The sequence below is a fragment of the Kitasatospora xanthocidica genome (assembly GCF_014656195.1).
Lineage (GTDB): Bacteria > Actinomycetota > Actinomycetes > Streptomycetales > Streptomycetaceae > Kitasatospora > Kitasatospora xanthocidica.
Genome location: NZ_BNBY01000003.1, coordinates 113,974 through 171,644 on the forward strand (window position 1 = coordinate 113,974; position 57,671 = coordinate 171,644).

General features: G+C 74.7%; 39 protein-coding genes and 1 pseudogene (2 of these 40 only partly in view). 15 read left to right on the plus strand and 25 right to left on the minus strand.

Features of this window, described 5'->3' with window-relative positions; genetic code table 11:
* From IE332_RS06735 to IE332_RS06755, 5 genes are all read left to right on the plus strand, one after another.
* On the plus strand, positions 1-7,216 hold the 3' portion of the coding sequence (locus IE332_RS06735) for a non-ribosomal peptide synthetase (protein WP_189914221.1). It extends 20 nt beyond the left edge of the window; 7,216 of the gene's 7,236 nt are visible here — the last part of the coding sequence; its start codon lies beyond the left edge, outside the window; its stop codon occupies positions 7,214-7,216.
* Positions 7,209-7,967 (plus strand): CatB-related O-acetyltransferase, encoded by a 759-nt coding sequence (locus tag IE332_RS06740; protein WP_229928381.1) that lies wholly within the window; start codon positions 7,209-7,211, stop codon positions 7,965-7,967. Before IE332_RS06735 ends, IE332_RS06740 begins: the two co-directional genes overlap by 8 nt.
* On the plus strand, positions 7,964-9,184 hold the full coding sequence (locus tag IE332_RS06745) for a cytochrome P450 (RefSeq protein WP_189914222.1): 1,221 nt from the start codon (positions 7,964-7,966) through the stop codon (positions 9,182-9,184). The genes IE332_RS06740 and IE332_RS06745 overlap by 4 nt, the downstream gene beginning before the upstream one ends.
* The gene (locus tag IE332_RS06750) at positions 9,181-10,443 is read left to right on the plus strand and encodes an MFS transporter (RefSeq protein WP_189914223.1); all 1,263 of its coding nucleotides are present in this window, start codon (positions 9,181-9,183) and stop codon (positions 10,441-10,443) included. Before IE332_RS06745 ends, IE332_RS06750 begins: the two co-directional genes overlap by 4 nt.
* A 536-nt stretch (positions 10,444-10,979) precedes the next feature.
* Positions 10,980-11,765 carry a phosphatase PAP2 family protein gene (locus IE332_RS06755; protein WP_189914556.1) on the plus strand — a complete coding sequence of 262 codons (786 nt, stop codon included), beginning with the start codon at positions 10,980-10,982 and terminating at the stop codon, positions 11,763-11,765.
* A 7-nt stretch (positions 11,766-11,772) separates the two neighbouring features.
* On the opposite strand, the gene IE332_RS06760 is transcribed toward IE332_RS06755, so the two are convergent.
* The 22 genes from IE332_RS06760 to IE332_RS06865 form a co-directional block, all read right to left on the minus strand.
* Positions 11,773-13,107 (minus strand): glutamate-1-semialdehyde 2,1-aminomutase, encoded by a 1,335-nt coding sequence (locus IE332_RS06760; protein WP_189914224.1) that lies wholly within the window; start codon positions 13,105-13,107, stop codon positions 11,773-11,775.
* Positions 13,108-13,114: 7 nt separating this feature from the next.
* Positions 13,115-13,666 (minus strand): dTDP-4-dehydrorhamnose 3,5-epimerase family protein, encoded by a 552-nt coding sequence (locus IE332_RS06765; protein ID WP_189914225.1) that lies wholly within the window; start codon positions 13,664-13,666, stop codon positions 13,115-13,117.
* Entirely contained in the window at positions 13,663-14,919 is a 1,257-nt protein-coding gene (locus IE332_RS06770; RefSeq protein ID WP_189914226.1) for a polysaccharide pyruvyl transferase family protein, read from the minus strand. Before IE332_RS06770 ends, IE332_RS06765 begins: the two co-directional genes overlap by 4 nt.
* Entirely contained in the window at positions 14,916-15,863 is a 948-nt protein-coding gene (locus tag IE332_RS06775; RefSeq protein WP_189914227.1) for a glycosyltransferase family 2 protein, read from the minus strand. The genes IE332_RS06770 and IE332_RS06775 overlap by 4 nt, the downstream gene beginning before the upstream one ends.
* A complete protein-coding gene (locus IE332_RS06780) occupies positions 15,860-17,188 on the minus strand; it encodes an MATE family efflux transporter (protein ID WP_189914558.1) in 1,329 nt (442 codons plus the stop codon). Before IE332_RS06780 ends, IE332_RS06775 begins: the two co-directional genes overlap by 4 nt.
* Positions 17,189-17,193: 5 nt before the next feature.
* The gene (locus IE332_RS06785; protein ID WP_189914228.1) at positions 17,194-18,477 is read right to left on the minus strand and encodes a DUF4910 domain-containing protein; all 1,284 of its coding nucleotides are present in this window, start codon (positions 18,475-18,477) and stop codon (positions 17,194-17,196) included.
* Entirely contained in the window at positions 18,465-19,490 is a 1,026-nt protein-coding gene (locus IE332_RS06790; RefSeq protein WP_189914229.1) for an NAD-dependent epimerase/dehydratase family protein, read from the minus strand. Before IE332_RS06790 ends, IE332_RS06785 begins: the two co-directional genes overlap by 13 nt.
* Positions 19,491-19,493: 3 nt before the next feature.
* Positions 19,494-20,141, minus strand: a complete 648-nt coding sequence (locus IE332_RS06795) for a PIG-L deacetylase family protein (protein WP_189914230.1) — start codon at positions 20,139-20,141, stop codon at positions 19,494-19,496.
* A complete protein-coding gene (locus tag IE332_RS06800; RefSeq protein WP_189914231.1) occupies positions 20,138-20,935 on the minus strand; it encodes a glycosyltransferase family protein in 798 nt (265 codons plus the stop codon). The genes IE332_RS06795 and IE332_RS06800 overlap by 4 nt, the downstream gene beginning before the upstream one ends.
* Complete coding sequence (locus tag IE332_RS06805; protein WP_189914232.1) at positions 20,932-22,167, minus strand: class I SAM-dependent methyltransferase; 1,236 nt, start codon at positions 22,165-22,167, stop codon at positions 20,932-20,934. Before IE332_RS06805 ends, IE332_RS06800 begins: the two co-directional genes overlap by 4 nt.
* Complete coding sequence (locus IE332_RS06810; RefSeq protein WP_189914233.1) at positions 22,168-23,442, minus strand: glycosyltransferase family 4 protein; 1,275 nt, start codon at positions 23,440-23,442, stop codon at positions 22,168-22,170.
* Between the two features lie 2 nt (positions 23,443-23,444).
* Entirely contained in the window at positions 23,445-24,749 is a 1,305-nt protein-coding gene (locus IE332_RS06815) for an O-antigen ligase domain-containing protein (RefSeq protein ID WP_229928382.1), read from the minus strand.
* 1 nt (position 24,750) lies between these two features.
* Positions 24,751-26,280 (minus strand): right-handed parallel beta-helix repeat-containing protein, encoded by a 1,530-nt coding sequence (locus IE332_RS06820; protein WP_189914234.1) that lies wholly within the window; start codon positions 26,278-26,280, stop codon positions 24,751-24,753.
* A 32-nt stretch (positions 26,281-26,312) separates the two neighbouring features.
* A complete protein-coding gene (locus tag IE332_RS06825) occupies positions 26,313-28,271 on the minus strand; it encodes a heparinase II/III family protein (protein WP_189914235.1) in 1,959 nt (652 codons plus the stop codon).
* Entirely contained in the window at positions 28,268-30,466 is a 2,199-nt protein-coding gene (locus IE332_RS06830; protein WP_189914236.1) for a bi-domain-containing oxidoreductase, read from the minus strand. Before IE332_RS06830 ends, IE332_RS06825 begins: the two co-directional genes overlap by 4 nt.
* Positions 30,467-30,527: 61 nt before the next feature.
* Positions 30,528-32,477, minus strand: a complete 1,950-nt coding sequence (gene asnB / locus IE332_RS06835) for an asparagine synthase (glutamine-hydrolyzing) (RefSeq protein WP_189914237.1) — start codon at positions 32,475-32,477, stop codon at positions 30,528-30,530.
* A gap of 3 nt (positions 32,478-32,480) precedes the next feature.
* Complete coding sequence (locus tag IE332_RS06840; RefSeq protein WP_189914238.1) at positions 32,481-34,010, minus strand: Wzz/FepE/Etk N-terminal domain-containing protein; 1,530 nt, start codon at positions 34,008-34,010, stop codon at positions 32,481-32,483.
* On the minus strand, positions 34,007-35,368 hold the full coding sequence (locus IE332_RS06845; protein ID WP_189914239.1) for a Wzz/FepE/Etk N-terminal domain-containing protein: 1,362 nt from the start codon (positions 35,366-35,368) through the stop codon (positions 34,007-34,009). The genes IE332_RS06840 and IE332_RS06845 overlap by 4 nt, the downstream gene beginning before the upstream one ends.
* On the minus strand, positions 35,365-36,645 hold the full coding sequence (locus IE332_RS06850; RefSeq protein WP_189914240.1) for a glycosyltransferase family 4 protein: 1,281 nt from the start codon (positions 36,643-36,645) through the stop codon (positions 35,365-35,367). Before IE332_RS06850 ends, IE332_RS06845 begins: the two co-directional genes overlap by 4 nt.
* A complete protein-coding gene (locus tag IE332_RS06855; protein WP_189914241.1) occupies positions 36,635-37,951 on the minus strand; it encodes a nucleotide sugar dehydrogenase in 1,317 nt (438 codons plus the stop codon). The genes IE332_RS06850 and IE332_RS06855 overlap by 11 nt, the downstream gene beginning before the upstream one ends.
* 94 nt (positions 37,952-38,045) lie before the next feature.
* Positions 38,046-39,530 (minus strand): sugar transferase, encoded by a 1,485-nt coding sequence (locus IE332_RS06860; protein WP_229928431.1) that lies wholly within the window; start codon positions 39,528-39,530, stop codon positions 38,046-38,048.
* A gap of 689 nt (positions 39,531-40,219) precedes the next feature.
* Entirely contained in the window at positions 40,220-42,997 is a 2,778-nt protein-coding gene (locus IE332_RS06865; protein ID WP_444542934.1) for a SpoIIE family protein phosphatase, read from the minus strand.
* 188 nt (positions 42,998-43,185) lie between these two features.
* On the opposite strand from IE332_RS06865, the gene IE332_RS06870 reads away from it, so the two are divergent.
* The 3 genes from IE332_RS06870 (at position 43,186) to IE332_RS06880 (ending at position 45,555) form a co-directional block, all read left to right on the plus strand.
* Entirely contained in the window at positions 43,186-43,719 is a 534-nt protein-coding gene (locus tag IE332_RS06870) for a pyridoxamine 5'-phosphate oxidase family protein (RefSeq protein ID WP_189914243.1), read from the plus strand.
* Positions 43,720-43,774: 55 nt separating this feature from the next.
* Positions 43,775-44,788, plus strand: a complete 1,014-nt coding sequence (locus tag IE332_RS06875) for a helix-turn-helix transcriptional regulator (protein ID WP_189914244.1) — start codon at positions 43,775-43,777, stop codon at positions 44,786-44,788.
* A gap of 254 nt (positions 44,789-45,042) precedes the next feature.
* Positions 45,043-45,555 carry a hypothetical protein gene (locus IE332_RS06880; RefSeq protein ID WP_189914245.1) on the plus strand — a complete coding sequence of 171 codons (513 nt, stop codon included), beginning with the start codon at positions 45,043-45,045 and terminating at the stop codon, positions 45,553-45,555.
* A gap of 69 nt (positions 45,556-45,624) precedes the next feature.
* Here IE332_RS06880 and IE332_RS06885 read toward each other — a convergent pair whose 3' ends face one another.
* The gene (locus IE332_RS06885; protein ID WP_229928383.1) at positions 45,625-46,806 is read right to left on the minus strand and encodes a helix-turn-helix domain-containing protein; all 1,182 of its coding nucleotides are present in this window, start codon (positions 46,804-46,806) and stop codon (positions 45,625-45,627) included.
* A 283-nt stretch (positions 46,807-47,089) separates the two neighbouring features.
* Between IE332_RS06885 and IE332_RS06890 the strand changes: the two genes are divergently transcribed.
* The 3 genes and pseudogenes from IE332_RS06890 (at position 47,090) to IE332_RS06900 (ending at position 50,393) form a co-directional block, all read left to right on the plus strand.
* Positions 47,090-48,364 (plus strand): L,D-transpeptidase, encoded by a 1,275-nt coding sequence (locus IE332_RS06890; RefSeq protein WP_229928384.1) that lies wholly within the window; start codon positions 47,090-47,092, stop codon positions 48,362-48,364.
* A gap of 103 nt (positions 48,365-48,467) precedes the next feature.
* Positions 48,468-48,566: pseudogene (locus tag IE332_RS06895) on the plus strand (AAA family ATPase); the annotation flags it as partial.
* Positions 48,567-48,713: 147 nt separating this feature from the next.
* Entirely contained in the window at positions 48,714-50,393 is a 1,680-nt protein-coding gene (locus tag IE332_RS06900) for a DUF885 domain-containing protein (protein ID WP_229928385.1), read from the plus strand.
* A gap of 79 nt (positions 50,394-50,472) precedes the next feature.
* On the opposite strand, the gene IE332_RS06905 is transcribed toward IE332_RS06900, so the two are convergent.
* The gene (locus tag IE332_RS06905) at positions 50,473-51,363 is read right to left on the minus strand and encodes an alpha/beta fold hydrolase (protein ID WP_189914247.1); all 891 of its coding nucleotides are present in this window, start codon (positions 51,361-51,363) and stop codon (positions 50,473-50,475) included.
* Between the two features lie 110 nt (positions 51,364-51,473).
* Between IE332_RS06905 and IE332_RS06910 the strand changes: the two genes are divergently transcribed.
* The gene (locus IE332_RS06910) at positions 51,474-53,423 is read left to right on the plus strand and encodes an AfsR/SARP family transcriptional regulator (protein WP_189914248.1); all 1,950 of its coding nucleotides are present in this window, start codon (positions 51,474-51,476) and stop codon (positions 53,421-53,423) included.
* A 57-nt stretch (positions 53,424-53,480) separates the two neighbouring features.
* Here IE332_RS06910 and IE332_RS40730 read toward each other — a convergent pair whose 3' ends face one another.
* Positions 53,481-54,113 (minus strand): hypothetical protein, encoded by a 633-nt coding sequence (locus IE332_RS40730; RefSeq protein WP_229928386.1) that lies wholly within the window; start codon positions 54,111-54,113, stop codon positions 53,481-53,483.
* 284 nt (positions 54,114-54,397) lie between these two features.
* Here IE332_RS40730 and IE332_RS06920 point away from each other — a divergent pair, with 284 nt between their 5' ends.
* From IE332_RS06920 to IE332_RS06930, 3 genes are all read left to right on the plus strand, one after another.
* A complete protein-coding gene (locus IE332_RS06920; RefSeq protein WP_189914249.1) occupies positions 54,398-55,663 on the plus strand; it encodes an MFS transporter in 1,266 nt (421 codons plus the stop codon).
* Between the two features lie 97 nt (positions 55,664-55,760).
* Complete coding sequence (locus IE332_RS06925; protein WP_189914250.1) at positions 55,761-56,711, plus strand: molybdopterin-dependent oxidoreductase; 951 nt, start codon at positions 55,761-55,763, stop codon at positions 56,709-56,711.
* 91 nt (positions 56,712-56,802) lie between these two features.
* A protein-coding gene (locus IE332_RS06930) for a saccharopine dehydrogenase family protein (RefSeq protein ID WP_189914251.1) crosses the window boundary here: on the plus strand, positions 56,803-57,671 show its 5' portion. The gene runs 346 nt beyond the window's last position; the window shows 869 of its 1,215 coding nt (coding positions 1-869); its start codon is at positions 56,803-56,805; its stop codon lies off the right edge, out of view.

Consider the following 57,671-nt stretch of genomic DNA (forward strand, 5'->3'; position numbering starts at 1 on the left):
CCTGAAAGACGGGTCGGCTCCCGTCCCGGCACCCCTCTCGCCGGACACACCCGCCGCGGCGGGTGCCGGCCGGCTGCCGCTGTCCCTGGCACAGCAGCGGCTGTGGTTCCTCTCCAGGCTCGGGGAGTTCCGGGCCGGGTACAACATGCCCCGGGTGCTCCGGATCTCCGGGCCCCTGGACCGGGCAGCGCTGACCGCGGCGCTCGGCGACGTCGTCCGCCGCCACGCGGCGCTGCGGACGGTGTTCCCGGAGGTCGCCGGGCAGCCGTGGCAGCAGGTCGTGGCCCCCGGCGAGGTCGCCGGGCGGTTCACGGTGGAGACCGCCGAGTGCGCCGCCGGGGAGCTGGCCGGCCGGGTCGACCTGGCCTGCCGGCACGAGTTCGACCTGACCTCCGAACTCCCGGTAAGGGCCTGGCTGTTCGCGACCGGCCCGGCGGAGCACGTGCTGGTGCTGGTGCTCCACCACATCGCCGCGGACGGCTGGTCGCTCGGGCTCGTGGAGCGCGACCTCGGCACCGCCTACGCCGCCCGCCGTTCCGGCGCCGAGCCGGTCTGGCCCGCCCTGCCCCTGGAGTACCCGGAGCACGCGGTGCGCCAGCGCTCGGCGCTCGGCGCGGAGGACGATCCGCACAGCCTCCTCTCCCAGCAACTCGACTACTGGCGCGAGGAGTTGCGCGGCTCCCCGCAGGAGCTGCCGCTGCCCCGGGACCGGCAGCGGCCGCCGACGGCGGGCCCCTCGCCCGCCGGGACGGTGCGCTTCGAGGTCGACGCCGACACCCACCGGGCGCTGGCGCGGCTGGCCCGCGAGCACCGGGTCACACCCTTCGTGGCGCTGCAGGCGGCGTTCGCGGCGCTGCTGAGCCGGCTGGGGGCGGGCACCGACATCCCGATCGGCGCGCCGGTGGACGGCCGTACGGACGAGGACCTGCAGGAGCTCGTCGGCTTCTTCGTCAACACCCTGGTGTTCCGGGTCGACTGCTCGGGCGATCCGAGCTTCGGCGAGCTGCTGAAGCGGGTGCGGCGCACGGCCCTGACGGCCTTCGCCCACCAGGACGTCCCCTTCGACCGGGTGGTCGAGGCCGTCAACCCCGTCCGTACGGCGGCCGGCAACCCGCTCTTCCAGGTGAGCTTCTCGCTGGAGGCCGCCGGGGACGGCGGCGGCCTGGTCCTGCCGGGCCTGACGGTCGCCGATGAGCCGTTCGCGGCGGGCGCGGCCAAGTTCGACCTCAGCCTCGGTCTGACCGAGCACCGCGCGGACGGGCAGCCGGCCGGCCTGAGCGGCGTGCTGGAGTACGCGGAGGACCTGTTCGACCGGGCCACCGCCGAGGCGCTGGCCCGCCGCTGGCAGCTGCTGCTCGCCGGGGCGCTGGCCGAGCCGGCCCGGCCGGTCGGCGAACTCCCGCTGATGGACGGGGCCGAGCGGCAGCGGCTGCTCGACCTGGGCGACGGGCCCGAGGGCGTGCTGCCCGAGGTGGTGCCCTCGGCGGTCGAGCGGTTCGCGGCGCAGGTCGCGGCGGCCGGCGACCGCACCGCCGTCGGCGACGGCACCGGCGCCCGGCTGAGCTACCGTCAACTCGACGAGCGGGCGGGCCGGATCGCCGCGCTGCTGGCCGAGCAGGGGGTCCGGCGGGGCGACCGGGTCGGGCTCTGCCTCGGCCGCTCCGTCGACATGGTGGCCGGTGTGCTCGCCGTCCTGCGGCTCGGCGCGGCCTACGTCCCCGTCGACCCCGACTACCCGCCGGCCCGCCTGGAGTTCGTCCTCGGCGACGCCCGGGTCCCGATCGTCCTGACCGACCCCGGGACCGCCGCCCGCGTGCCGGACGGGCCGTGGCGCACCCTCGACGTCACCCGGACGACCGACGCCGCCGTCCCGGCACCGGTACGGCCCGAGCCGGCCGAACTCGCCTACGTCATCTACACCTCGGGATCCACCGGCCGGCCCAAGGGCGTCGAGGTCACCCACGGCAACCTCGCCGTGTTCCTGGCCTCCACCCGGCTCCTCTCGGACGCGTCGGAGACCGACGTGTGGACGCTGTTCCACTCGCTCGCCTTCGACTTCTCGGTCTGGGAGATCTGGGGCCCGCTGGCCTTCGGCGGCCGCCTGGTCGTCGTCCCCCGCGAGGCGGTGATGGACCCGGACGCGCTGCACGCGCTGCTGGCCCGGGAAGGGGTCACCGTCCTCAGCCAGACCCCGTCCGCCTTCCGGCAGTTCGCGGCCCGGGAGGAGCGCCACCCGGTGGACGCGCTGGGGCTGCGGATGGTCGTGCTCGGCGGCGAGGCGCTCGACCTCGCGACGGTCGGCAAGTGGCAGCGCCGGCACCCCGCGGACACCACCCGGCTGGTGAACGCCTACGGCGCCACCGAGAACACGGTGCTCACGACCTGGCGGGTGATGGCCCCCGTCAGCACCGGCACCGGGGCCGAGGCGAACGTCTCCCCCATCGACGGGACCATTCCGGGCTGGCGGCTGGCCGTCCTGGACGCCCGCGGCGAGCCGGTGCCCACCGGGGTCGTCGGCGAGATCCACGTCGGCGGTCCCGGCGTGGCCCGCGGCTACCTCGGCCGCCCCGCGCTGACCGCCGAGCGCTACCTCCCGGACCCGTTCACCGACGTGCCCGGCGCCCGGCTCTACCGGACCGGCGACCTCGGCCGCTGGAACGCCGCCGGTGAGCTGGAGTACTGCGGCCGCACCGACGACCAGGTCAAGATCCGCGGCTTCCGGATCGAACTCGGCGAGGTCGAGGCCGCGATCGCCCGGCACCCGTCCGTCCAGGGCGCCGCCGTGGTGGTCCGCGAGGACACCCCCGGCGACCGCCGGCTCGTCGCCTACGCCGCCTGCCCCGACGGGACGGACGCCCGCGAACTGCGCGAGTTCGCCACCGGCCACCTGCCCGCCCACATGGTCCCCGGGGCGATCGTCGTCCTGGAGGCGCTGCCGCTGACCCGCAACGGGAAGGTCGACCGCGCCGCCCTGCCCGTACCGGAGGTCTCCGCCCGGGCCGCCGGCCGCGAGCCCGCGAACCCGACCGAGGCGGCCCTGTGCGCGCTCTTCGCCGAGGTCCTGGAGGTGGAGCGGGTCGGCGTCGAGGACGCCTTCTTCGAGCTCGGCGGGCACTCGCTGCTGGTCATCCGGCTGGTGGACCGGATCCGCTCCGCCCTCGGCGTGGAGCTGTCCGTCCGGGCCGTGTTCGAGGCCGCGACCCCGGCCGGCCTGGCCGCGCTCGTCGACCTCGGGCAGCGGGCCCGCCCGGCCGTGCGGCCCGCCGTCCGCCCGGAGCGCCTGCCGCTCTCCTTCGCCCAGCGCCGCCTCTGGTTCCTCAACGAACTCGACGGCGGGGCGGCCTACAACATCCCGTACGCGGCCCGGCTCTCCGGCCGCCTGGACGTCGAGGCGCTGACCGCCGCCCTGGCCGACGTCGTCGACCGGCACGAGGCGCTGCGCACCGTGCTGCCCACCGAGGACGGCCGGCCCTGGCAGCAGGTCCTCACCGGCCCGGACGCCCGGCCGGAACTGCCCGTCACCGACACCACGCCGGAGGCGCTGGAGGCCGGGCTCACCGAGGAGAGCAACCGGGCCTTCCGGCTCACCACCGAACCCGCCCTGCGCGCCCGGCTCTTCCGCCTCGCCCCGGACGAGCACGTCCTCCTGCTGGTCGTCCACCACGTGGCCTGCGACGGCTGGTCGCTGGAGCCGCTGCTGGACGACCTCGCCGAGGCGTACGCGGCACGCCGCACCGGCAGCGCCCCGGCCTGGCCGCCGCTGCCCGTCCAGTACGCCGACTTCACGCTCTGGCAGCGCGAGCTGCTCGGCGCCGAGGACGACCCGGCGAGCCGGCTCACCCAGCAGACCGAGTACTGGCGCCAGGCCCTGGCCGGCGTCCCCGACCAGCTCGCGCTGCCCTTCGACCGGCCGCGCTCGGGCACCGTCAGCCTGCGCGGCGGCGAGGTCGCGGTCGAGGTCGGCCCGACCCTGCACGCGGCCCTGGCCGCCGTCGCGCGGGCCCACGACTGCACCGTCTTCATGGCGCTGCAGGCCGCGGTGGGCGTGGTGCTCTCCCGCTCCGGGGCCGGGCCCGACATCCCGCTGGGCACGGCCACCTCCGGGCGCGCCGACGGCGTGCTGGACGGCCTGGTCGGCTTCTTCGCCAGCACCCTGGTGCTGCGCACCGACCTCTCCGGCGACCCGACCTTCACCGAGCTCCTCGGCCGGGTCCGGGAGACGGACCTCGGCGCCTACGCCCACCAGGACGTCCCGTTCGAGACCCTGGTCGAGGCGCTCAACCCGGCCCGGGTGCCCGGCGCCAACCCGCTGTTCCAGGTCAGCGTCTCCATGCTGAACAGCATCAGCGCGGAGCTCGCCCTCCCGGAGCTGGCGGTCGCCCCGCACGACCTGAGCATGGGGATCTCCGCCTTCGACCTGTCCTTCGTGTTCGGCGAGCGCCCGGGCGGCGCGGCCGGGGCCGGGCCGGCCACCGGCCTGGTCGCCGCGATCGGGTACGACGCCGACCTGTTCGACCACGCCACCGTCGAGGGCATCGCCGCCCGGCTGGTACTGGTGCTGGAGGCGATGGCCGCCGACCCGGGCCGCCGGATCGGCGCGGTGGAGCTGCTCTCCGCCCGGGAGCGGCAGCAGGTCCTGCGGGACTGGAACGACACCGCCACCGAGGTGCCGACGGGGACGGTGCCCGAGCTCTTCGCCGCCCGGGTCGCGCACACCCCCGCGGCACCGGCGGTGCGCCACCTCGGCACCGAGCTGAGCTACGCCGAACTCGACGCCCGCGCCAACCGGCTGGCGCACGAGCTGATCGCCCGGGGCATCGGTCCCGGCCGTCTGGTGGCCCTCGCCCTGCCCCGCTCGGAGCAGATCGTGGTGGCCCTGCTCGCGGTCCTCAAGGCCGGGGCGGCCTACCTCCCGGTCGACCCGTCCTACCCCGCCGACCGGGTCGCCTTCATGCTGCGGGACGCCGCCCCGGCCTGTGTGCTCAGCACCGGCAAGGTCGCCGCCGCCCTGCCCGGCGGCCCGGCCCTCCCCGTCCTGGCGCTGGACGACGAGCGGGTGCGCCGCTCGGTCGCCCAGCGACCGGCCACCGCGCCCGCCGACGCCGACCGGACCGCGCCGCTGCTGCCCGCCCACCCGGCGTACGTCATCTACACCTCGGGGTCGACGGGCCGCCCCAAGGGCGTGGTGGTCTCCCACCGCGGCCTGCCCAGCATGGTGCGCGCCCAGGCGGCGACGCTCGGCGTCGACGCCGGCAGCCGGGTGCTGCAGTTCGCCTCGATGAGCTTCGACGCCTCGGTCTGGGACACCTGGATGGCGCTGCTGACCGGCGGCTGCCTGGTCGTCGTGCCGGAGTCCGACCGGATCCCCGGCCCGGGCCTGGCTGACTTCCTGCGGGTGCACGGCATCACCCACGCCACCCTGCCGCCGGCCGTGGTCCTCGCCACCGAGTTCGACGAGGACGTCGCCGGGGTCACGCTGATCACCGCCGGCGAGGCCTGCACGCCCGCCGTCCTCGACGCGGCCCGCCACTTCGCCAAGGTGGTCAACGCCTACGGCCCCACCGAGTCCACGGTCTGCGCGACCATGCGCGTCGTCGACGGGGTGCCGGAGGCCGTCCCGATCGGCCGGCCGGTGGCGAACACCCGGGTGTTCGTGCTGGACGCGCTGCGGCGCCCCGTCCCGCCCGGCGTGCCCGGGGAGCTGTACCTCGCGGGGGCCGGGCTGGCCACCGGCTACCTGAACCGGCCCGCGCTGACCGCCGAGCGCTTCCTGCCGAACCCCTTCGGCGCGCCCGGGGAAAGGATGTACCGCACCGGCGACCTGGTGCGCTGGACCGCGGACGGCGAGCTGGTCTTCCTCGGCCGGACGGACGAGCAGATCAAGATCCGGGGCTTCCGGGTCGAGCCCGGCGAGGTCGAGGCGGTGCTCACCGGCCACCCGGAGGTCGCCCACGCCGCGGTGATCGCCCGGGAGGACCGCCCCGGGGACGTCCGGCTGGTGGCCTACGCCGTCCTGACGGCCGGTCGGCCGCCGCAGGACGGGGACCTCGCCGCCGAACTGCGGCGGTACGCGGCCGAGCGCCTGCCGGAGTACCTGGTCCCCGGCGACGTGGTGCTCCTCGACCAGCTGCCGCTGACACCGAGCGGGAAGGTGGACCGCAAGGCCCTGCCCGCGCCCGCGTCCCCGTCCGACGGCCCCGCCGCGGCGGGCCGGGCCGACCAGGACACCCCCGAGGACCCGCGGGTCGCCGTCCTGGTCCGGCTCTTCGCGCAGGAGCTCGGCCTGGACCGGGCCGGCCCGGACGACTCCTTCTTCGAGCTGGGCGGCCACTCGCTGCTGGCGACCCGGCTGATCGGCCGGATCCGCGCCCTGCTCGGCGTCGAGATCGGCATCACCACGCTGTTCGAGGCACCCACCCCGGCCGGCCTCGCGGCCCGGCTGGACGAGGCCCCGACCGACCCGTACGCCAACGTCATCGAGCTCCGGCGCGGCCCGGCGAGCAGCCGTCCGGTCTTCTGCATCCACCCCATCGGCGGGCTCAGCTGGTGCTACAGCTCCGTCCTGCCCCACCTGGAGCGGGACCAGCCGGTCTACGGGATCCAGGTGACGGAGAGCCACGGCCGCTTCAAGGCGGTGGAGTCGCTCGACGCGCTGGCCCGGCGCTACGCCGACCTGATCACCGCGACGCACCCCGACGGCCCGTACGTCCTCATGGGCTGGTCGCTGGGCGGGGTGCTGTGCTACGAGGTCGCCCGCCTGCTGGAGGCCTCCGGGCGGACCGTCGACCTGGTCGTCCTCTACGACGCCTGGCCGTACGAGCGGCCGGTGACGCCCGAGGAGCTGGACGGCGACTTCGCCGCCTGGGTGACCGGCGAGGTGATCGCCGGCCCGACCGCCGACGGCGCCCTGGACGCCCGCCAGAGCCGGGCCCTGGTCCGCGCGGCCAAGGGCGTCGCCGCCCTCCTCGGGCCGCCGCACCCGGACGGCTACCACGGGCGGGTGCTGAGCATCGCCGCCGCCAAGACCGTCGCCGAGCGGGGCTCCGCGGCGCAGGCCTGGCAGCCGTACCTCACCGCGGCCGAGCACCACGTGGTGGACTCCGACCACGACGCGATGATGACGGCCGCCGTCATGGAGCAGTCGGGGCCGCTGGTGACGGCCGCCCTGGCGGCCCGGCCGGCCCCGTCGACCGGGACGGAGGCCGGCCGTGACTGACCACCGCGCCTCCGGCCCCGCCGTCGATCCCGGCCTCGACCGGGACCTCGACCCCGACCTGGACATCCCGGACCCGCGCGATCCGCGTCCGCTCGGCGACGACCGCCTGGTCTTCATCCGCCCGGTGCTCGACCCGGGCGGGAAGGTCGTCGCCGGGAACTTCTCCTACTACGACGCCTCCGAGGACACCGCCGGGTTCGAGGAGTCCCGGGTCCGCTACGCCTTCGGCACCGAGCGGCTGTTCATCGGCCGCTACTGCTCGATCGCGGCGGGCGTGACCTTCGTGATGGCCGGCGCGAACCACGTCTTCGACGGCCCGACGGGCTACCCGTTCCTCAGCTTCGAGGGCGACTGGCGCGACGGCCTGATCGACGACCTGATCGCCCGGGGGCCGGGCCGCAAGGGCGACACCCGGATCGGCAACGACGTCTGGATCGGCCGCGGCGCCACCGTCATGCCCGGCGTGACCGTCGGAGACGGCGCCATCATCGGCGCCGGCGCCCTGGTCGCCTCCGACGTGGCGCCTTACACGATCGTGGGCGGCAACCCGGCCCGGGTGATCCGCGCCCGCTACGGCCCCGAGGACGTCGAGCGGCTGCTCACCGCCCGCTGGTGGGACTGGCCGGTGGCGGCCGTCTCCCGGCACCTCCCGGAGCTGGTCCTCGGCCGGCCCGAACAGATCCTGTCCATCGCGCGGGCCGAGCAACTCCTCGCCCCCGCGCCCGCGACCACCCAGCGGAGCGCATCATGACCACAGCGACCGGAGCCCCGCCGGCGGTCGACCTCGCGGACCCCGCCCTGTACGGGGCCGGCGACCCGGAGGCGGTGTGGGCCGCCCTGCGCCGCGACCACCCGGTGCACTGGAACGAGTCCCCGGACGGCGGCGGTTTCTGGGCCGTCACCCGCCACGCCGACGTCCAGCGGGTGCTGAAGGACACCGCGACCTTCACCTCGGCCCAGGGCATGCGGATCGGCCACAACCCGACCGCCACCGCCGAGGCCGCCGGGAAGATGCTCATCGTCACGGACGCGCCCCGGCACGGGAAGATCCGGCGGGTCATCAGCTCCGCGTTCACCCCGCGCACCGTCGCCCGCCTGGAACAGAACATGCGGACGATCGTGCGCGAGGAGCTGGAGCCGGTACTGGACGGTGAGCCCTGCGAGTTCACCGACTTCGCCGCCGTCCTGCCGGTAGCGGTGATCTGCGACCTGCTGGGCGTGCCGAAGAGCGACTGGGCGTTCATGCTGAAGTCCACCCGGGCCGCCTTCGGCGCCTCCGAGGTCGACCCGATCGCCCGGCTCGAAGCACACGCCGGCATGCTCGCCTACTACGCCGACCTCGTCGACTTCCGCCGGGACGAACCGGGCGACGACGTCATCAGCGCCATGGTGAACGGCACGGTCGACGGCGAGCCGCTCACCGACGAGGAGATCTTCCTCAACTGCGACGGCCTCATCTCGGGCGGCAACGAGACCACCCGGCACGCCACCGTCGGCGGGCTCCTCGCCCTCGCCGCCGACCCCGGGCAGTGGCGGCTCGCGGCCGCCTCCCCGGACCGGATGGACGGCGTCGTCGACGAGATCCTGCGCTACACCAGCCCGGCCATGCACGTGCTGCGCACGGCCTCCCGGGACACCGAGATCGCCGGCCGGCCGATCAGGGCCGGCGACCCGGTGACGGTCTGGATGCCGTCCGCCAACCGGGACGGGACGGTCTTCGAGGCGCCCGAGCGCTTCGACGTCCGGCGCACGCCCAACCCGCACGTCGCCTTCGGCGTGGGCCCGCACTTCTGCCTGGGCGGCGCGCTCGCCCGTACCGAACTCCGGGTGCTGTTCACCGAACTGCTCGCCGCGGCCGGATCCGCCGAACCGGCCGGCCCGGCCCGCCGGCTGCACTCCAACCTCATCTGGGGCTACGAGTCCGCCCCCGTCCTGCTGCACCCCCGCGCCGAGCGGGAGCGACGGTGAAGCCGCTCGCGGACCCCCGGTTCCGCCGCCTGCTCATCGGCCAGGCGCTCTCCGGCTTCGGCAGCAGCGCCCTCTACCTGACGCTGGGCATCTGGGCCAAGGACCTCACCGGCAGCAACGCCGCCGCCGGCGGGGTCGAGGCCGCCCTCGGCGCGCCCATGGTGCTGTCGCCGCTCTTCGGCCACCTGGCCGACCGGGTGCGGCGGCGGCCGCTGCTCATGGCCACCAACGCCCTGATGGCGCTGGCCGTGCTGTCGCTGCTCGCGGTGCACGGTGGCGAACAGCTGTGGATCATCTACCTGGTGGCGGTCTGCTACGGCGTGGCCTTCGGCGTGCTCGGCGCCGCGTCGGCCGGAATCCGCCGGGACCTCCTCCCCGACGACCAGCTGACCGGCGCCAACGCCCTGCTCCAGACGGTCAGTCAGGGGCTGCGCATCGTCGCCCCGCTGGTCGGCGTGGCGATCTACGCGGCCGCCGGCGCCGGGACGCTCGCCGTGCTCAACTCCCTGACCTTCCTGGCCGCGATCCTGGCGCTGGCCGGCCTGCGGGTCGAGGAGTCGGTGGGAGCGGAGGCGTCCGGGGAGCCGTTCCGCCGCAGCGTCCTCGCGGGCATCCGGCACATCGCCGCCACCCCGGTGCTCGCCCAGATCGGCTACGCGGCGGCCTGCGCGTTCTGCGTCATCGGCCTGAGCCAGACCGTGATGTTCGCGGTGGTGGACGAGGGGCTGGGCCGGCCGCCGTCGGCGCTGGGCCCGCTCAACGCCGTGCAGGGCGTCGGCGCGGTGATCGGCGGCCTCACGGTCTCCGTGCTGATCCGGCGGGTCGGCATGGCGCGCACCGCCGGACTCGGGATCGGCGCGTTCACGGCGGCGGCGCTCGCCTACTGCGTGCCGAACCTGGCCTTCGTGGTCGCGGGCGAGGTCGCGGACGGGATCGCCATCACCTGGATCATGGTGGTGCTGTCGTCCGCGGCGCAGCTGCACACCCCGTCCCGGCTCCAGGGCCGCGTCAACGCCATCTGCACGATGCTGGTGCTGGTCCCGCAGTCGCTGTCGCTCGCCGCCGGCACGGTCCTGATCGACCGCTTCGACTACCGGACGCTGCTGGTCGTGATGGCGGCGGTCACCGCGGTCTGCGCCGCGGTGCTGGTGCTGAGGCCGCGCGTCGCGCTCACCGAGCGGACCTTCGTGACCTCGGGGAGCGCCGCCGGGGAGACCGATGCGGAAGCCGCCAACTCCGGCCCGGTGTCCAAGCGTTGAGTCCGGGCGACCGGCCCTGGAGCCCGCTGGGGCGCGGGCGGGACCGGACGCTCCGCTCAGGCCGCCAAAATTCTGACGGCTTGTCATGACTGAAACACCGTTCGACCGGGCATAACGCAATCAGTCCGCCGAGGGTCCCGGCTGAAGCTCCCCCACGAGCCCAACCGGGACCACGGCCGGCGACCGGGCCTGGACGTGACTCCCCCCACGGAGTGGCGACCAGGCCCGCTTGGTGTCCAACCAACGACACGCAGCGTACTTGTCATATCGACGTAACGCTACTGTGTCGTCCCGGACACTCGATCCACCCGTGCGAACCGGCCGTTCCGCTCAGGCCCGTTCCGGCGGCACCACCCCCGCACCGCCGGACGCCGGTATCATCGGTCCGGCTTCAGCGGCGCCGCGAATCACGGTGCGGTGCACACTCTTTGACGGTCCGTCGGACGTCGGACCGCGATGGGGGGCTCGCGTTGGAAGAACGCCCGGCCGGAACGGACCCGGACGCCGGGGTGCGGACGGACCACCCCGACCGGGGCCTGCCCGACCACCCGGCCGCCGAAGTCGTCCGGAAACCGCACCCCGCCGTCGCGTCCGCGGTGCTGCCGCCGTCGCTCCGCGGGTGGCTCGGGCCGGTCGCGGCCTTCGCCGCGCTGGTGGTCACCGTGCTCGGGATCCGGTACGCCGGTGCGGGCGGGCCCGGACCGGTGGACGCCCGGATCGGGGCGGCGCTGGACGGTGCGGGGCCGCCGTGGCGGCAACTCGCCCTGGCCCTGGACGCCCTGGGCGAACCGCCGGGGGCCGCGACGCTGGTGTTCTCCGCCGTGACGAGCTGTCTGCTGCTGCGGCGTCCGCGCGCGGCGGTGTTCCTGGTGGCCGCCGTCGCCGCGGCGGTGGGGGCGGCGACGCTGCTCAAGCACCTCGCCGGACGCACCATCCACGGCGACAACCTGTCCTACCCGAGCGGGCACACCGCCTTCGCGACCGCGGTCGCCCTGGTGGCGGCCCTGCTCGCGACGGGGCGCCGGGGCCGGAGCAGAGGCCGGGACGGGGGCCGGGACGGGAACGAGCCCGGCCCCGGCCCCGGCAGGGCGGCCGCCCTCCTGCTGCTGCTCGCCCCGGCGCTGGCCGCCGGGGCCGCGATGGGCTGGGCGGAGGTCGCCCTGGGCGCGCACTACCCGACCGACGCCCTCGGCGGCGGGTGCACCGCGCTTGCGGTGGTCCCGGCCGCCGGGTGGCTGGTCGACCGGGCGGCCGACCGGGCGGCCGCCCGAGCGGCTCGCAAGCCGGCCACCGCCGGTCGGCCCGGACGGGGGCCGCACTGACCTCGCGTCAGGCCAGTCGGCGGAACACCGGCTTCACCGGCCGCCCGCCCACCCAGGGGGTCGGGTCGCCGGCCTCCAGCGCCTTCCGGTAGACGGCGCAGGCCCCGGCCACCACCTCGACGGTGTGCTCGATGTCGGCGTCGTCGAGCGCGCTGCTCACCACGAACGACGGGGCCAGCACCCCGCCCAGGAGGAGTTGGCGCAGGAACAGGGTGCGGTACGGCTGCGACGGCTGCCCCTGCTCGTCGAGGGTGGCGAAGACCAGGTTGCTGGCCCGGCCCCGGACGAGGACGTGGTCGCCGACGCCGGCGGCCGCGGCGGCCTCGCGGACACCCGCGGCCAGCCGCTCGCCGAGGGCGTGCAGCCGGGCGGTGACGCCCTCCTCGGCGTAGGTGTCCTGCACGGCCATCGCGGCGGCCAGCGCGTGGGTCTCCGCGCCGTGCGTGGTGGACAGCAGGAACACCCGGTCCCCGGAGTGGCGCAGCCCGCCCCGCTCCATCAGCTCCCGGCGCCCGGCCAGCGCGGCCACGGCGAAGCCGTTGCCCAGCGCCTTGCCGAAGGTGGACAGGTCGGGGGTGACGCCGTACAGGCCCTGGGCGCCCGCCTCGGACCAGCGGAAGCCGGTGATCATCTCGTCGAAGACCAGCACGCAGCCGTGCCGGTGGGCCAGTTCGCGCAGGCCGGCGAGGTATCCGGGCGGCGGCTCGGCGTGTCCGGCGGGTTCGAGGATCAGGCAGGCGACCTCGTCCCGGTACCGGGTGAGCAGTTCCTCGGTGGCGGCCAGGTCCCCGTACGGGAACGCCACGGTGAGCTCGGTGGTCGCGGCCGGGATCCCGGCGGACATCGGCGTGGTGCCGATGAACCAGTCGTCGACGGAGAAGAACGGGTGGTCGGCGCAGACGGCCACCCGGGAGCGCCCGGTGACGGCGCGGGCGAGCCGCACCGCGGCGGTGGTGGCGTCGGAGCCGTTCTTGGCGAACTTCACCATCTCGGCGGTCGGCACGGTGGCCAGGAAGCGTTCCGCGGCCTCGACCTCCACGACGGACGGCCGGACGAAGTTGCCGCCCCGGTCCAGCTCGCGCCGCACCGCCTCGACCACCCGCGGGTGGGCGTGGCCGAGGCTGACCGACCGCAGGCCGGAGCCGTACTCGACGTAGCGGTTGCCGTCGAGGTCCCACACGTGGGCGCCCCGGCCGTGGCTGATGACCGGGGCCAGGTCCTCGGGGTACTGGTCGTCACCCTTGGCGTAGGTGTGGGCGCCCCCGGGGATCAGGGCGTGCAGCCGCTCGTTCGTCGCCCGCGACCGGGGCAGGCCGAACCCCTCGGTGTGTCCGGTGTCCACGCCGGCCTCACCCCTTCCTGTGCCGCAGGACCTCGGCGAGGCTCGGTGCCTCGCTGTCCCGCTTGGACACCGACACGGCCGGCAGCGGCCAGGGGACGGCGAGTTCCGGGTCGTCGAAGGCGATCGTCACGTCCTCGGCCGGATCGTGCGGCCGGTCGATCCGGTACGAGACGTCGGCGGTGTCGGTCAGCGCCTGGAAGCCGTGCGCGCACCCCGCCGGGATGTACACGCTCACCTGCGTCTCGCCGGACAGTTCGAAGTGGGCCTGGTTGCGGTAGGTCGGCGAGTCCGGCCGCAGGTCCACGACGACGTCGAAGACCTTCCCGGACGAGCACCGCACCAGCTTGGCCTCGCCGGCGCCGGAGCGCAGGTGCAGGCCGCGCAGCACGCCCAGGACGGAGCGGGACAGGCTGTGCTGGACGAAGGCGTCCGGGTCGAGCCCCACCGAGCGGATCACCTCGGCGTCGAAGGTGCGGCAGAAGAAGCCGCGTTCGTCCGCGTACGGTGTGGGTTCGAACAGGTACGCACCGGCGATCGCCGGGACTTCGGTCACCTTCATGGGGCCTCCCGCTGGGCTTGGCTGTGGGCATCGGATCGGGTCCGGGCGTGGTCGGCGCTCGGGAAGAGGGCCGCGGTCAGGGCGGTGAACTGGTGCTCCAGGCGCCGGGCGGCGGTCAGGTTCCGCTCGGTGAGGGTCCGTCTCAGCTCCATCGATCTCTTCTCCAGGTCCCGGAACTGTTCGAGCAGGCGGTCGGCGTCGACCTCGCGCGCCGGGTGGCAGTACACGCCGAGGCCCATGTCCGCCATGAGCGCCTCGCTCTTGGTCGCGTAGCAGAGCGCGAGCACCGGCGTACCGGTCTTCAGCGCGCAGATCAGGTTGTGGTAGCGGACGGCCACCACGGTGTCGGCGGCCGTCATCTCCGTCATCAGGTCGGCCAGTGAGGCCGGTTCGGCGGCGGTGACCAGCGGGGAGTCCACCGCGTCGAGGATCGCGTCGACCACCGAGGTGTCGCACGCGTCGCCGGTGAGCAGCCGGACCTGCCTGCCCTCCTCGACCAGCACCCGGACGAACCGGATCGTCCCGTCGAGGTAGCGCCGGTGGATCTCCCCGGCGCGGGCGCGGTCGTCGTTGCCGCCGTGGAAGTCCATGACGCCGAGGCAGACCGGGCCCGGCGTACCGGACGGCGTGCTCTTCGGCGGCGTCGGCAGGGAGAACGCGAGGTCCGGGTAGACCTCGTCGCGCGCGGTGTCCACGCCCATCGCCCGCATCGCGTCGCGGGAGGGGACGTCCCGGTACGACCGGTACGCGGCCAGCCGCGCCGACCAGCGCACCAGGGCCCGGGTCGGCCGGTTCCGGATCCCGGCGGCGCCGACGCTGACCAGCGCGACCCGGGTGCCCAGCAGCCGGCCGCTCGCGCAGAGCAGGAACAGCGCGTACGGGAAGCCCCACGGCCGCAGCGGCAGGGTGGCCTCCAGGACGCCCATGCCCGGCACGATCACCACGTCGTGCCGGCGCACCCAGGCGGCGGTGCGCACGGCGTCGACGAGTTTGCCCACGCCCTTCGCCGCGACGGCGCCCGCCCGCGAGGCGGTCCGGTACTCGGCGCGGTTCCAGTGCAGCCGGGTGGCGGGGATCCGGAACCGGGCCGTCACGGCCTCGGGCCCGCCGCAGAACGCGTCCACGACCGCCTCCGGGTGGTCGGCGCGCAGGTACCCGAGCACCGCCTCCAGCGACCCGTCGTTGCCGAGGTTGCCGGAGCCGAGCAGCCCGAACACCCCGACCCGCACCGGCTTCCGAGGGGCGGCGGTCATGACCGCCGCCCCTCGCGGCCGGCCACCAGGGCGTCGACGGAGACGGTGAGCAGGGCCGGGTCGACCGGGGCGCGGTCCTCGACCCGCTCGCCGGCGCCCGGCCGGGCCCGGCTGCCCATCCAAGCCGCCAGGTGGCGGTAGCACTCCCGCCGGTCGGCCGAGGAGAGCGGCGCCCGCCGGACCGCCGAGACGAAGCCCCAGACGTACTCGGCGAGCAGCCGGGCCGTCGGGTGCAGCGGGCCCGCCCGGCGCGGGTCCAGGTTGACGCACCGGGAGCGCTTGGAGGGGTTCGCCCGCTCGGCCCGGGTGGGGTGGTCGCGGCGGAAGTACAGCAGCTCGGGCACCTGGTGGAAGGGCCCGTACAGGCCGAGCTCGGTGACGAAGGTGCGGTCGGCGTGGTGGTAGCTGTCCATCGGCTTCACCCGGCGCAGCACGTCGGCCCGGATCACCCCGTAGAAGTCGTCGCCGCCGGGCTCGAACAGCATGCTGCGGAAGCGCTCCGGCGCGTGCGGCGAGGCGGTGGCGAGCGTGTACTCGTAGGGGACCTTCACCTGGCCGTCGCCGTCGATGACCGCCTGGTCGGCGTGCGCGAGGATCACGTCCGGCCGCTCGTCCAGCGCCTCCACACAGCGCAGCAGCAGGTCCCGGCCGTACAGGTCGTCGTGCGAGGCCCACTTGAACAGCTCGCCGCGGGACTCGGCGAACACCAGGTTGTGGTTCGGGGTGGCGCCGATGTTGCGGGGCAGCCGGAGCAGGCGGATCCGCGAGTCCTTCTCGGCGTAGCGCCGGCAGATGTCCGGCGTCCCGTCGGTGGAGGCGTTGTCGGAGACGATCAGCTCGAAGTCCTCGTAGGTCTGGCCGAGCAGGGCGTCGAACGACTCGGCGAGGTACTCCTCGCCGTTGTAGACGGGCAGGCCGATGCTCAGTCTGGGTCGGGCGGTCATGCGGTCCTCACTTCGGGGATGTCGTCCTCTGGCGCGGGGGTGGGTCCGGGGGTGGGGGCGCGGTGGTGCTCGCGCAGGGCGGCCCTCAGCTGGAGCCACCAGACGGCCGAGCCGCAGGCCGTCGCGGCGGCGACGCCCCAGGCGGAGCCGGCCGTGCCGGCCACGGCCGCGCCGCCGAGGCCGAGGCCGGCGTAGCAGGCGGAGGCGAACAGCTGGCAGCGCAGGCTGCGCCGGGCCGCGGCGAGCGCCCGCAGCCCGGCCGCCGCGCCGCTGCCGAGGCCGGCGCCCGCGACGCCGAGCGTGGCGGGCAGGATGAGCCGGGAGGCGTCGTGCCAGACGCCGCCGAGGACGAGTTCGCCGAGCCGGTCCGGCATCAGCAGCAGCGCCGCGCCCCAGAGCAGCGCGGCGGCGGCCTGCCCGCCGCCCAGCAGGAGGCAGAACCGGCCGAGCGCGTGCGGTGCCCGCCGCAGCACCCGGGCCGCCTCCGCGACGGTGACCAGCGACAGCCCCATCAGCAGGGCGAGGAACGGGCCGAGCAGGAGTTCGGCGCCGCGGACCGCTCCCACCGCCCCGACCCCGACGATCGCGCCGAGCCCGTACGCCCGCAGCTGGCCCGCGCCGCTGAGGCTGACGTTCTCGACCAGGTAGCGGCTGCCGAGGTCGCGCTGCTCGCGCAGCCAGCCGCGGGCCTGCCCCACCCGGGGCCGCAGGCCCGACTGGACGCAGCCGTAGCCCGCGGCCACCGCGGCGGCGGCTCCCCAGGCCAGCAGGAAGGCGGCCACGGTGCCCACCCGGGCGGCCACGACCATGGCAGGGACGAGCGCGAGGCCGCAGACCAGGTCGTTGGTGAAGGCCTTCCGCCCGGCCCCGGCGGCGAAGAAGGCGAACCGCCAGGCGTCCTGGAGCAGCAGCGCCGGCAGGGCGACGCCGAGGCAGGCGAAGGCGGCCCCGACCCGGCCGCCGAGGCCGAGCCCGACCAGCAGGCAGACCGCGCCGAGGACGGTCCCGACGCCGAGCGCGGCCCCCGCCGACCGGGCCGCCGCCGAGCGCCAGGACGCCTCCGGCGCGCCGCTGAAGCGCACCACGAGCGGGTCGGTGGCCAGCCCGCGGGCGACGTTGAGCACCACGCCGTAGGTCAGCCAGGCCAGGCTGAACACGCCGAACGCGGTGACCCCCAGCGAGCGGGCCACGTAGATGCCCACCGCGAAGTTGGTCATGCTGGACGCCGCCTGGTCGGCCAGTCCCCAGGACAGCCGGCCGAGGAGTCCCCGTCCGGCGCTCGGGCCCGTCTCCGGGGCCGTCGTCCCCGCCTCCTCGGTGGTCATCGGCGTCATGCCTTGATCAGCCCGGCGCCGTGCAGGGCGTCGGCCGCGGCGGCGACGGCGTCGAAGGGCAGCCCGGACCGCTCGGCGACGTCCAGCAGGCCGTGCTCGCCGTCGGAGAGGCTGAGCACCCAGAGCATGGCCAGCTGGGCCTCCTTGGCGTCGCTGCGGCCGCCGAGCGAGTCGTACAGCCCGCGCCGGCCCAGCTGCGGCTCGCCGTACGGGCTGAGGTTGACGTAGCGCCGGTCGCGGTCGAGGACGGCGAACGCCTCGCGGCAGACGGCGAGGGTGTCCGCCAGCGCCTCCGGGGAGACGAAGTCCGGGTCGTCGGCCGAGGTGTGGTACTCGGGGTACCCGGCGTACGGGGTCCGGGTGAGCGAGCCGACGCCGAGGTCGAACCCGGGCGAGCAGTACTGCCGCTCGTCGTAGCCGTACGGCGTGAACTCCCTGACCTCGTGCGGGCGTCCGGAGGCGCGCAGGACGTGCCGCAGCACCCGGTCGATCTCCGCGTCGCCGCGCCGGCTCTGCTTGTACGTCAGCTGCCCCCGGTCGCCGGCGCAGGCCAGCACCAGGCCGTGCTTGACCCTTTCCACCCGCTCCGCGTTGCGGGCCAGCCAGGTGATCGCCCCGATGGTGCCGGGCGCGAAGACGAACCGGTAGGTGTAGTGGGGCGAGCGCCGCGCCAGCTCCCGGGCCAGGAAGACCGCCACCGCGACGCCGGCCATGTTGTCGTTGGCCAGCGACGGGTGGCAGACGTGGCAGGAGACGATCACCTCGTCGGTGACCTGCCCGGGGACGACGTGCTCGGCGTAGGTGAGGTGGCCGTCCGCGAGCGTGGAGTCGATCCGCACCTCGTAGTCGCCGTCCGGCATGGCGTCCAGGGTCTCCTGGGCCAGGCAGAACCCCCATTGCGGCGTGTAGTAGCTGGTGCGGTACGGCACCCAGGTCGGCTGGTCGGGCAGGGTGTGCAGGTGGGCGCGCAGCTCGGCCAGCGGCATGGTCGCCGCCACCGGCACGCTGTAGCCGAGCACGTGCAGGCTGGAGGCGGCGAAGTCGACGACCCGGCGGCCGGCGCCGTCGGCGATGTAGGCGTCCCGGATGTTCCACTCCTGCGGCACCGTCCAGTCGAGCACCTTGGTGCCGGTCGGCACCTCGTGCACCCGCAGCGGGAGGTACTCGCCGACGATGTCCAGGGTGGCGCGCACACCGTCGCCGGTGATGCTGCGGCAGATCGGGTACAGCCGCGTGACCAGCGCGTGCATCTCCTCGCCGGGCGTGGTCATCGGCGCCACCGCAGGGTGTCGTCGACGGTGCCGGCCCCGGACGCCGCGCGGAGCACCGCGAGCCGGGTGAAGCGCTGCTCGAAGCCCTCCCGGGTGAGCCCGAACTCGCGGTAGGCCTCGGCGAGTTCGAGCGCGCCCCGCTTGACCGTCCACTCGCAGTCGAAGCCGGGGACGGCGGCCCGGAAGCGGGCGAAGTCCACCCGGTAGGAGCGGGGGTCGGCTCCGTTCTCCCCGGTGATCCGCACCTTCGCGCCCTCCACCGCCTCGGCGACCTGCCCGGCGATCTCGGCGACGGTGACGTTGTTGGTCTCGCTGCCGATGTTGAACGCCTCGTCGTGCACCGCCTCGCGCGGCGCGGCCAGCGCGGCGGTGAAGGCCCGGGCGATGTCGGCGGCGTGCACCAGCGGGCGCCAGGGGGTGCCGTCGGAGAGCACCAGCACCTCGCCGGACAGCAGCGCGTGGCCCACCAGGTTGTTCAGCACGATGTCGGCGCGCAGCCGGGGCGAGTAGCCGAAGGCGGTGGCGTTGCGCATGAACACCGGGCTGAAGTCGCCGTCGGCCAGGTCGTGCAGGTCGTCCTCCACCCGCACCTTGGACTCCGCGTACGGCGTCACCGGGCGCAGCGGGGCGTCCTCGGCCACCAGCTCGTCGCCGCCGGCGGCGCCGTAGACCGAGCAGGTGGACGCGTACAGGAAGCGCCGTACGCCGGCGTCCCGGGCGAGCCGGGCCAGCCGTACCGAGGCGTGGTGGTTGATGTCGTAGGTGAGGTCCGGTGCCAGCGAGCCCAGCGGGTCGTTGGAGAGCGCGGCCAGGTGGATCACGGCGTCCACCCCGGCCACCTGCTCGGCGGTGACGTCGCGCAGGTCCACCCGGTGCCCGGGCGGGTCGGCGGGCGCCGGGCCGAGGACGCAGTCCGCGAACAGGCCGGAGTCCAGCCCGACGACCTCGTGCCCGGCGGCCGCGAGGACCGGGGCCATCACGGTGCCCAGGTAGCCCTGGTGTCCGGTCAGCAGTACGCGCATGGGTCAGCCCTCCAGGTCGAGCGTCAGTTTGGTGGCGGCGAACGCCTCGGCGTAGCGCGCGTGGCATTCGATGCCGCGGATCCGGGCCAGCCCGAGGAAGGCCTCCCGGTCGTACCAGGGGCGGTGGCGCTGCGAGGGGTAGTGCTCCTGCAGCAGCCGGACCTTCCGTTCGGCGATCTCCGGGGTGAGCGGCTGGTAGGCCGTCGGGCGGCCGAGGTCGGCGTCCCATTTGACGATCTCGTAGCCGAGCACCAGGTGGTCGCGGAAGGCGGTGGTCATCAGCTTCGCCAGGCCGCGGTGGTCCTGGTGGGCGTCCTCGGTGCGCGGGGCGAGGACGAGGCCGGGCTCGCCGCGTCCGCGCAGTTCCTCGACGGCGGCCTTGGCCTCGTCCCAGTGCGCGGGCAGCCGGCCGTCCGGCAGTTTGAGGACGGTCAGCCGCAGGTCGGCGCCGGGGCAGAAGGCGGCGAGCGCGGCCCGCTCCTCCTGCTCCCGCTCGCCGCCACCGCCGGAGAGCACCAGCGCGTCGACCCGCAGGCCCGGCCGCGCCAGGCACATCGTCAGCAGGGTGCCGCCGGCGCCGATGGCGATGTCGTCGCAGTGCGCGCCGACCGCGACGACGCCGGTCAGGGCGCCGGCCCGGAGGCGGATCACGCGGTCCTCACGCCGGAGCCGTCCTTCTCCCAGACGGCCCACGGGCGCTCGCCCCGGGCGTAGGCCTCGTCGAGCGCCGCGCGTTCCTTCACGGTGTCGGTCGGCTTCCAGAAGCCGCGGTGCTGGTGCGCCACCAGCCGTCCCTGCTTGGCCAGTCCGGCGCAGCCGTCGGCGACCAGGTCCCCGTTCTCCGGGATGTGGTCGAAGACCTCCTGGCGGAGCACGAAGTAGCCGCCGTTCTCCCACAGCGGCAGTTCGCTCACCGCGGTGATGCCCCCGACCAGGTTGTCCTCGCCGAGCTCCACGCAGTGGAACGAGGACTGCGGCGGCACCACCATCATCGACGCGCCGGCGTCCCGCCGGGAGAACCGGTCGATCATCTCCGGCAGCGGGGCGTCGGTGAGCACGTCGGCGTAGTTGGCGAGGAACATCTCGTCGCCGTCCAGGTGGTGGCGCACCCGGCGCAGCCGCTCGCCGATCGGCGACTCGATGCCGGTCTGCGCGAAGGTGATCGTCCAGGAGGAGATGTCGGTGGACAGCAGCTCGGTCTTGCCGCCCCGCAGCACGAAGTCGTTGGACGTCGTCTCCTCGTAGTTGAGGAAGAAGTTCTTGATGTGGTGGGCCCCGTAGCCGAGGCAGAGGATGAACTCGGTGTGCCCGTGGTAGGCGTAGTAGCGCATCACGTGCCAGATCAGCGGCCGCGGCCCGACCATCGCCATCGGCTTGGGCACGTCGTCGTTGGCCCCGCTGCGCATCCGCAGCCCGTAACCGCCGCAGAACAGGACGACCTTCACGGCTTCACCTCCACGATGCTCAGTTCCGGGATGGGGAAGACCAGCCGGCCGCCCCACTCGTGCACGAAGGAGAGCTGCTCGACCAGTTCGGCCCGCAGGTTCCACGGCAGGACGAGGACGTAGTCCGGCCGGTCGGTGGCGATCTGCTCGGGCGGCAGGATCGGGATCCGGGTGCCCGGGGTGAACCGGCCGTGCTTGTAGGGGTTGCGGTCGACCGTGTACGGGAGCAGGTCGGGCCGGATGCCGCAGTGGTTGAGCAGGGTGTTGCCCTTGCCCGGGGCGCCGTAGCCGACGACCGTCTCGCCGCGCTCGGCCGCGTCGATGAGGAAGCGCAGCAGGTCCCGGCGCACCTTGGCCACCCGGGCGGAGAACTCGGTGTACCCGGAGAGCTCCCGCAACCCGGCCGCCTTCTCCCGGTCCAGCACCTCGGCCACCCGCCGGCTCGGCTCGCCGGCCGCCTCGGCCGGCCGGGCCCACAGCCGGATGGAGCCGCCGTGCGTGGGCAGCAGCTCGACGTCCACGAGCGTGAGCCCGCCGCTCTCCAGCGCCCGGGCCGCGGAGGCGACCGTGTAGTACTGGAAGTGCTCGTGGTAGATCGTGTCGTACTGGTTCTCCTCGATGAGGGTCAGCAGGTGCTGCACCTCGATGGAGACCCAGCCGTCGTCGGCCACCAGGGCGCGCAGCCCCCGGGTGAACCCGACCACGTCGGGGATGTGCGCGTACACGTTGTTGGCGACGACCAGGTCCGCCGGGCCGTGCTTGACGCGGACGTCCGCGCCGGTGACCGGGTCCAGGAAGGCCGTGAGCGTCGGCACGCCCTTCTCCCTGGCCGCGGCGCCGACGTTGACCGACGGTTCGATGCCGAGGCAGCGGATCCCCCGCTCCACGACGTGCCCGAGCAGGTACCCGTCGTTGCTGGCGACCTCGACCACGAAGGCCTCGGGGCCGAGGTCCAGCCGCTGGACGGCACCGTCGACGAAGGTCCGCGCGTGGTCCACCCAGGAGGTCGAGTAGGAGGAGAAGTAGGCGTACTGGGTGAAGGTCTCCTCCGGCGTGATCAGCGGGGGGATCTGCGCGAGCCAGCAGTCCGTGCAGACCCGCAGGTGCAGCGGGTACGCCGGCTCCGGCCGGTCCAGTTGGTCCGCGGCGAGGAAGCTCTCGCACGGCGGCGTCGCCCCCAGGTCGACGACGCTCCCCAGCGCCGTCGAACCGCAGAGTCGGCATCGTGTCATCTACTGCCCCCATTCCCGCCCGCGCGGGGTTCCCCGGCGCGGGCCAGCGTTTCCGTTCCCTGTCGGCGGCGCGCCGTCGGCGCCGCCGGACCGCCCCGCGATCACGGTGCGGTACTCCTCCACCAGGCGCTCCAGGCCGACGGCCGGGCTGAAGGCCCGTTCGTAGCGGCGCCGGGCGGTCCGGCCCATCTCCCGGTTGGCGGCCGGATCGGCCGTGATCCGGCGCAGGCTCTCCGCGAGCGAGGCCTCCTCGCCCGGCCGGTGCAGCAGCCCCGTCACCCCGTCCTCGACGAGCTCGACGAAGGCGCCGTGCCCGGCGGCGACGGCCGGGACCCCGGCCGCCATCGCCTCCGCGACCACCAGGCCGAAGGTCTCCGGGGAGACCGAGGGGGCCACCACGGCGACCGCTCGCGCGACGGCCTCCCGGCACTGGGCCGGGTCGTACAGGCCGACGTAGCGCACGTCGTCCCGGCCCGCCGCCCAGGCGGTCACCTCGGCCTCCAGCGGCCCCCCGCCGGCCAGCAGGAGCGGTACGCCCACACCGCCGGCCGCGGCGAGCCGGTCCCAGGCGGCCATCAGCAGCCGTACGCCCTTGGGCTCGGCGAGCCGGCCGAGGAAGAGCAGGTGCTCGCCGTCGCCGGTACGGCGGCTGTCCGGCTCGGGCACGAAGTTGTGCTTCACCACCAGCCGTTCGGCCGGCATGCCGGAGCGGACCAGGACGTCGCGCTGCGCCGCGGAGATGCAGAAGAACCGGTCCACGCCGGTCCACCACCGCCGCCGGTTGACCGACATGCTGACCGCGAGCGGCACCGTCGCCAGCCGGGAGTTGCGGTAGCAGCCGTGCCGGACGGCGGGCAGCCCGGTCGCCGACCCGACGCACTCGGTGCACGCCCGGCCGTCCCGGTGCAGGGTGCCGGGCGGGCAGACCTGGGTGAAGTTGTGCAGCGTGGCGACGACGGGCACACCGGCGTCGGCGCAGGCGGCGAGCACCGCCGGGGACAGCAGCGGGAAGACGTTGTGGACGTGCACCACGTCCGGCCGCTCGCCGCGGAGCCGGGCGGTGAGCTCCGCGCGGACCGGCGGGTTCCACGGCACCAGGAGCGGCACCGCGACCTTGCCGAGCAGGGAGCGGGCGGCGATGTCGTCGCTGCGCCGCTCGAACAGGTCGACCCGGTGGCCGGCCGCGCGCAGCAGCCCCACCTCCTCGTCGACGACCCTGTTCTCCCCGCTCGGCTGCGCCGAGGAGTAGCGGTTGTGCACCACCAGGACGTGCACGGTCAGGTCACCTCCTGTGTGCGGTCCCGACGCGGGTTACGTCGGCGCGGGACCGCGAGTGTGGTCGGCGGCGTGGCCGCGGCGGGTGTGGCGAGCAGCGAGGCGGCCAGGGCCAGGTGCAGCAGGTAGGGCGAGGCGTCGCCGAGCCCGGCCTCGGTGTACGAGGAGATCGCGACGTAGCTGATCAGGAAGATCGCGCAGGCCCGCTCCAGCGAGGGCGGGCGCAGCAGGGCGACGCCGCCCAGCGCCAGGAGGATCGCGGCCACCAGGCCGATGCCGACCAGGCCCTGCTCGTTGTAGACGGCCAGCCAGCTGTTGTCGATCGGCAGTCCGCCGAAGGACTTGTCGCCCAGGCCGATGCCGAAGGCCTCTTCGGGGATGGTCCGGGGCTGGGTCAGCAGGGCGTCCCAGACCTTGGCCCGGCCGGTGAGGTTGGAGAAGTTCTCCTTGCTCTGGCCGCGCATGAACCAGGTCTGCAGCGCGCCGGCGAACGCCACCGCGGCGACCGTGGCCGTCACCAGCGCCCAGGTGAAGAAGCGGCGGGCGGCGGTGCTGGTCAGCAGGAGCGAGCCGATCGCCAGCGCCAGGCCGGCGAGCAGGCCGATCGTGGCCGTCCGGGTGTGGGTCATCGCGAGCAGCACGAAGGTCGGCACGATGACCATGGCCGCGCTCTTCCCGGTGGTCCGGCGGCCCAGCAGGAGCAGCACGGTGAGCCCGATGATCACCGCCGAGTACTGGCCGATCTGCGGCGGGGTGAGCGGCCACAGCGCGCCGACCAGCCGCCCGCCGTAGTACTCGGGCATGGCCGTGCCCGGGGAGATGACCAGGCCGGCGGCCACCGACCAGAGCACCGCGTAGTACATCCGGATGTGGGTGCGGACGAGCCGGAAGCTTCCGTCCCACCAGCGGCTGATCAGCCACAGGGTGGTGATGAAGATGGCCAGCCGGGTGCAGCGGAACAGCGCGCCGAGGCCGACCTCCAGCTTCAGGCTGGAGATCAGGCTGGGCACCAGCAGCAGGGTGAGCAGGGTGAGGAAGGCGCCGGGCCGGACGCGCAGCCGGGGGTTGAGCAGGAGGGCCAGCGCGAACGCGGAGACCAGCGCGCCCATGGTGGCCATCTGGATGAGCGAGCGGGGCAGCCGGACGACGGTCTTCGCCCCGGCGGAGCCGAGCGTGTTGAGGCCCAGCAGCGCCCAGACTATCCAGACGGCCTTCGGCGTGGCGTCGGGGCGTCCTTCGGCTCCGGCCGGCGTGACCGCCGTGCCCGTTCCGTCCGCCGGCGCGCCGCGAAGCGGGGCCCCGCCCATCTCAACCACCGGCCTTGGTGGTGGCGAAGGTGCTGCCGGTGTCCTGCCGGTACGGCGTGCCCTGCCACTGCCCGGAGTCGAGCGGGCGGCCCGGGTCGTCGGCGACGAAGGTCCACGGGCCGCGGTAGACGTTGTCGTGCCAGCGGTTGTCCTGCTTGAGGGTGATCGCCTCGGCGACCCGCTTGCCCATGTACGGCGACCAGTCCGGGTAGGTGCCGTAGTTGGAGAGCACCGCCATCCGGCCGCAGTCCACGGTGCACTTGACGACGGAGGTGTCGAGGGCGAAGCGGTTGTCGTGGATGTCGACCCGCTGGGTCTTCCACCGGCAGTCGGAGTAGAGCGGCGGGGTGTCGATCGCCGGTTTCACGCAGCGGCCGGGGTCCTTCACCAGCAGGGTGCAGTAGCCGGTCGAGGTGTTGGCCGGGCTGTTGCAGAACCGGTCGGCGTTCTCCCAGAGGGTGATCCCGGACCAGTTGTCCTCCAGCGTGTTCCGGTAGATCTCGATCCGGTCCGTGCGGGCGGGGACCCGGGGTTCGCCGCCGGCCTCCGACAGGTAGACGGCCGCGTGCGGGAAGTCGTCGCCGTCGGCGGCGTGCCGGCGGCCCTCGACCCAGTTGTTCCGCCGGACCGTGTTGTTCCGGATGACGGCGTTGTAGCTGGTCTCGTAGATCAGCGCGGCACCGTCGTTGGCCTCCAGCACGTTGTTCTCGATCAGGAAGTCGTTGTTGTCGTTGTCCGCCCACAGCCCGGTGCCGCGGTTGTCGTGCACCCAGTTGCCGCGGATGTCGGCGCCGTCGACGGCCCAGAACTTGACGCCGCCGGTGCAGCCGCAGCCGGGCTGGCGCCGCTCCCAGTCGTCGGTGTTGTTGCCCGTGATCTCGTTGCCCTCGACCAGCAGGCCCTTGATGGAGTCGCCGGTCTTGTACGCGTTCATGCCGTACTGGCCGTTGTCGCGCAGGCAGCTGGCGCGGACCTGCTGGCGGGCGCCGGCCATCAGCCCGGCGCCGGAGTTGCCCTGGATCGTCGCGTGCTCGATCACCCACCCGTCGGCCATGTCGTGGTTGACCACGCCCTCGTCGTGCGGCGCGACGAAGCCCTGCACGGTCAGGTAGCGGATGGTGACGTCCGGGGCGGTGCCGCTGAACGCGTAGTTGTTGGTCTTCCGGCCGTCGAGCACCGCGCCCGGCGCGCCGAGGTAGGTGTCCCCCTCCTTGGTCATGACCTGGGCGTAGCGGTCCGGTTCGAGGGTGTGGGTGCCCGGGGCCAGCCAGAACGTGGTGTGCGGAGGGCTGTTCCTGGTCTTCGCGGCCAGGTCGTTGACGACCGCCGGGTCGACCGTCACGGCGCCGGGCGGCGCGGCGGCCGGCCCGGCCGGGGGCTCGGCGCACACCCGGGCCGCGGCCACCGGTGCGGTGGGCGGGGCGGTCGGCTCCGCCGGGGAGTCCGACCCGCTCGTACAGCCGGTCGTCACCAGCAGGGCGAGCGTCAGCACCGCCGCCGACGCCCACCGGTAGCTCCCGGTGATCCCCATCCGCCCCACCTGCCTCATCCCTACCCGTCGCACTAGCCGCGGAACCCGAGCACGGTGGTGAACCCCTGCCCGCCGTCGGTGAAGCCGGTGCCGACCAGCGTGGTGGCCGGCTCCTTGCGTCCGAAGCCGGCCGAGTACCAGCCCAGCGGCGGTCCGGTCTCGCCGCGGTGCGCCCGCCAGGTCAGCTGCCCGGGCAGGTCGAGCACCGCCGAGCGGTCCCGGCCGTCCCCGGTCCAGGTGAGCACGGCCCGGTTCCCCGTCAGGTCCGCGGTGACCGCCGGGCCGAGGTGGAACGCCAGGCGTACCGCCCGGCGCGGGCCGCTCACCTCGTCGAGCACCCGCAGCTCCCGGCTCGCGGCGACCAGTTCCACCCGGCGGCGGTGCACCGACGGCCGGTAGCCGTCGTGCTCGGCGCACCAGCGGGACACCGCCTCGCCGGAGGTGTCGGCGACCAGGACGCGGCTGCGGGCGTGCCGGGTCCACAGGAACGGCCCGCCGGAGACGGACTGGTCCTCGCCGTCCAGCTCCAGGGTGTTGTGGCCCGGCGTCGACCGGAAGTAGCGCCGCCACTCGGGCTGCCCGTGGTAGCAGTACGTCCCCGGGTCCGCGAGCACGTCGACGCCGTCCTGCCGCACCTCCAGGGAGAGCGCGTCCGCGTGGCCGTGCGCGGCGATGGACAGGAACCCGTGCGGACCGCCGTCGCAGCGGCACCAGATCCCGTCCGGGCCGCGCAGCACCGTCAGCCCCGCGTCGGCGAAGTGGGCCCGCCGGCGCGCCGGGCGGGTCACCGCCGGTGTGCTGCCCGGCTTCCCGTACGGCTTCAGGAGCGCGGCCAGCAGCGGGGTGCGGACGTCGGTGCCGGTCACCTCCGGCCACCAGGCGAGCCGGCCGAACACCGCCTCCCCGGTGGCCAGCAGCGAGGCCCAGCGGTCGGTGCCCGCGCCGTCCACGACCAGACCGTGCCCGTCGTCCGCGTCGCCCTGGCGCGGCGGCCGCAGCCGGTCGTCCACGACGGCGGCGAGCGCGTCGGTCATCCGCAGCAGGACCAGCCGGACCGTCCTGGGGACGGGGACGGCGGCGGCGTCCGCCTCGGCCACCGCGGCCAGGCCGAGTTCCAGGACCAGTCCGTGGTACTCGGTGGCCAGTTCGCGGTTGAGGCCGGAGGGGAAGGTGTTGCCGCGCAGGTGCCGCTCCAGCGACCGCAGGGCGCCCGCCCGCCAGCGCGCCGAGGAGGGGAACCAGTCGAACGCGCAGGCCGCGGCGAGCTGTCCGGCAGCCTCGGCGATGACGTGGTTGTTCGCCGAGGACCCCCGGCTGGGGAAGGCGGCCAGCCAGCGCTGGTGGTGCCAGATCTGGTCCAGCGCCTCCGGGTTCTCCTCGAACAGTCCGGCGGCGCCCGGCCAGCCGTCGAGCAGCCGGCGGATCCACACCCAGGACAGCAGCCGGATGCCCAGCTCGATGCCGCTGATCCAGTGCACGCCGCGCAGCGGCGGGTTGGCCGTCCACCAGGACCGCAGGTGCGCGGCGACGCGCTCGGCGTACCGCTCGTTCCCGGTGACGGCGTAGGCGGCGGCGAGCACGGTCAGGTACTGGTGCCGGGACGGCTCCCAGATCTGCTTGATGTCGCCGACCGCGTCCTCGTCCCGGTACGGCACGTCGAAGGCGTAGCCGGCCGGGGCCCGGCGCCCGGTCTTCGGGTCGCGCCACCAGTCCGGGGCGGCCAGGTCCGCGCGCTCCACCCCGAAGAACTCGGCGTGCCCGTCCATCAGCCGGTCCGCCGCGGCGACGAGCCGTTTCGCGGCGTCCGGCGGCACCGCGGCGATCGTCCCGGCGGGCAGCACGGCGGTGAACCGGGCGCCGGTCACGACCGGGCGCTCCGGCGGCGCCGACCGCCACCGCCGCCTGCGCAGCGTGTCGCCCACCCGGCCGCCGACCTCCCGCGGTCCCATCCGGGACAGCCGCCGCAGGTACCAGCCCGCGCTCATGGTCATCGCGTCCTCGCCAGGGTCACCGGCGCGCCGCCGGCCAGGGCGGTCGGCACGGCGAGGGTGGCCGCCGTGGTGGCGACCAGCGACTCCAGCGGCACCGGCATCGGGCCGCCGGTCCGTACGGCCTTGACGAACGCGGCCAGTTCGGCGGACTGGCCCTTGTCCCGGGCCTTGGGCAGCCGCGAACTGACCCACCGCTCGGGGCCGTGCACCGAGGCGCGGACGAAGTCGTCGAGCTTCAGCACCTTCCCGTCCGCGACCAGGTCCAGCGTCTCCTTGGGGAAGCCGGGGGCGCCGGTGGTGACGTAGCTGATGGTGGCGGTGGAGCCGTCCGGGTAGCGCAGCACCACCTGGAGGTCCTCGTTGCCCGCCGTGGCGACCGCGTACACCGAGACCGGGTCGGCCTCCAGCAGCCAGCTCGCGGTGTCGATGAAGTGCCCGCCCTCGCCGGCGAACCGGGAGCCCTCCGTACCCTGCCGGAGGTACCAGCTGCCGTGCTGCAGCCGGCCCGCGTTGACCAGGTAGCGCAGGCTCGCCGGGCCGGTCCGGACGCCGAGCCGGCTCTTCGCCTGCCGCAGCAGCGGCGCGAACCGGCGGTTGAAGCCCACCTGCAGGCGGTCGTTGCCGGACTCCTCCACCGCCGCGAGCACGCTCGCCAGTTCGTCCTCGGTGAGGGCCAGGGGCTTCTCCACGAACACCGTCTTGCCGGCGAGCAGCGCCTGCCGGGTCAGTTCGGCGTGCGAGCTGTGCCGGGTGACCACGAACACCGCGTCCACGGACGGGTCCCCGAGCACCGCGTCGAGGTCGGTGGTCGCCCGGGCGAAGCCGAACTTCCGCTGGGCGTTGGCGGCGGACAGCGCGGTCGTGGTGACGACGGTGGACAGCGTGACGCCGGCGCGCTGCGCCAGGTGCGGCAGCAGCATCGAGCCCGCGTAGTTCCCGGCGCCGATGAACGCCAGCCGCACCGGCGCGTTCACGGGCCGGGCCGGGGTGGCCGCGGTGCCGGTGCGGCGCACCGCGGGCACCGCCACCTCCGGGGCCTGCGCGGCCCGTTCCGGCTCCCCCTCCCCGGCCGGCCCGGGGTAGCGGAACAGCACGGCGACGGCCTTGAGTTCGCCGTCCTCGAGCCGCCGGTACGTCTCGACGGCGTCCTCGAACTCGGCCACGTGGGAGACCAGCGGGTCCACGTCGACGCGGCCGCGGGCCAGCAGGTCGAGGAAGCACGCCAGGTTGCGGCGCTCGGTCCAGCGCACGTAGCCGATCGGGTAGTCCCGCCCGTCCAGCTCGTACTCGGGGTCGTAGCGCCCGGGGCCGTACGAGCGGGAGAACCGGACGTCCAGCTCCTTCTCGTAGTACGCGTTCCACGGCAGGTCCAGGCGGCACTTGCCGATGTCGACGACCCGGCCCCGGTCCCGGGCCAGGTGGGCGGCCAGCTCGACCGGCTGGTTGCTGCCGCCGCCGGCCGCCAGGTACACCTGGTCCACGCCGTGGCCGCCGGTCAGCTCGGCGACGGCGGCCTCCACGGCCGCGGCCCCGGGGTCACCGCAGGCCACCGCGCCCAGGCGCTGGGCGAGTTCGCAGCGCGCCGGGTCCGGGTCGGCCCCGACCACCCGCACCCCGGAGGCGGTGAGGAGCTGCGCCACCAGCTGCCCGATCAGCCCGAGGCCGATGACCAGCGCCACCTCGCCGAGCTGCGGCTCGCCCTGGCGCAAGCCCTGCAGCGCGATGGACCCGACGGTGCCGAAGGCCGCGTGCCGAGGCGCGAGGCCGTCCGGCACCGGGGTGTAGAGGTTCTTCGGCACCCAGTTCAGCTCGGCGTGCAGCGCGTGCTCGTTGCCGGCGCAGGCCACCAGGTCGCCGACCTTCACGTCGTCGATCCCGGCACCGACCTGCTCGACCACGCCGCACAGCGAGTAGCCCAGCGGCGTGTAGGAGTCCAGCTTGCCCATCACCTTGCGGTAGGTGGCGGGCAGCCCGTTGGTGGCCACGCTCTGCATGACCTTGGCCACCTGGTCCGGACGGGAGCGGGCCTTGCCCAGCATCGACATGCCGGCCTCGGACACCTTCATGAGCTCGGTCCCGGTGGATATCAGCGAGAAGGCGGTGCGGACCAGCACACCGCCCGGCTTGCACCCCGGTACCGGCACGTCGAGCACCGCCAGCTCGCCGCTCTTGTAGTTCTGCACAACCTGCTTCACCGAAGTCCCCTTGTTCTCTCCGCCGTCTTGCTCTCTACGCCGTCGCCCGGGCCCCGCGCCGTCAGGAAGGTGCCGCGGCCCCGCCGGAAGTCACGCCGGAGGCCCCGCCGGAGGTCACTCCGCGGTACCAGTACTCCAGCGTCAGCACGTGCCACAGGTGCTTGGAGAAGTCCTGCTGCCCGGCGGCGTCCTCGGCGGCCAGCCGCGCCAGCGCGTCCCGGCGCAGGAACCCGGAGCGGACCAGCTCGCCGTCGTTGATCACCTCGCGCACCAGGGGTGCCAGGTCCCGGCTCATCCAGGCCCGCAGCGGGGCGCTGAACAGGCCCTTGGGCCGGTAGACGATCTGCCGGGGCAGGACCGAGGTGGCCGCCTCCTTGAGGACGGCCTTGCCCTGCCGTCCGACGATCTTGCGGTCGCCGGGCACCGCGAACGCCGCCCTGACCACCTCGACGTCCACGTACGGCACCCGCACCTCGGTCGACGCCGCCATGCTCGACCGGTCGGTGTACGCGAGGTTCAGGCCCGGCAGGAACATCCGGGCGTCGCCCAGGCACATCCGGTTGACGAAGTCGTCGAGGTCGTTGTCCCGGTACACGTCCGCGTGCTCGGTCAGCACGTCCTGGACCGTCCCGGCCAGGTCCGGATCGACCAGGGCGAGCAGGTCCTCCCGGTCGTACATGGTGTAGCTGCGCCGGAACGCGGTCTCCTCCGGCAGGTCGGCGAAGGAGAGGAACCGCTTCGCGAACCGCACCGACCGGAACCCCCGGCTGGCCGTGGCGACCGGCAGCCGGTCGACGGCCGCGGACAGGCCGCGCCGCAGCGGCCGCGGGACCCGCTGGTAGCGCAGCGCCAGCTGATTGGCCAGGTGCTTGCGGTAGCCGGCGAACAGCTCGTCGGCGCCCATGCCCGAGAGCATCACCTTGACCCCGGCCTCCCGGGCGGCCGAGCAGATCAGGAAGGTGTTGATCGCGGCCGGGTCGCCGATCGGCTCGTCCAGGTGGTACGTCATCCGCGGCAGCAGGTCGAGCACGTCCGGGGCGATCTCGATCTCGTGCAGGTCGACGCCGAACCGCTCGGCCACCTGCCGGGCGTAGCGCAGGTCGTCCGGCATCGCCTCGAACCTGGCGTCCTCGGCCCGGAACCCGATCGTGTAGGCGGAGATCCCGGGGTGGTCACGGGCCGCCAGCGCGGTCAGGTAGCTGGAGTCCAGCCCGCCGGAGAGGAAGGTCGCCACGGGGACGTCGGAGAGCAGGTGACGGCGGGTCGAATCCTCCACGACGGCGGCGATGTCCGGCAGTTCGCCGGCCAGGGCCCGCTCCCGGCCCTCGGCGGCGACCTCCCGCAGGTGCCAGAACCGGCCGCGCTCCACCCGGCCGTCGGGCCGGCACCGCAGCCAGCTCCCCGGCGGCAGCTTCTCCGCCCCGCGGAGCGCGCACCGCGAGTCCGGCACCCAGTAGTACAGCAGGGAGGCCACCATCGCGCCGTGGTCCACCTCCAGCGACCCGCCGGTCGCGGCGGCCAGCGCCTTGAGCTCGGAGGCGAACACCAGGCCCTCGCCGCGCCGGACCAGGAACAGCGGCTTGATGCCGAGCTGGTCGCGGGCGAGCACCAGTTCACCGGTCCGCTCGTCGAAGATCCCGAACGCGAACATCCCGCGCAGCCGGGGCAGGCAGTCCGTGCCCCAGCGCCGCCAGGCCTCCAGCAGCACCTCGGTGTCGGAGGTGCCGCGGAAGCGCACCCCGGCGGCCGACAGTTCGGCCCGCAGCTCGGGCGCGTTGTACAGCTCGCCGTTGTACGTCAGGACCAGGCCGTCCGAGACCATCGGCTGGGCGCCGGTCTCGGACAGGTCGACGATGGCCAGCCGGCGGTGCCCCAGCTGCACCTCGCCGTCGCCGAGGGAGTGGCCGTACCGGCCCGACCCGTCCGGACCGCGGTGGGCGAGGGTGTCGGTGAGCAGGTCGGTCACGACCTTCCCGTCCGGCCATCGGTACGCGCCTGCGATGCCACACATGTCCTACCTCGCCTCCTGGTCGCTGTCCGGGACCCGTGCGGTCCACATCGGTCGTCGCTCCGTCCGCCGCCGACCCGTCCCGTTCTGCCGGGCCGTCCGCTCGGTGCGGCCGGCCGCGGGGATGCGCGGCCCGTCCCAGAGCGTGCCGTCGGTCCGGTCCCCCGGATCGGGGTCGATCAGCACCACGCCGATCACCGGAATGTCCTGGTCGGCGAGTTGCCGCGCCACGGTGTGCAGCCATGCGGCGCTGCCGTGCCCGGCCCGTACCACGAGCACGGTCCGGGTGCCGAGGTGGCGCAGGTCGGTCCAGGCCGTGCCGGGTGCCACCGAGCCGACGCCGAGCCGGAGTTCCTGACCGGCGGTGGCCGCGGCCGAATCGTCGGCGACCACGGTCGGGTCCCCCGGCTGCGGGCGGCGCTTGGCGAGCTGCGGGCCGGGCAGACCGTCGACGACCACCACCGGCCCCTGCTCCCCCAGCTCCCGGCCGAGGTCCAGGGCGATCGCGCCGACGCTTCCCGCGCAGCCCAGTTCGAGCAGCGACACCGGCTCCGCGGAGCCGCGTACGGTACGGGCCAGGGTCGTGGTGAGCCGCGTCCGGGCCGCTCGGGCCCGCCGGCCCCGCAGCCGGCCGGCCGACCGGCGGGGCAGGCCGCGCAGCTCCGCGATGACGGAGGCGCCGAGGTTCGCCGCGATGTCCCGGCGCAGCACCGGGCGGTCCGCCACCACCGCGCCGACCGCGGCCCAGGTGATCCCGAGGACGAGCCCGAGGACGAGCCCGATCGCGGCGTCGGTGGCGGCGGTCTTCGGCAGCGACTGCCGCACCGCGTGCGGGGCGTCGACGATCTGGGTGCCGGCGACGAGCCGGGGCGTGCCGACCCGCGCCGCGGCGGCGCGCTGGCCGAACTCGGTGATCCGCGAGGTGAGGTCGGCCCGGCTGGAGTAGAGCGACTCCAGGTTCGCCGAGCCCTTCGGTCCGCTCTGCTGCGGTGCGTCCCCGATCGCCGCGTTGATCTGGGCGAGCTCCTCCCGCATCCGGTCCCGCTGGTCGAGCAGCGCCTTGGCCTCGGCGTCCGCGGCTTCCTGGATCCGCCGGACGTGGTCCGCGACGAAGGCGTCGGCCAGCGCCTTGGCGCGGGCCACCGCCTCCGCGTCGCTGGGGCCCTTCACGTCGATCTCCAGCAGGTTGTTGGTCAGGCCGACGCCCGCGTACTCCGTCATGAAGTCCTCCGGCTTCTCCGAGGAGCCGAGGGACTGCAGGGCCTTGGCGGCGATCCCCGTGGTCTGCAGCACGGCGACGTCGGTGCGGATCAGCGTCCCGGAGTCGTTCGGCTGGTCCGCCTCGTGCGCGACCAGCAGCTTGACCACCGCGCTCGGCGGCGGCGGCTTCAGCACGGCCACCGCCGCGCCGAGCAGCAGCCCGATCAGCGCCATGGCGCACCACAGCCGGCGGCGCCTGCGCACCGCGGCCACCAGCGCCTGCAGGTCCAGGAGCGGGGCGGCGGCCGGCGGCTCCGTTGTCGTGGTCGTCGTCACCCGGCCGCTCTCCTCGTGTCGTCGCCGCCCACGAGCACCGGCTCGGGCACGTCCGGACGGGTGTCGGCGGAGCGCGTCGGACGGTCCCGGACCAGGTCGGCGACGACCACGCCGACCACCTCCTGCCCGGCCTCCGCACACGCCCCGGCGATGCCGGCGAGCTCGGCCGCGGTCCGGCTGCCCGCGCTGAGCACGACCAGCACGCCGGACTCGTCCTCGCGGTCGGGCAGCAGCGGCCGGGTCACCGACACCTCCACCACCCGCAGCAGCGGCTCGCCGTCCGCCTCGGCGGCGAGCCGTTCGGCGGCCCGGCGGGCCGGCCCGTCCCCGTCCGGGACGACGACCAGCAGCCGGCGGGAGGCCGGCAGCCGCTCCCGGAGGCGGGCGCAGACCCGCCGGTAGCGGACGCGCCGGCCGGCCTCGTCGCCGGAGGCGTGCGGGACCGGCAGGTCCCACCGGGTGTCGAGGCCCAGCAGCCGGCGGACCAGGGCCCGCGGGCCGCGGTCCCGGGCCGCCTTCGCGGACCGTTCGGCGGTGACGTCGACGGTGCCGAGGAGCACCGAGCCCAGCGCCGCGGCGGTCTCCGGTTCGGTGCGCAGCCGCCGGCTCGTCCGGGCGGCGGTGAGGTGGCCGATGATCCCGAGCAGGAGGGCCACCAGCGCCCCGCCCGCGACGAGCTGGATCCTGGTCGGCGCCGCCTGGCCGGTCGGCCGGGCCGCCGACCCCATGACGACCATGGACTTGTTGGCGGACGGGTCGGCCTGGTCCAGCTTCTTGACGGCGTCCTGCAGCGCGGTGCGCAGCTTCTCCAGTTCGGTACGGGTCTGCACGCTGTCCATGCCCTGTCCCGGGGCGGCCGCGTCGGCCAGCTCGGTGATCCGGCGGCTCGCCTGCGCCACCAGCTGCCGCAGCGCCTCGGGCTGCGCCGCCTCGGGGTCGGTGCCGTCGCCCGCGATCCGGGCGGCGAAGGTGACGAACTGCCGGGCCACCTGGTCGGAGAGCTGCTGCGCGCGCTCCGGGGTCTCGGCGGTGCCCGAGATCTTGATGATGTTCCCGTCCGCCGCCGTGGCGGTCACCCGGTCCCGCAGGTCGCTGCCGCTGACCCCGGACCAGCCGAGCGTGGCGGCCACCCGGTCGATCACCACCGAACTGGACGCGATCTCCGCCTGGGTGAGCAGCTCGCGCTCCTGCCACGCCCCCGGCAGCAGCACCGACGCCGAGGTCGTGTACTGCGGCGGGAACAGCGCGGAGCCCCCGTAGCCGGCGAGCGCGCCCACCACCGCGAGGACGGTGAGCAGCCGCCAGCGCCGGCGCAGGATCCGGCCGATCGTGGCCAGGCGTATCGTGTCGTCGTTCAACGGAGCGGCCTTCTCCCCGCCCGCTTCCGGCCGCGCGCCGCCACCGGGGCCCGGTCGCCGCAGGCCGCGGCGTAGGCGGCGAGCAGCGCCCGCTGGGAGTTCCGCCAGGACAGCGGCCCGTTGACCCGCTCCTGGCCGAGCTTGCCCATCCAGGCCCGCTTGTCCGGGTCGTCCAGCAGCTGCGCGATCAGCCCGGCGAACCCGCTCTCGTCGTTGGCGGGCGCGTAGACGGCGGCGTCCCCGGCGGAGACCCGGGCCTCGCGGAGGTCGAAGGAGACCATCGGCCGACCCATCACCATGTACTCCAGGACCTTGTTCATGGTCGACACGTCGTTGAGCGGGTTGCGCGGGTCCGGGGAGAGGCAGACGTCCGCCGTGGACAGGTAGCGCGCCAGGTCGGCGTCCGGGACGCGCCCGGTGAACTGCACCTGCTCCGAGAGCCCGAGCCGCCCCGACAGCTCCACCATCGCGTCGAAGGTGTCGCCGCCGCCGACGAACACCGCGTGCCAGTCGGTCCGGCCGAACTCGTCGCGCAGCTTCGCGAGCGACCGCAGGGCGTAGTCGACGCCGTCCTGCGGACCCATGACGCCCAGGTAGCACAGCAGATGGGGCTTGCCGCGCTTGAGCTCCGGCTCGGGCGGCACCGGCTGGAAGCGGTCGGTGTCGGGCGCGCTGCGCACCACGAAGACGTCCTCCGGCCGCTTGCCGCCGCGGCGCAGCGCGACGTCCCGGTAGCTCTCGTTGGTGGCGAGCACGATGTCCGCGGCCCGGTAGGTGAGCCGCTCCAGCGCGCACACGGCGCGGTAGAGCAGGTCCTCGCCGCGGTCGAACCGGGAGAGGTACAGCTCGGGGACCAGGTCGTGCTGGTCGAACACGAACCGGGCACCGCGCCGCTTCAGCCACAGGGCGGGCAGGAACAGCAGGTCGGGCGGGTTGCAGGCGTGGACCACGTCGACCGGGCCGACCTGGCGGGCCAGCCGGGCCGTGTGCCACAGCGCCGATCCGTACTCCCGCAGGTAGCCGGCCGGTCCGCCGGTGGCCGCGTGCAGGGGGTAGCGGTGGATCCGCACCCCGTCGATCACCACCTCCCGTTCGGTGTCCCGCTTGCTGCCCAGGGGACAGATGACGTCCACCGTCCAGCCCGCGTCGCGCAGCGTGGTGCACTCCTGCCACACCCGCCGGTCGAAGGGCACCGACAGGTTCTCCACCAGGATCAGCGCGCGACGGGCCGGCCCGTCGCCGCCGACCGCGGCGCTCGACGACGCGTCACCAGGCAAGGCCCACGTACCCCGGTTCGGTCCGGCGCGCGTCGGCGTCGGGCAGGTGGACGAGGTCGACGATCACCGTGCCGTCGCCGTGCGGCAGCGCGGCCAGCACGGCCGGGTCCGCCGTCCCGACCACGCACACCTCGGCGTGGTCGAGCACCTCGTCGACGGAGTCCGTGAGCAGCTGCGCGAGGTGCGGCAACCGGGTCTCGATGTACTCGCGGTTCGCGCCGAGCAGCCGGGAGAGGTTCACGTTGGGGTCGTGGATCCGCAGGTCGTAGCCCTTGCCGAAGAGCCGCTCGGCCAGCTCGACGAGCGGGCTCTCGCGGAGGTCGTCGGTGCCGGGTTTGAAGGACAGGCCGAACAGGCCCACCCGCCGCTTCCCGGTACGCTCGATCAACTCCAGTGCGCGCCCCAGGTGTTCGGCGTTGGAGGGCAGCACGTGGGAGAGGATGGGCACCGCGACGTCGGCCTGCCGGGCCGCGTGGACCAGGCTGCGCAGGTCCTTGGGCAGGCAGGAGCCGCCGAAGGCGAAGCCGGGCCGCAGGTAGGCGGGGCTGATGTTCAGCTTGCGGTCGGCCAGGAACACGTCGATCACCTGGTGCGAGTCCACCCCGAGCGCCCGGCAGACCGCGCCCAGCTCGTTCGCGAAGCCGATCTTGAGACCGTGGAACGCGTTGTCCGCGTACTTGATCGCCTCGGCCGTCGGGACCGGCACCCGGAACACCTCGCCGGGCAGGCCGTCGTACAGCGCGGCGACCACGTCCCCGCTCGCGGCGTCGAGCTCGCCGATGACGGTCTTGGGCGGGTCGAAGAAGTCCCGCACGCTGGTGCCCTCGCGCAGGAACTCCGGGTTGACCGCGACCCCGAAGTCCACCCCGGCGGTGCCGCCGGTGTGCTTCTCCAGGATCGGCACCAGCAGGTTCAGGCAGGTGCCCGGGAGCATGGTGCTGCGGAAGACGACGGTGTGCCGCCCGCCCCGCTCGGCCAGCGCGGCGCCGATCTGCTCGGCCACCCGCTCCAGGTAGGCGGTGCAGAGGCTCCCGTTGGGCTCCGACGGCGTGCCCACGCAGACCAGCGACACGTCGCTGGCCATGACCGCCTCGCGGACGTCGGCGGTGGCGCGCAGCGCTCCGGCCGCCACCACCTCGGCGATCAGCTCGCCGATCCGCTCCTCGACCACCGGGGCCTTGCCGTCGTTGACCAGGTCGACCTTCACCTGGTTCACGTCCACTCCGATGACCTCGTGACCGAGGCCGGCCAGGCACGCGGCCGACACGCAGCCCACGTAGCCGAGCCCCAGGACGCTGATCCTCATGACTCGTTCCTCCCCTCCGGCAGGCCCTTGTGGCCGGCCCTCCGCGCGCCCATCGGACGACGCCCCCCTCGTCGGTTCCTTCGCGTCCTTCGCATCAGTACGCCCCCTGGCCCTGGAGCACCGCACGCAGCGTCTTCCAGAGGATCACCGTGTCCAGGGCGAGCGACCAGTCCTCCACGTACCGCAGGTCCAGCCGGACCGCCTCCTCCCACGGCAGGTCGCTGCGCCCGCTGATCTGCCACAGGCCGGTGAGCCCGGGCTTGACGAGCAGCCGCCGCCGGATCTCCGGGCCGTACGCGGCGGACTCCTCCGGCAGCGGCGGCCGCGGGCCGACCAGCGACATCGAGCCGGTGAGCACGTTGACGAGCTGCGGGAGCTCGTCGAGCGAGTACCGGCGCAGCACCCCGCCCACCCGGGTCACCCGCGGATCCCGGCGGAGCTTGAACAGCAGTCCGGCGCCCTCGTTGCGGTCGGCCAGTTCGGCCCGGGCCCGGTCCGCCCCGGCGACCATGGTGCGGAACTTGACCAGGGTGAACTCCCGGCCGTCCTTGCCCACCCGGTGCTGCCGGTAGAACGCCCCGCCCCTGCTGTCCAGCAGCACCAGCAGCCCGACGCCCACCATCAGCGGCGCGAACAGCACCAGCAGGAAGGCGGCGCCCAGCCGGTCGACGACCTCCTTGACCGCCCGGCGGCCGCCGGTGAAGGCCGGCATGCTGACCCGCAGCATCGGGATCCCGAGCACCGCGTCGACGTGCAGCCGCGGGCCGGCCACCTCCATCAGCACGGGCGCGACGACCATCTCGGCGTCGCCGCCTTCGAGGTCCCAGGCCAGCCGCTGCAGCCGGTCCGGCGTCCAGTACGGGTCGGGGGTGATCGCGAGAACGCGGTAGCCGTCCCGGCGGACGTGGGTGGCGACGTCCGTCAGCCGGCCGACGACCGGCACGCCGTAGAGCCGGTCACCGCCCAGCCCGAGGGCGTACGGCGTGCAGACCGCCTCCACCCGCCAGCCGAGGTGCGGGAACTTGCGGGTCCGGGTGATCAGGTCGCGCACGGTGGCCGGGCTCCCGGCGGCGAGCACCGGGCGCAGGCACCGCCCTTCCTTGCGCTGTTTGTGCAGCCACAGCCGCAGCAGATAGCGCTCGGTCATGGTGACGAGCGTGATCGCCGGAATGGCGACGAAGATCCAGAGTTTGATGTTGTGCGAGGTGAGGGCGATTCCGCCGAGTGCGAGGACGACGGCCGCCGTGAACAGCGAGCGGCCGAGCCGCCGGAATTCCTCGGCACCCTGGCCGAGAACGGCCGGGGCCCACGACCGGGTCATGCCGAGTGCCCCCACCACCAGCAGTTCGGTGCCGAAGGCGAGAATTCCCCATTTCTCGTGCCAGCTGGCCGCGTCCCGGACCCCGAAGAATCCGCCGATGGCCGCTACCACGAACGCGGTGGCCACGGTGTCACTGATGATCACGGTACGGCGGTACTGCTGCTCCCAGTCGCTCTCGGGCCGGCCGAGCGACCCGTTCCCCCGACGCCCCCGCGCCGGTCGAAACGGGACGGCTAACTCTCCTTCCCCCTGCTCCACGGCCCCCGTCAAGTCACCAGTGGGTTCGACGTGTTCGCTCCACACGATTCCTCCCCCCGGGAGGCTCGCGCCTCCCGCACTGATCCTCCCCTTCGGGAGGTCCCGCCTCCCCGACCGCGCTGTTCCTACCGCCGGGAGGCCCCCGCCTCCCGCGCATGGCGAACCGGCTCTTGCAGCGCTACGTGAACATCCCGCCCGGATCCCGGAGGACTCGTCCGTCCCACCGGAATCCCGCGTCACACGGGAAACCGCCGACGGCTGCTCTCCGTCTTCGAATTCCCCGCGCGGGCGCCGGAAATCGATCACCCCACGCCTACCGCCGGAGACACGAAAACCACTGCCCGCGGCAATGGACCCGTAGATCATCGATCATCGCCGGCGCCCTGCCGTGCGAAGTGAAAGTCAATCTAGAGCATCCGGGGCACCGAAAGAGTGGGATGTGTGAAATGCGTGCACGAGATTTGAAAGTGGATCTACGAATGATGATCGTCGATGAACACCACGGGAACGGCTGGATGCGCCGTGACCTGTACGGACGGCGCCCTCCGGGCGGAGCGGACCCGGGAAGTCCGCCGGCCGGAGGATCACCTTCGGAGGGCCGGATCCGGCCATCGGAAGGCTTGTCGTGACCGGTCCAGGACCCCGCGACGACGCGAACCGGATGCCCCGGTTCCGCGACCCCGTGCCGGCTACCCCTCGCCCGGCAGGGCCGGCGCGGCCGCCGGACGCAGGACCTGCTCGGCCCAGATGATCTTGCCGTCCGGGGTGTAGCGGACGCCCCAGCGTTCGGCGAGCCGGGCGATCAGGAACAGTCCGCGGCCGCCCTCGTCCTCGTCGGCCGCGTAGCGCAGGTGCGGGGCGGTGCTGCCGGCGTCCGAGACCTCGCAGATCAGGGTGCGGTCGTACAGCAGCCGCACCGTGATCGGTGCGGTCGCGTAGCGGATCGCGTTGGTCACCAGCTCGCTGAGCACCAGTTCGGTGACGAAGGCGGCCTCGTCCAGGCCCCACACGGTGAGCTGCCGGGCGGCCTCGGCCCGGACCCGGGCCACCTCCGTGGGATCCGCGGCCACCTCCCACTCGGCCCTGCGGTCGGGTGCCAGCACGCGGGTCCGGGCGACCAGCAGGGCGATGTCGTCGGCCTGGCGGACGGGCGGCAGGGCGCCGAGCACGGCGTCGCAGACCTCCTCGGGCGACCGGCCCGGGTGGGCCAGGGAGGCCATCAGGAGGTCCAGGCCGACGCCGATGTCACGGGTGCGGTCCTCGACCAGGCCGTCGGTGTAGAGGACCAGGCTGCTCCCCTCCGGCAGCCGCACCCGCGCGGCTTCGAAGGGCATACCGCCCAGGCCGAGCGGCGGACCGGCGGGCAGGTCCAGCAGCATCGCCGTGCCGTCCGGGAGCAGGACCGCGGGCGGGGGATGGCCGGCCCGGGCCATGACGCAGGTGGCGGCGGTGGGGTCGTAGATGGCGTAGAGGCAGGTGGCGCCGGTGATCCCGGGCGCCCCCTCGACCGCGGCCGTCTCCTGGTCGATGTGGGCGACCAGTTCGTCCAGGTGCCCGAGCAGCTCGTCCGGCGGCAGGTCGAGGGTGGAGAAGTTCTGGACCGCCGTGCGCAGCCGGCCCATGGTCGCGGCCGCGTGCAGGCCGTGGCCGACCACGTCGCCGACGACGAGCGCCACCCGGGTGCCCGACAGCGGGATGACGTCGAACCAGTCGCCGCCGACCCCCGCCTGGGCCGGCAGGTAGCGGTAGGCGACGTCCAGGGCGTTCTGCTCGGGCAGGGCCCGCGGCAGGAGGCTGTGCTGCAGGGTGACGGCCATCGTGTGCTCGCGCGTGAAGCGGCGGGCGTTGTCGACGGACACGGCGGCCCGGGCGGCCAGCTCCTCGGCCAGGGACAGGTCCTCCTCCTCGAACGGGCCGCTGTCCCGGCCGCGCCAGAAGCAGGCGATCCCCGTCAGCACGCCCCGCGCCGTCAGCGGCACGGCGATCATCGACGCCAGCCCGAACTCCAGCACCGCCCGGGTGCGCTCGGCGTCCTGCATCCGCCAGCCGACGTCGGTCGCGAGCTCGGGCACCAGCGCGGAGTGCCCGCTGACGAAGCCCGCCGCCTGCGGGGAGCTCCCGACCCACCGGACCAGTTCCCCCTGGGGGTACAGCGGCGAATCGTCCCGGCTGCCGGTGACCGCCACCCGTCGCAGCTCCACCGGCGCCCCGGCCGCCGGCGCGGTCGGCTCCTCGCCGCGCAGGACCTCGTCGGCGAGGTCGACGGTGGCGTAGTCGCAGAACTCCCGGGCGGCCATCGCGGCGAGCTCCTCGGCGGTGCGCCGCACGTCCAGGGTCGTACCGATGGCGACGCTCGCGTCGTACAGCAGCCGCAGCCGGCCGCGGGCGACCTCGGCCTTCCCGGAGAGGGCGACCAGCTCGGTGGAGTCGCGCAGGGTGGTGACGCTGCCGGACAGAGCACCCCTGCTGTCGATGGGCCGGTTGTTGACGGCCAGCAACCGCTCACCGACCGGGAGCACCTCGTCGGTGACCGCGCGGCCGGAGGTCAGCAGGTCGGTCGTCCGGGAGCCCAGGCCGAGGCCGGTGACGGCGCGCCCCTCCGCGTCCGGGGGAAGGTCGAGCAGCCGGCGCGCCTCGTCGTTGGCCAGCAGCACCCGGCCGTCGCCGCCGACGATGGCCACGCCCTCGCGCACCGCGTGCAGCACCGCGTCGTGGTGCTCGTACATCCGGGTCATCTCCTCCGGCCCCAGGCCGTGGGTCTGCCGCAGCAGGCGCCTGCCCACCAGCGCCGTGCCGCCCGTGGCCAGGCCGAGCGCGACGGCGCCGGCGCCCAGCACGACCGGCAGCTGCCGGTCGACGGCGCTGCTGACGTTGGCGACCTTCATCCCGGACGACACGATGCCCACGACCGCGCCGCGGTCGTCCTCCACCGGAACCACGACCTGGTACTCCCGGCCGAGCGGGCCGCGCACCTGCTCGACGGTGACCCGGCCCTCCAGCGACGGCCCGATGGTGCCGACGAACTTCTTGCCGATCTGCTCGGGCTGGGGGTGGGTGTAGCGGATGCCGTTCCGGTCGGTCACCACGATGAAGTCGACCCGGGCGGCCTTGCGGGCCGCCTCGGTCAGCGGCTGGAGCACCGCGCTGGGGTCGGGGCCCCGCATCACGGCCACCAGACCGGGCCCGTGGGCGAACGCCTCGGCCGCGGCGAGCGAGCGGTCACGCGCCGCGTCGTACCGGTCACTGCGGGACTGGATCAGCAGCGCGACCACGGCCGCCACCACGAGCAACAGCACGATCGACACCTGCAGGACGAACATCTGCCCGGCGACGCTGCGGATGCCCGTCACGGACCGCAGGCGCCGCTCCGCCGGCTCCCCCGGGCCCGCGCGCGGCTCCCGCCGGCCACGACCGCCACCCGCCCGGCGTCGCGGCAGCCCGGGCGAGGAGCGCGTGTCTCTCGCCATACACCCATGATCCCCCCTGCCGCGACCGGGACATCCGCGCCGCCCGCGCGAACCGCGGCGCCCGTGCGCTCCGCGGCGGGCCGGCGCACCGTGGAAACACGACAGCGGATGTCGGGATTTGCGGAGACAGTGGGAGACGACAGCGGTACCGACGACAGCGGCACGGACAAGAACGGCAAGGACCCCTCATGCGCGAAACACCCGACGAACTCCACCGGCTGCAGGCCCTCCTCGACGCCTCGCTCGCCGGCTCCACGGCGCACCTGCGGTCGATCATCAGCAGCGAGCGCACGCTCACCGCCGAGCAGCTCACCCGGGTGCTCACCGGCATGTGCACGCTCGCGCTGTCCACCGTGACGGCGAAGGGCGAGCCACGGATCAGCGGCGCGGACGGTCACTTCCTGCACGGTGCCTGGCACTTCGGCACCGCGCGCACCGCCGCCAAGGCCCGGCACCTCGCCGCCCGGCCCGCCGCCAGCGTCGCCCACCTGCGCGGGGAGGACCTGGGTGTGTTCACCCACGGCACCGTGGAGGTCCTCAACCCCCTCGACGGCGAACCGGCCGCCGACTGGCCCGACCTGCTCGCGTACTTCCGGGACTTCTACGGCGCCGACACCTTCGACTGGGACAACGACGTGGTCTACTACCGGCTGCACCCGCACTGGATGGCCGTGTTCGCCCCCGACTTCGCCAAGCTCGTCGGGGAGGCCGACGACAGCTGACCCGGGGCGGCCGGGGAGAATCACGCCGATACGGCGGGCGGGGGGGAGGAGCGACATGCGGGCGAGCCGGGCCATCGCGCTGCTGCTGCTCCTCCAGGCCCGGCAGACGATGACCGCCCCGGAGCTCGCCGCCGAGCTGGAAGTCTCCGAGCGCACCGTGCAGCGGGACGTCGCCGCACTGGTCGAGGCCGGGGTGCCGGTGTACGCCGAACGCGGCCGCGGCGGCGGCTACCGGCTCGTCGACGGCTACCGCACCCGCCTCACCGGGCTCGAACGCACCGAGGCCGAGGTCCTGCACCTGGCCGCCCTCCCGGGCCCGCTGCGCGCCATGGGTCTGGCCGGCCAGGCCCTCGCCGCCCGGCTGAAGGTCGCCGCCGTCCTGGGCGACGCCCCCGCGGCCGCCGCCCAGCGGTTCCATCTCGACGCACCGGCCTGGTTCCGCGAGGCCGAGACCCCGCCGCTGCTCCCCGAGGTGTCGCGCGCCGTGTGGGAGGACCGCGTGCTCCAGGCCCGGTATGCCGCGCGCGGCGGCACCCGGGACCGGCGGCTGGAGCCGTACGGCCTGGTCCTGAAGGCCGGGCAGTGGTACGTGGCGGCGCGCGGCCCGTCCGGCCGGATCGGCTCGTACCGCGTCGACCGCTTCGAGAGCGCCGAGGCCGGCGACGAACGGTTCGAGCGCGACCCGGGGTTCGACCTCGCCGGCCACTGGGCCGCGGCGGCACGGGAGTTCACCCGCGCGCTGCTGCGCGAGCGGGCCGTGGTGCGGCTGAGCCCGCTCGCCGTGGCGAACCTCGCCGACCTGCTGGAGCCGACCGCCGCCGCCGACGCCCTCGCCACCGCGGGCCCACCGGACGCCGACGGCTGGGTCACCGTGGCCCTGCCGGTCGAGAACTGGGAGATCGGCTACCTCGAACTCCTTCGCCTCGGCCCGGAGGCCGAGGTCCTCGACCCGCCCGCGCTCCGGGCCCGCCTGGCCGAGGCGACCCGCCGCGCCGCCGGCCTCTACACGGCACCCGGCGACACCCCCCGCGCCGGACACCCCGACCGCGCCCTCACCGCCGACACCTGACCCGCGCACACCGGGGCCGTCGACCCTGGGGAGCCGGACGGGTGAATCCTGCCGGGCAAGCAGGTGTCGACCGCGATCACGCGGACGGCCCAACCCCTGCTGTTCGTGGACGACCGGAGCCCTTGCGGCACAAGGCCGACCGGCCTCTCCCGGTATCCGGCGCCGGGGCCCCGCGGCCGTCCCGGCCGCCTCACCCGGTGTGATCGACTTCCGCTGGATTCGGGCGACCGGCCCGAAGCAGCCGAGGAGAACCGATGCTCCCCACCCTTCCCGCCAAGCGCACCCTCGCCCTCGTCCTGGCCGCCACGGCCGTCGGCACGGCCGCCGCGATCAGCGTGCCCGCCATGGCGAGCGACAGTCCGCAGGAGAGCAAGACCCGCTCCACCCGGGCGGCCCAGGTACCGGACATGACGTTCGACTACACCGGCTCCGACACCCTGTCCGGGCCTCCGGCGCTCGGCGTCCCCTACGGCAACCGCGCCAAGGCCAACGACGTCGACGGGCACCAGATCGGCACCGCCTACGGCAACTGCGTCAAGGACGAGATCGGCTCGACCCAGGACCAGGTGCTCTGCAGCACCGTGCTCAAGTTCACCGACGGCGCTCAGATCGCCATCACCAGCGTGCGGCCCACCGCCCACCCGGGCGCGGAACTCCGGGACTTCGACGCGATCGTCACCGGCGGCACCCTCAGGTACGAGGGCCTCACCGGGTCAGCGCGCTTCACCCCCCGCAGCGTCGGCGTCTACGACGTCAGCTTCAGCTGACCCACCCGGCTCCTCCACCGGCCCCGGCCACCTGACCCCGGATCACCGGGGCAGGGGCCGGGGCCGCCGTCACCCCCGGGGAGCTCTCGGCTCCCAGGCCGTCCCGCCGTTCGGGTAGACGTACAGCGGCCGGCCCTTGACCGCGCTGGTGCGGAACGGGGTGCCGTGGCCCGGGTCGGCGGTGACCGTCCCCTTCCGGGTGCCGGTGGTCCACTCCAGCTCCAGGTACCAGCTGACGTCGTGGGAGGTGGTCTCGGCGTCGACCGCGATGACCACCGGGTCGCTCTCGCTCACCCTGAGCGGCAGGCCGGTGCTGCCGTCGGACACGACCGGAACGGGGTGGGCCGCGTCCAGGTCGACGTCGTACGCGTGGAGGCCGATCCCACCGCCGCAGCCCTCGCCCACGGCGTAGACGTTCCAGGCGAGGGGCGCCGCGACCCGGGTGACCCGGACGTTGATGCCCGTCAGCAGCACGGGCTCCCGACCGGTGCCCTGCACGGTGAGCTTGACCGACTGGTAGTGGCCGGGCACCGCGCCGACCTGGGAGACCCAGCCCGCCACGTCCGGTACGGCGGGCGGCCAGGGGACCTCGGACGGCGGGCGGTCGACCAGGTACTGGTCGCACTGACTGCCCCAGCCGGAGGGGTGGACGGAGACGGTGACCGGGGCGCTGATGCTCGGGTCCGCCCCGGCGGCCGTCCCGGACGGGCTCGCCCCGGCAGCGGCTGCGGACAGCGACGGGGACGGGGACCGGGATGCGGACAGGGACGGCGACGGGGCTCCGGCGGACGGCCGGACATCGGCGGCGCGGGCGGAGTCGGCGCCGGCCTGGTCGGTCTTCAGACCGATGACGACGATCCCGACGGCGGCCAGCACCGCGATGGCCGTCGCCGCGGCGAGGGCGCCCCAACGGCGGGCGCGCCGCCTCGGCGCCACCCCGGGGGCACGGTCCGGTGCGGGCGTCGCCGCCGCGGGCTCGGGCGTTTCGGGGGCGGCGGCCGGCTTGCTCCCCCGTACCGCGCGGGCGACGACCCACAGCCGGTACAGCTCGACGCGTTCCTCCGGCGTCGCCTCGCACAGCTGTGAGAGCCGCTCCAGCGGAGCGAACTCCGTCGGCATCACATCGCCGTTGCAGTAGCGGTGCAGGGCCGAGGTGCTCAGGTGCAACCGCTTCGCCAGCGCACCGTAACTGAGTCCCGACCGGCTCTTCAGCTCCCGCAGCAGCTGCGCGACCTCCTCCGTCTCCCTCAACGTCTCCCCGATTCCCTTCGGCACTGTTCTTCCACCCGCACGTGGCCCCCGTCGTGACCGCGCCCCGTCCCGTAGCGGCCGGACGACCACGGAACGGCCCCGGCAGACAGCACGCGGGACGCCGTCCCATGGTTCCCCCGTCCCGCGAAAGCGTCCCAGCGATCTTTCGTCTCCGCAGCTCAGCGTAGGTGGGGGCGTCCCAGCATCCCTGATCGGGGGTCCACCGTTGCGGCTGGGACGAGCCGCCGGAGAACCTGCCGTCGAACACCGAGAAGGAGCAACTGTGAGCACTGTTCAGGCGGCCCGCGCCGCGATACGCACCGACCGTTTCAACCGTGGCGCGGTGGCCCTGACGATGGGTGGGGTCCTGCTGATGACCGCCGCCTGCGGCGACGGCCAGGACAAGGGCGGCGACGCGGCCGCGACGGCGGGCGCCACCGCCTCCTCCTCCGCCGCCCCCGGCGGCACCGGCGGGACCGGCGGCACCGAGGCGGCCACGACGCCGAAGACCTCGGTCGCGGTGCTGAACGTCGAGCCGAAGGACGGGGCGCAGGGCGTCGCGCCGAACGCGCTCCAGGTGTCCGTCACCAAGGGCAAGCTCACCACGGTCGAGGTGACCGACAAGAACGGCAAGCCCGTCCAGGGGGCGATCTCCCCGGACGGCTCCGGCTGGAAGCCCGCCGCCGGGCTCGCCCCGGGCACCGCGTACACGGTGAACGCCCAGGCGACGGACGCCGACGGCCTGGTGGCCGCGGCCACCTCCGCCTTCACCACCGTCGCGTCCGGCAAGCAGGTCTCCACCAACGACAACATCGCCGACGGCCAGACCTACGGCGTGGGCATGATCGTCAAGGTGGACTTCAGCTCGAAGATCGTGAACAAGGAGGCCGTCGCCAAGGCGATCACCTTCGAGGCGGACAACGGCACCGAGGTGAAGGGCCACTGGTTCGGCGACAACCGGCTGGACTTCCGGCCGGCCGAGCCCTGGAAGCCGGGCACCAAGGTGACCATCCACTACCGGCTGAAGGGCGTCGAGGTCGCCCCGGGCGTCTGGGGCGACGTCGACAAGGACGAGCCGTTCACCATCGGCCGCTCCCAGGTCTCCACCGCGGACGCCGCCACGCACCAGCTCACGATCGTGCGCGACGGCAAGTCCACCACCGTGCCCGCCACCCTCGGCGACGCGCAGCACGCCTCGTGGGGCGGCACGATGGTGATCATGTCCAAGGAGAAGGTCACCCACATGAACTCCCAGACCGTCGGCATGGGCAGCGAGTACGACATCCCCGCCGCCCCCCACGCGATGCGGCTGACCACGTCCGGCACCTACCTCCACGGCAACTTCTGGTACAAGGGCGACCCGTTCGGCAAGGAGAACACCAGCCACGGCTGCGTAGCGCTCAAGGACGTGGAGGGCGGCAGCGACACCTCCGTCGCGGGGTCCTTCTACAACAGCTCGCTGATCGGCGACATCGTCACGATCGTGAACTCGAAGGAGAAGACCGTCGCCCCCGACAACGGCCTCGGCGGCTGGAACCTCCCCTGGGCGAAGTGGTAGCACCCGCCCCGCAGCCCCTCCGCACCCCACAGCCCACCGGCCGCCCCGATCCCCCGGGGCGGCCGGTCCCGTGGCGAGGCGGAGCGGGGAGGCGACCGGCCCCGGCGTGCGCCGGACCGACTGGCGGGACCTCGAACTCGTCGACCACTGGCGCCGCTACCCGGAACGCCCCGAGGCCTACCTGCGCCACATCGCCGGCTGATCCCCGAGTCCCCTGGTGCCCTCCGGCGGAACCGTCCTCCTGCGCGGAAGTCGCCGAACCACGCGACGTACCGGGCCGCCCCGGCACAGGATGGGTACCGCCCCGGCCGGGGCCGGAACGGAGAACGACCGAATGGACGACGCCTTGATGACTGCCCGACGGATCGCCGACGACCACGTGGCCCGGGTCGCCGCCCACGATCCCGTCACCTCCGCGCTCCTGGGCCTGGCCCCGGGCGACGACCGGATGCCCGACCTCTCCCCCGACGGGATCGAGCAGGAGGCCGGGCTCGCCCGCGAGACGCTGGTGCGGCTCGACGCCCTGCCCGGGGCCGGGCCCGACGCGGATCCTGCGGAGCTCGCGTGCGCCCGGCTGCTGCGGGAGCGGCTGGCGGCCGAGCTGCGGGTGCACGAGGCCGGTGAGCACTTCCGGGCCGTACGGAACCTGCACGCGCCGGTGCACCAGCTCCGGAACCTCTTCACGATGATGCCCACCGGCACCGACGAGGACTGGGCCCCGGTGCTCGTCCGGCTGCGGGACCTGCCCGCCGCGCTGGACGGCTACCGGGCCACGCTGGCCGCCGGCGTCGGCCGCGGACTGCTCGCCGCGCCCCGGCAGGCCGACGTGCTCGCCGCGCAGCTGACCGCGTGGACCGGGGAGCCGGCCGGCGGCCCCGGCTGGTTCGCCGAGTTCGTCGCCCCCGCGCCGCAGCGGCTGCGTGCCGAGCTGGACGCGGCCGCCGGCGGGGCGACCGCCGCCGTGGCCGCGTTCCGGGACTGGCTCCGCGAGGACTACCGCTCCGCCGCGCAGGGCACGCCGGACGCCGTCGGCCGCGAGCGCTACCAGGCCCTGGCCCGGCTGTACACCGGCGCCGACCTGGACCTCGACCAGACCTCGGACTGGGCCTGGGAGGAGTTCCACCGGGTCTGGGCGCAGCTGCGCGCCGAGGCCGACCGGGTGCTGCCCGGCGCCACCGTCCAGCAGGCCCGGGCCCACCTGGACCGGCACGGGCACACCGTGCAGGGCGCCGAGCGGATGTGCGCCTGGCTGCAGGAGCTCACCGAGGCCGCGATCGACGGCCTCGACGGGCACCACTTCGACATCACCGGACCGCTGCGGCGGGTCGAGACCCGGGTCGCGCCGGCCGGCAGCGCGGCCGCACCCCACTACCGCGGCCCGAGCCTCGACTTCAGCCGCCCGGGCTGCACCTACCTGCCCGTGGCCAACGGCGACGCCCAGGAGCGGTTCCGCTCCTGGCGCCTGGTCAGCACCTGGTACCACGAGGGCGTGCCCGGCCACCACCTGCAGCTCGCCTCCTGGACGGCGGCGGCGGAGGAGCTGTCCCGCTACCAGGTCACCCTCGGCAAGATCAGCGCCAACGTGGAGGGCTGGGCCCTGTACGCGGAGCGCCTGATGGACGAGCTCGGCTTCCTCTCCGACCCCGGCCGCCGGCTCGGCTACCTCGGCAAGCAGATGATGCGCACCGTCCGCGTGATCATCGACATCGGCATGCACCTGGAGAGCGTCATCCCGGCCGGCTCCCCGTTCCACCCGGGCGAGCGCTGGACCCCTGAGCTGGCCACCGCCTTCATGGCCGAGTACGCGGGGATTCCGCCCGCGCTGCTGGAGAGCGAGATCCTCCGCTACCTCGGCCGCCCCGGCCAGGCCATCGGCTACAAGCTCGGCGAACGCGCCTGGCTGGCGGGCCGCGAGGCCGCCCGCCGCCGCCAGGGCGCCGACTTCGACCTCAAGCGCTGGCACATGAAGGCCCTGCGGCAGGGCTCCCTGGGCCTGGACGACCTGGAGGCGGCCCTGGCGGTCCTGTGACGCGGCAGAGTGACCTCGGCAGAGTGACGGGGCAGAGTGACGCGGCGGGCACCGCACGCGGACGGGCCCCGGCGCCTCCTCAGCGGGCCAGCAGGTCCCTGATCGCCGCCACGATCTCCTCCGGCGCCTCCTCCGCCATGAAGTGCCCCGCCCGGGTCAGCCGGTGGTCGAGGTCCGGTGCCCAGGCCTTCCACAGCCCCACGGCGTCGAAGCCCAGCTGCGCACCCCAGTCCTGCTGGACGACGGTCACGGGCATGGCCAGCTGCGATCCGGCGTCGAGGTCCGCCTGGTCGTGCCGCACGTCGATGCCCGCCGAGGCCCGGAAGTCCGCGACGATCGACGTGACCGCCGCGGCGCTCGCCCGCAGGTACTCGGCGCGCACGTCCCGCGGCAGGGCGGCCGGGTCGCCGGCCCAGGCGTCGAGGAAGGAGCCGAAGAACGCGTCCGCGCTGTTGGCGATCAGCGTCTCCGGCAGGCCCGGCGGCTGCGCCATCAGGTAGAGGTGGTAGCCGACCGCCGCCGAGGTGCCGTGCAGGACGTTCCACATGTCGAGCGTCGGCACGATGTCGAGGACGCCCAGGTGCGTGACGGTCTCGGGGTGGTCCAGTCCGGCCCGGAAGGCGACCAGCGCGCCCCGGTCGTGGCCGACGAGGGCGAAGCGGTCGTGGCCGAGCGCCGCGGCGAGGGCCACCACGTCGGCGGCCATGGTGCGCTTGGCGTACACCTCGGGGCCGGTGGCGGCCGGTTTGTCGCTGGCACCGTAGCCCCGCAGGTCGGGGCAGATCACCGTGTGCTCGGCGGCGAGCCGCCCGGCCACCTGCCGCCACATCAGGTGGGTCTGGGGGAAGCCGTGCAGCAGCACGACCGGGCTGCCGCTGCCGCCGACGGCGGCGGTCAGCCGCACACCGTCCGCGCCGGGCAGGCGCAGCAGGTCGAAGCCGGGAAGGGTGGCGGGCGGGGTGGGCGTCACGGGGATCGTCCTCTCGGATCGGGAACGGACGTGACCAGCGTGCGCGACGGCGATCAGCAACCGATCAGTACGGTGCGGCCGCGGCCGGCCCGGGCACGGAGGATGGGGGCATGCGAATCGACGTACTCGGTGCCGTACGGGCCCTCCGCGACGACGGCGGCCCGGTGGACCTGGGCGGCCCCCGCCACCGTGAGGTGCTCGCCCGGCTCGTCGCCGCCGAGGGCCGGATGGTCACCACGGACACCCTGGTCGACGACCTGTGGGCCGATCCACCGGTCCGCGCGGTGGGCGCGCTGCGCACCTTCGTCGCCGCGCTGCGCCGCGCCCTCGAACCCGACCGGCCGCCGCGCGTCGCGCCGCGCGTCCTCGTCACCGAGGGGCCCGGGTACGCGCTGCGCCTGCCGCGCGAGGACGTGGACGTCCACCGCTTCCAGGACACTCTGGCCCGGGCCCGGCGCGACCCCGCCGCGGCGGCCGACCTGGGCGCGGCGCTCGCGGCCTGGCGCGGACCCGCCTACGCCGACGTGCCCGACTCCGACTGGGCCCGGCGGGAGCGGACCAGGCTGGAGGAGCTGAGGCTGGAGGCCGTGGAGCTGCGCGCCCGCCTCCTCCTCGACTCCGGGGAGGGGGCCGACCTCGTCGCGGAACTGGGCGCCCATGTCGCCGAACACCCGTGGCGCGAGCCTGCCTGGGGGCTGCTCACCCGGGCGCTGTACCGCGCGGGGCGGCGGGCCGACGCGCTGGCGACCCTCCGCCGCGCCCGCGCGATGCTCGTCGACCGGCTCGGGCTCGACCCCTCCGCCGAGCTCCGGCGGCTGGAGCGGTCCGTCCTGAGCGGGTCCGACCCGGCCGACGGCGCGGGCACTGGCCGGCCCGGCCCGGGTGTGCGGCTCGGCCCGCGCACCACGGTGGAGGTGGCCCGCGTCCTCGCCCTGGCGGGCGGCGACGCCCTCGTCCACTCCCGGCGCGACCGGCTCGCCGCCGTCCTGGCGGCGGAACGCACGGGGGACCCGGTGCTGACCGCCCGGGTCATCGGCGCCTACGACGTGCCCGCGCTCTGGAGCCGGGCCGACGACCCCGAGCAGTCCCGGGCCCTCGTCGCGGCCGCCGAACGGACCCTCACCGCCCTCACCGCGCACGCTGTCCACGACGGCCACACCGGGCTGTCCGCCCGGCTGCTGGCGACGATCGCCGTCGAGAGCCGCAGCGCCGACCTGTCCGGGCCCGAGCCGGGCCGGGCGCGGCGGGCCGCACGGCAGGCCGAGGCACTGGCCCGGGGTCTGGCCGATCCCGGCCTGCTGGCCTTCGCCCTCAACGGGGTGTTCCTGCAGTCCTTCGACCGCCCCGGCCTCGCCCAGGTCCGGGACGGGATCGGTGCCGAGATCCTCGACCTGGCCGACCGGCACGACCTTCCCCACTTCGCCGTCCTCGGCCGGCTGGTCCGCCTGCAGTCCGCCTCGGCCTTCGGCGACCTCGACGCCGCCACCGCGCACGCCGAGGCCGCCGAACGGCTCGCCGTCACCACCGAGGCGCCGCTCGTCCCCGTCCTCACCGGGTGGTTCCGGGCCCGGGCCACCGCTGCCCGGAGCACCGAACCCGGCGGGCCGACCGCCGCCACCGCCGCGGCGTGCTACCGCACCGCCGAGGAAGCCCTCCGGACCGCCGGCATGCCGGGGCTGCACCGCGGACTGTTCCCGCTCGCCCTGCTGGGCCTGCGCCTGCTGCACGACCGGCCCGCGCCCACCGACCCGCGGCTCGACTGGGGCCCGTACCTGCCGTGGGCACGCCCCCTCGTCCTGCTGGCCCAGGACCGGGCCGACGAGGCCCGCACCGCCCTCGCCGCCCTGCCCGAACCGCCCCACGACCACCTCCAGGAAGCCCTGTGGTGCCTGACCGCCCGCGCCGCCGTACGCCTCGGCGAGCCCGCCGTCGCGGCCCGTGCCGCGGCCGCCCTGAGCGGGGCACGCGCCGAACACGCCGGTGCCGCAAGCGGGATGCTGACCCTCGGCCCGGTGGCGGGCTACCTGACGGAGGCACAGGACTGCGCCGCGACGGGGTGAGCACCCGTCGGACGAACTGTCGGGCGGTCCCGGATCACGCCGTCCTCGGCGCGCGGGTCAGTGGTTCCTCCACTCCTGGGAGGGAATCGGACCCTCCGAGGTGTCACCGAGGCGCTCGGTCCAGGCCGGGGCGGCGAGGACCGGCCGGGTGAGCAGGACGTCGCCGGCGCGCTGGACGCGCAGCAGCAGGCCGATCTCCCCGTAGCTGTACGTGGCCTCCTGGGAGACGCGGATCTCCTCGCCCAGGCCGCAGTCTTGGAGCTTGGCGAAGACCGCGTCCTCGGTCGCCGAGGGCACGCGTCCGGTCAGCGCCAGGCCCTCCCAGCGGACCTGCGGACCGAACCGGGCGTCGACGGCGACCGCGGCGAGCACACCGCCGAACCCGTGCCGGGCGAGGTACTCGTGGCCGTCGTCGGTCTCCCCCAGGAGGGAGCCCCCCGGCAGGTCCGGCGGTACGTCGTCCGCTCCGGCGGGACGGAAGTAGGCCGTGAGCATGCTCCCCCACACCCGTCGGTCCGCAGGTGGGTAGGTCGCGAAGTCGCCGCCGCCGGCCGCGGGTTCGCGCCCCAGGGCGGCGCTGACCTGCCCGCGCGTCATACCGAACCGCAGCGGCCCCACCCCGACCAGCGGCGTGGCCTCCCACTGCTCGCGCTCGCCCTCCGCCAGCACCGACCAGATCGCATCCGACACTCGACTTCTCCCGTTGTCCGCCGCCGGCGCCGGCCGGGCGGCCGGGCACGGCCGGATGCTACGTGGCGGGTACGACAGCCGGTTACCGGGACGGAACACCGCTCGCCTTGGGCACTCCTCCGACCGGGCGCCGCCCGCCGCGCGGCTCCGCCGGAGGATCGGACGATGTCCCGTGCCCGGTGCCCCCACCTAGCGTCAGGGGTTCACCCGCAGGTCGCTGTCGCCTGGCCGGGTCGGTCACGGGAGGCGGGCGCCCGGGCCGGCTCCGCAGAGAGGCGTGCGCGGTGTCCGTGGCGTTGAACTTCCGTACGGCGAAGCGGTTGGCGGGCCGCCGGGTGCTGCTCTGGTCGCTGCTCGGCCGGTTGCCGAACGCGATGAGCCCGATCGGCACCCTGCTGCTGGTCAGCCGCAACACCGGCAGCGTGTGGTCGGGTTCGCTGGTCGCCGGGGCGCTGGCGGTCGGTCAGGCGGTCGGTGGCCCGGTGGTCGGCCGGCTCGCGGACCGGCGCGGGCAGCGGACGGTGGGGCTGGTCGCCGCGCTGGTCAACGCGGCGGCCCTGGTCGCCCTGGTCGCCGCCTCCGAGCGCGGGCTCGCGCTCGGCTGGCAGATCGCGCCCGCCGTGCTGACCGGGCTGTCGGTCCCGCTGGTCGGCCCGCTGTCGCGCAGCCGCTGGGTCCGGCTGGCGGCCGGTGAACCGGAGGCGACCTCCGCGATGCTGTCCCTGGACGGGATCGTCGACGAGGTCTCCTTCACCGCCGGACCGGCCCTGGTCGGCCTGCTCGCCACCGCCGCCTCCCCCGCCGTCGGCCTGCTCACCGCGGCCGGGCTCTGCGGCGTCTGCGCCGGTCTGTTCGCGCTGCACCCCACCGCCTCGCCGGGCGTCCCGGCGCCCTCCCACCCCCGGAACCGCTCCGCCGAGCGGCTGTTGACCACCCCGTACGTCCTCCTGCTGGGCGGGACGGCACTCCTCGGCGCCTGCTTCGGCTCGGTGCAGGTCGGCATCACCGCGACCACCGAGGCCCTGGGCCGGCCGGGCACCGCCGGGCTGGTGTACGGCTTCATGGGCTGCACCAGCTCCCTCGCGGGCGTCGCCACCGCCTCGATGCCCGCCCGCCGCGGCCTGCCGGCCCGTCTGCGGGCGAGCTCGGCGCTGCTCTTCGCCGCCTCCTGCGTCCTGTTCCCCGCCGCCGGCAGCCTCCCGGCGCTCGCCGCGGCCGTCGGGCTCCTCGGGGTCGCCGTGGCACCGCAGTTCATCACCGTGTTCGGCCTGGTCGAGCGCACGGTGCCAGCCGCCCGGCTCGGCGAGGCGATGGCCACGCTGGTCAGCGCGCTGATCCTGGCGCAGTCGGCGGGCACCTTCCTCGCCGGGTGGGCCGCCGAACACGTCACCCCGGGCGCCGCCTTCGCCGTCACGGCCGCGGCGGCTGCGGCCGCCCTCGTCCTCACCGCCTGCACCGCGACCGACCGCCGCTACCCGCGCCGGTCCGCTCCGCCCGGGACGCCCGCCCCGGGGAAGGCCGTCCAGCCGACCGGCCCGGCGGGCGGCTGAGCGGCGCCGTCCAGGGCAGACCCGCCCCGGGCGGTGTCGGTCGCTCCTTGTACTGTCGATCACGCGCAACAGCACGTTCGACACGGGGGAATGACACATGTTCAAGACCGATCCGGCCACACCCGACCTCTTCATCACGCCGGTCGCCGAGGTGTTCATCCGCAACCACCTCGAGTCGCACCCGCGGCTCGACCGCGCGGCCTGGTCGCTGACCGTCGAGGGCCTGGTGGAGCGGCCCGTCCGGCTGGACTTCCCGGCCGTCCTGGGCCTGCCGCAGACCCGCTTCACCGCCGTCCACGAGTGCTTCGGCAACCCGCTGCACCCCACCGTGCCGACCCGTGCGGTCACCAACGTGGAGTGGTCCGGTGTCCCGCTGTCCGCCGTCCTGGAGCTCGCCGGGCCGCTCCCGGAGGCCCGGCACCTCTTGCTGGAGGGCGCCGACACGGGTGACTTCGGGGGCGAGAGCGGCGTGCGCTACCTCAAGGACCTGCCCCTCGACGAGGCCCGCTCCGGGGTCGTCCTCGCGCACACCATGAACGGCGAGCCGCTGCACCCGGACCACGGCTACCCGCTGCGGGCGGTCGCGCCCCTGATGTTCGGCACCAACTCGGTCAAGTGGCTGACCCGGATCGTGCTGGCCGCCGACCGCCCCGACCACATCTTCACCACCCGCCTCTACACCCGGGTCCTGCCGGGCGAGAGCGAGGCCCGGCCGGTCCGCGAGAAGGACGTCTGCAGCAAGCTGCTCTCCCCGGGCGACGGGAGCGCCGTCCCGGCCGGCAGCCGTGAACTGGCGGGCTACGCCTGGAGCTCCACCGAGGTGACCTCGGTGGAGGTCGCCGTGGACGACGGGGACTGGCAGCCCGCCGCTCTCGACCGCCGCGGCCCGGACCCGAGCTGGCAGCGCTTCCGGCTCCGCCACGACCTCGCCCCGGGCCCGCACCGCATCCGCTGCCGCGCCACCGACTCCGCCGGCCGGGTCCAGCCGCTCACCGGCGACCGCAACGCCGTCCACGAGATCCACGTCGTCGCCGAGCCGGCCGTATGACCGGCACGAGAACCCGGGGCCGGGACCGTTGACAGTGCCACGACGGGCTCCTAGCGTGGCGCATTCGATTACCCGCGAGTAGGGACTGTTGATGGCCGAGCCGCGCCCGTACGACCTCGTCCTGTTCGGTGCCACCGGGTTCACCGGCGGGCTCACCGCCGAGTACCTGGCCCGGACGGCACCCGAGGGCTGCCGCTGGGCGCTCGCCGGGCGGGACGAGCGCAGGCTCGCCGCCGTCCGGGCGGGGCTGGCGCGGATCGACCCGCGCTGCGCCGACCTCCCCCTGCTGGTCGCGGACGCCGCGGACCGCGAGGCGCTGCGCGCCGTGGCCGCCTCGGCCCGGGTGGTGGTGTCCACGGTCGGCCCGTACCTGCGGCACGGCGAACCGCTGGTGGCCGCCTGCGCGGACAGCGGCACCGACTACGTCGACCTCACCGGCGAGCCGGAGTTCGTCGACCGGATGTACCTCCGGCACCACGAGCGGGCGGTGGCCACCGGCGCGCGGCTGGTGCACGCCTGCGGGTTCGACTCGGTGCCGCACGACCTCGGCGTGCTGTTCACCGTCGAGGAACTGCTGCGCCGCGGCGGCCCGGCGGCCCGGGTGTCGGTCGAGGGCTTCGTCCGCGCCGGCGGCACCGTCTCCGGCGGCACCTTCGCCTCGGCGATGACGGCCTTCTCCCGGCCGCGGGCGATGGCCCGGGCCGCCCGGGAGCGGCGCGCCGTGGAGCCCCGGCCGAAGGGACGGCTGATCCGCACGCCCGTCGGCCGGCCGCACCGGTCGCAGGCGGCCCGGGCCTGGGCGGTGCCGATGCCCTCGATCGACCCGCAGGTGGTGTCCCGCTCGGCCGCCGCCCTGGACGAGTACGGCCCGGACTTCGGCTACGCGCACTACGCGGCGGTCCGCCGGCTGCCGATCGCCCTCGGCGGTGTCGCCGCGGTGGCGGCGCTCGCCGTCGCCGC

Coding starts and splice junctions, on each gene's coding strand:
- IE332_RS06745 (WP_189914222.1), top strand. CDS start 7,964: ATGACCACAGCGACCGGAGCCCCGCCGGCGGTCGACCTCGCGGACCCC.
- IE332_RS06765 (WP_189914225.1), bottom strand. CDS start 13,666: ATGAAGGTGACCGAAGTCCCGGCGATCGCCGGTGCGTACCTGTTCGAA.
- IE332_RS06770 (WP_189914226.1), bottom strand. CDS start 14,919: ATGACCGCCGCCCCTCGGAAGCCGGTGCGGGTCGGGGTGTTCGGGCTG.
- IE332_RS06775 (WP_189914227.1), bottom strand. CDS start 15,863: ATGACCGCCCGACCCAGACTGAGCATCGGCCTGCCCGTCTACAACGGC.
- IE332_RS06780 (WP_189914558.1), bottom strand. CDS start 17,188: ATGACCACCGAGGAGGCGGGGACGACGGCCCCGGAGACGGGCCCGAGC.
- IE332_RS06790 (WP_189914229.1), bottom strand. CDS start 19,490: ATGCGCGTACTGCTGACCGGACACCAGGGCTACCTGGGCACCGTGATG.
- IE332_RS06805 (WP_189914232.1), bottom strand. CDS start 22,167: ATGACACGATGCCGACTCTGCGGTTCGACGGCGCTGGGGAGCGTCGTC.
- IE332_RS06815 (WP_229928382.1), bottom strand. CDS start 24,749: ATGGGCGGGGCCCCGCTTCGCGGCGCGCCGGCGGACGGAACGGGCACG.
- IE332_RS06820 (WP_189914234.1), bottom strand. CDS start 26,280: ATGGGGATCACCGGGAGCTACCGGTGGGCGTCGGCGGCGGTGCTGACG.
- IE332_RS06825 (WP_189914235.1), bottom strand. CDS start 28,271: ATGACCATGAGCGCGGGCTGGTACCTGCGGCGGCTGTCCCGGATGGGA.
- asnB (WP_189914237.1), bottom strand. CDS start 32,477: ATGTGTGGCATCGCAGGCGCGTACCGATGGCCGGACGGGAAGGTCGTG.
- IE332_RS06855 (WP_189914241.1), bottom strand. CDS start 37,951: ATGAGGATCAGCGTCCTGGGGCTCGGCTACGTGGGCTGCGTGTCGGCC.
- IE332_RS06865 (WP_444542934.1), bottom strand. CDS start 42,997: ATGGCGAGAGACACGCGCTCCTCGCCCGGGCTGCCGCGACGCCGGGCG.
- IE332_RS06870 (WP_189914243.1), top strand. CDS start 43,186: ATGCGCGAAACACCCGACGAACTCCACCGGCTGCAGGCCCTCCTCGAC.
- IE332_RS06875 (WP_189914244.1), top strand. CDS start 43,775: ATGCGGGCGAGCCGGGCCATCGCGCTGCTGCTGCTCCTCCAGGCCCGG.
- IE332_RS06880 (WP_189914245.1), top strand. CDS start 45,043: ATGCTCCCCACCCTTCCCGCCAAGCGCACCCTCGCCCTCGTCCTGGCC.
- IE332_RS06900 (WP_229928385.1), top strand. CDS start 48,714: ATGACTGCCCGACGGATCGCCGACGACCACGTGGCCCGGGTCGCCGCC.
- IE332_RS06910 (WP_189914248.1), top strand. CDS start 51,474: ATGCGAATCGACGTACTCGGTGCCGTACGGGCCCTCCGCGACGACGGC.
- IE332_RS06925 (WP_189914250.1), top strand. CDS start 55,761: ATGTTCAAGACCGATCCGGCCACACCCGACCTCTTCATCACGCCGGTC.